This window comes from Methylobacterium sp. Leaf102, assembly GCF_001422425.1.
Classification (GTDB): Bacteria; Pseudomonadota; Alphaproteobacteria; order Rhizobiales; family Beijerinckiaceae; genus Methylobacterium.
The window spans coordinates 47173-101681 of the sequence record NZ_LMMX01000034.1; the positions used below are offsets into that span (position 1 = coordinate 47173).

A 54509-nucleotide genomic window follows, 5' to 3' on the forward strand; every position below is an offset into this window, starting at 1 on the left:
TCAACTGGACGATGCGCGGCAAGCCGACGGGGTCGAACCGCCGCCAGACCAGGCGCATGCCGAGGCCGGCGAGGTAGGCGGCGAGGTCGCCCCCTTCCGAGACGGCCGCCACCCGCGCGGCGTTGGCGGCGTAATGGGCCCCGCGCGCCCGGTCCTCGTCGGTGACGCGGAGGGCTTCGAAATAGCCCGCTTCGGCGAGGCGGCCGGCGTAGAGGGCGGGGTCCTCGGGCAGTTCGGGCACGGCCACCATGGGCAGCTCGGCCCGCACCCATTCGCGCTCGAACGGATTGTCGTCGACGAAGACGAGGGCGTCGAGGCCGATGCCGAGGGTCTCGGCGACCCGGCGCAGGTTCGTGGCCTTGTTGTCCCAGTTCGCCAGGAAGGCGGCGATGTCGCCCCGGCGCAGCAGCATCTCGGGATGATTCTCGAACACGTCGAGGGCGTTGGCCGCGTCGTTCTTCGAGACGACGGCAAGGATCACCCCGCGCGCGGCGAGATCGTGCGCATACGCCTGGAGGCCGAGATAGGCCTCGCCCTCCGCGCTGCCCTGCCCCAGGACGAGACCGGCGGTGCCGTCGTCGCCCACCACGCCGCCCCACAGGGTGTTGTCGAGGTCGAGCACGAGGCACTTTTTCGAGAGGCCCTGCCCCGCTGCGAGCAGCCGGGCGACGTGGTCGCCGTAGAGGGGGGCCGCGGACGGTGCGATCGCCTGCTTGGCGCGCAGCCACCAGACCGGATCGTGCCAGGCGGCGAGTCCGTCCTGGGCCGCCGCCTCGTCGAGGGCGAGGATGTCGACGCCGTCGGACTCCGCCGCCGCGCGGATGCCGGCGTTGAGGCGCGTCACGGCGTGGCGGCGCGAGCCGGGTAGGCGATGCTCGTTGGAGCCCATGAGGGGCAGTGCCACGGGAAGAAGCGTCTGCTGGATCACCGGGCAGCGGAAGCCGTCTCGCGCGCGGCGCCAGGTCTCGCGCAGGCGGCGAAGGGCTTGCGCCTGGGCCGCCTGCGCCTCCTCCGGGCCGGCCGCGGGGTTCAGACCGCCGGTGAGGTGCGGGGTATCGAGGGCGAACAGGATCGCGTCCGGTCCGAACGCGTGCAGGCCGGAGGCGGGATCGGCCAGATCCTGCGCGTAGGCACCGAAGGGCGCCTCGTAGGTCTCCACCCACAGGCCCCGGCGCAGGCCGCCGATGCGGATCGCCGGCAGGAGGTGCGAGACCGTGGACGAGGACAGCACGGCGAGGCGCAGCGGACGCGTCGCCAGATCGCCGGGCGGTCCCGCCGGAAACGCCTTGCGCACCATCCGGTCGAGGCCGTTCGTCCGCATCGGGTCGAGGCGTGTGTTGGCCAGGGCGACGAACGCGTCCCAGGATCGGGCACGCGCGGTCGCGCCCGCCCAATCCTTCGGTTCGGGGAGCCAGGCGAGGGGGAGGCTCAGGGCCGGTCCGCCGTCTTCGCCGCGATGATGGCGATGAAATCCGCCACCCGCGCCATGCCGTCGACCTCGCGCGTGGTGAAGCGGATGCCGAATTCCGCCTCCGCCGCGACGATGAGCTCGATCATGCGTCCCGAATCCCAGCCCTCGATGTCGTTCGCGGTGGTTTCGGGATGGATGACCAGGTCGGGATCGCCGAACACCTCGCGAAACAGGGTGGTCAATCGTGCCTGGACCGCGTCGGTGTGCATGCCGCCCTCGCCTCGTTCGCCCGAGCTACGATCCGGGCCGATCTCGGCGCCCGCATATCAAGACGCCGCCCGGTCAGCCACCTCTTTCGCTTGCCCCGGGGCTGTCCCGGCGATCTCCCCCGAGCTCACGGGGAGCGCGGTCCGCACGCCCCGTCGCAGGGTGTCCGGCCCCCGAGGATACGGGCGATCCGGGGCCGCAGGGGCAGGAACAGGCGGTAGGCGACCTCGGCCAGCCACGGCACGCCCGGGACGTGGCGTATCCAGGCGAGGCGATGCCATCCGGGCAGATGCGCCCACAGGGTGAAGAAGCCCGCGGCCCCCGAGGCGAGGCGTCCGTCACGGTCGCGGACATGGAAGCGAGCTCGGGCGTCGGCGCGGCTGAGGCCGCCGAGATCGGCCGGACCGTCCCGGCTCACATCCACCCAGGCGAGGGCATCGGCACCCCGGCACCGGCGATAGGTTCGGATCTCGGCCGCACAGAGGGGGCAGGCGCCGTCGTAATAGACGGTGAGCAGGGCGTCGGAGGTCGTGTCCATCCCCACGACATAGGGCGGCACGCACGAAAAAGCGGCCGCGACAGATGCCGCGGCCGCCGGGTGTTCGATAAACGTAGGGCTCAGTGCGCGGAGCGGATCTTCAGGGCCTCGCGGCCGGCATAGCGGGCCTGCGAGCCGAGGCCCTCCTCGATGCGGATGAGCTGGTTGTACTTCGCCAACCGGTCGGAGCGGGCCAACGAACCGGTCTTGATCTGCCCACAATTCGTCGCGACGGCGAGGTCCGCGATGGTCGAATCCTCGGTCTCGCCGGAGCGGTGGGACATCACCGCGGTGTAGCCGGCGCGCTGGGCCATATCGACGGCGGCCAAGGTCTCGGTGAGCGTGCCGATCTGGTTCACCTTCACCAGGATCGAGTTCGCCGTCCCCTCGACGATGCCGCGCGACAGGCGGGTCACGTTGGTGACGAACAGGTCGTCGCCGACGAGCTGGCAGCGGTCGCCGACGCGCTCGGTCAGCAGCTTCCAGCCCGCCCAGTCGTCCTCAGACATGCCGTCCTCGATGGACAGAATCGGGTAGCTGTCGACGAGCTTGGCGAGGTAGCTCACCTGCGCCTCGATGTCCCGGGTCTGGCCCTCGCCCTCGTAGCGGTAGGCGCCGTCCTTGAAGAACTCGGTGGCGGCGCAGTCGAGGGCCAGCACCATGTCGGTGCCGGGCTTGAAGCCGGCGGCCTGGATCGATTGCATGACGAAGTCGAGGGCGGCCTCGGCCGAAGGCAGGTTCGGGGCGAAACCGCCCTCGTCGCCCACATTGGTGTTGTGGCCGGCCTTCTTGAGGGCGCCCTTCAGGGTGTGGAACACCTCGGCGCCCATGCGCACGGCCTCGGCGAGCGAGGACGCGCCCACCGGCATGATCATGAATTCCTGGAAATCGATGGGATTGTCGGCGTGCGCGCCGCCGTTGATGATGTTCATCATCGGCACCGGCAACACCCGGCCCTGCGTTCCGCCGATGTAGCGGTAGAGCGGCAGGCCGGCGGTCTCGGCCGCCGCCTTGGCGACGGCGAGGGAGACGCCCAGGATGGCGTTGGCACCCAGCCGCGCCTTGTTCGGCGTGCCGTCGAGTTCGATCATCGCCTCGTCGATGGCGATCTGGTCCTCGGCGTCCATGCCCCCGATGGCGTCGAGGATGTCGGACTGCACGGCGTTGACCGCCTTGCGCACGCCTTTGCCGCCGAATCGACCCTTGTCGCCGTCACGCAGCTCCACGGCCTCGTGGGCGCCCGTGGAGGCACCCGAGGGCACGGCCGCCCGGCCGAAGGAGCCATCCTCGAGGAGGACGTCGACCTCGATGGTCGGGTTGCCCCGGCTGTCGAGGATCTCGCGGGCGGCGATGTTGGTAATCGCGGTCATGCAGGAGCCTTCTTGCGTCGTTGCGATCCCTGGGGCGAGCCCGACACGAGGCCCGATCCTCAATCCCTGCCGACCGGGGCATCGGGTCGAGATCGCGATTCAGTCGAGGCTTATCCGCCAACGTCACGCATCGGGCAAGCGTCCGGCCCCTGCGGAGGGTGGGAAGGCTCCCAAGAATGTTCGCCCGCCCCTCAAGAAAATCTTGTCGTCGCCCTGTGCTCCGCGCGACAGCGACGAACCGGCAGATGCGCGCCCCTGCATCGCACGTTATAGCGAGGGGCATGACGCACGCGCCCCTGAACCCCGAAACGCTCCAATTGGGGCAGGCCACGCCCCTTCCCGGCTCCCCCGAGGAGGCCCGTCTCGATCGGGTGCCGAATCCGCATCCGGGTACGGATTACCTCGCCCGCTTCACGGTTCCGGAATTCACGTCGCTCTGCCCCGTCACGGGCCAGCCGGATTTCGCCATCCTGGTGATCGACTACGTGCCGGGTCAGTGGCTGGTCGAATCGAAGTCGCTCAAGCTGTACCTCACGGCTTTCCGCAACCATGGGGCCTTCCACGAAGATTGCACCGTCGGCATCGGCTTGACCCTGACGGAACTGCTGGCCCCGCGCTACCTGCGCATCGGCGGCTACTGGTATCCGCGCGGCGGCATTCCCATCGACGTGTTCTGGCAGAGCGGTGAGCCGCTGAAGTCGGTCTGGCTGCCCGAACAGGGTGTGCCGCCCTACCGGGCACGCTGAGGCGCACCGGGCCTGCACGCCCCTCGGCGGTCCTAGCGGTCTTCGTAGATCGCGCGCCGAACCTTCTCGACGAACCTGCTCTGCGACTCCGTCGGGCCCTGATGGACCGTGGCCACCGCCGTCAACATCCGGCACAGGTCATCCCGCTCGCCCTGGGTCAGCCGGTCGCGCAGGAGCGGCGCGAGGGACCGGATCGCCAGATCGGGATCGGGTGCCGCTTGATCGGCCGCATGGCGGATCACCACCATACGGGTTGCCAGATCGTCGCTCGGGTCGGTCACGTCGGGCATTTGGGTCAGGATCTCGCTCTCCTGCTCGGGCGTCCGGACGCCGCGCTGTCGGGCCACCAGCGCCATCAACACGCCAGCCGCATCGGCGGGATTAAGCAGGGATCGCAGCGGTGCCGAACGGATCTGGCGCTCGCTCGCCCGTCGGCGCCGGGCGGTCCGCCAGTCCCGTACGGCGTGATCGATGTGTTGCATGCCGTTCCCGTACCTGACCCAGTAGATCAGGCCGGTCACGAGGGCCCCTGCCAGAGCGATGAGGATCGGCATTCGAAATCGTCTCCGCGCCCGTTCGCGCGGTCACCTCATGCAATCTAGGCGTGTGTTTGGCAATCGTCGCCGATGGTCGAACGGGGCCGTCCCCCTGTTGCGTGGTCTGCCCTCGCCGTGCATGCGAAAGGCGGCCGGCTCGCGCCAACCGCCCTGTCGTTCGCACCCGTGAAAGGTGCCTCAGTAGCCGTAACCGTAGGCGGGGGCACCGTAGCCGTAGGCCGGACGATCGTAGCCGCCGCGATAGTAGGAATCGCGGGCTGCACCGGCCGCGATGGCACCCGCCGCGAGTCCGGCGATCCCCAGGCCGACAGCCGCGCCCGTACCGATGCCCCGGCGGCCGCCGCCCCGATAGGCGTGACCGCGATGGCCGTACCCACCGTGATTGTACCCGCCCCGACCGTAGCCGTAGCCATGACCGCCCGGGCGTGCCTCGGCCGCCGTCGTTGCCGCCATGGCGCCGAGGGACAGGGTGACGGCCGTGATCATCGCAAGCTTACGCATGAAGGTTCCTCGAAACGTTGCATCTCTTGAGAAGAGCAACGGTCTCGAAGCGGGAGGGTTCCCCGATCGGCCATTCGCGGCGAAAGCCCGAAGATTGGGATTCACCCGCGCGGGGATTTGTCGATCGCCTTGGCGAGGCGGTCGAATGCCTGCAATTCGGCCAGGAGTGCGGGCATGTCCTTCAACGCCACCATGTTGGGACCGTCCGACGGGGCGTGATCGGGGTCGGGATGCGTCTCGATGAAGAGGCCGGCGACACCGACGGCCACGGCCGCCCGGGCAAGCACCGATACGAATTCCCGCTGACCGCCTGAGGTGGCGCCCTGCCCGCCCGGCTGCTGCACCGAATGGGTGGCATCGAACACCACGGGGGCGCCGTGAGTGACGCGCGCCATGATCGGCAGGCTGCGCATGTCGGACACGAGGGTGTTGTAGCCGAAGGAGGCGCCGCGCTCGGTCACCAGGACGTTGGGGTTGCCGGCACCCGTCACCTTGGCGGCGACGTGGGCCATGTCCCAGGGGGCGAGGAACTGGCCCTTCTTCACGTTGACCACCCGGCCCGTCGCGGCGGCGGCGAGGAGCAGGTCGGTCTGCCGGCACAGGAAGGCCGGGATCTGGAGCACGTCGATCACCTGCGCCGCGACGGCGCACTGCCCGGCCTCGTGCACATCCGTGAGGACCGGCAGGCCGAACCGCTCCTTGATCTCCGCGAAGATCGGCAGGGCGCCCGCGAGGCCGAGGCCCCGGGCAGTGCCGCCGGAGGTGCGGTTGGCCTTGTCGAACGAGGCCTTGAACACGAGGCCGATGCCGAGCGTGTCCGTCATGCCCTTGAGGGCATCGGCGATCTCCACGGCGTGGTCGCGGCTCTCGAGTTGGCAGGGGCCGGCGATGAGGGCGAAGGGCAGGTGGTTGGCGAAGGCGACGCGGCCGGCCTGGACGACGGAACCGGCGGTATTGGGGGCAATCTCGGACATGGGAGCGGTCTAGCCCGGCCGGCGCTCCGCGAAAAGGCCGGCCCGGCGGCGCAGGGCGGCGGCCGGCGTCACGATGCAGACGGTGAGGCTGCCGGACAGGGTGTCGTCGCGCGGCCCGGTCTCGCAGCGCAAGGCCGCCTTGCCGACGATGCCCTCGCGCGGCAGGCCCGTCAGCAGCGAATCCTGGTGGAGCGTCAGGGCCAGGACCTCGACGGCCTCGGCCTTCGCCCCCGCGAGCGCCTCGGCCGCGCGTCCGACGAGCACGAAGAAAGGCCGTTCGGGTTCGCGCGCCTGGGATCCGAACACCATCCGGCGCGGCGTCCGACAGGCGAGGCTCATCCGCTCGGCATCGGCCGCTCGGAACACCGCGCCGGACCCGGCGCGCCCGGCGAGGGACGCGCCCGTGGCGCGGATGACCTTGGCCGTGAGGGCGTCGCAGGCGTCCGCGGCATGGGCCGTGCCACCGGCGAGGGCAACGAGCAGACCGCTCGTCATCCAAAGGGCATGGACCGCGCGAGTTGGCTTGCGCGAGGTGCTCACCCCTTCGTCTCCGCGGGACCAAGTCTGGCGGCGGCGTCCCGCAGAACGTCGTTCATCCGAGTCTGCCAGCCCTCGCCCGTCGCCTTGAACGCGTCGATGATGGCGGCATCGAGCCGGATCGTCACCGGAATCTTAACGCGCTCCTTCTCGGAACCACGTGATTGGCGGAGCTTTTCGCCAAGGGTCGGGAACGCCTCGGCGAACGGACGTGCAGTTCGGAAATCGTCCGCGGTCCATTCCGGGTTGTCGGTGACCGCGTTCCAATCGGCCTGGGAATAGCCCGGATTGGGGACGTAATCGGACGCGATCTTAGTGGCGGCCATACAACATCCTTTCCAATGCACTCGCCGGCCGAAGACTGATGAGGGTCAAGGCCTCCGTGCCGAGTGGGGATACGATCGCAGCGACGACGATGCGGCCGTTGAACGATCCGATCAGCTCACTCCGCGGGCGACCGGTCTGGCTGGATTTGGCCGGAACTTCCAAGGCGGTCGCGAAATTAAAACCGGCCTCAAAATCCGCGAAGTCCAGATCGTGTTTGACGAGATTCGCCAAGCGCTTCGGCTCATCCCATACAATCATGGACCATCTGTACGATGAGAGCTGCCTGACCGTCTACGGCGGGGAAACGAACGCTTAACGCCCCACCTCGAGCGACCCCGTCCGTTCGTCCGGGCAGGCGGCGTCGGGGTGCGCGCGTAGGATGCGTGACAGGCGGACCGGGCGCGCGCCGGTATCATCCTCCAGCACGCCCGTGAGGGCCTCCACCGTGAGCGTCCCCGTGAAGCGAAGCGTGTGCCCGTCCGAATCCACCGTGAAGGCCAGGGCCTTGGAGGCGGCGTCGACCCGGACGGTCCCCGCCTGGACGGGGCCCGTCAGGGCGGCCTCGTAGATCAGCGTATCCCCCATCGGCGAGCGGCGCAGGGTCACCCGGTGGCCGACGGGCTCGTGGTCCGCCGTCAGGCACAGATCGGCATAGACGGCGGTGCCGGACGCCCACGAGGTCCGGGCCTGGGCCGCGCCGGCCGCCGCCCACAAGGCGATGGCGAGGCCGAGGGTCCGTGTCGCGATCCCGCCCATCGCCGCCTCCCTGTCTCCGACGCGCCCCGGGGCGCGTCGGTTTCCAGATCGCGTCGGGCAGCCTACGCGGCGTCGCGTTCGCGCACCCGGCGCTCCGCCTCGACCGATGCAAGAAGGATGCACACGGCGATGCCTTCGGCGGCGGCGGTGACGTCCTTCAGGCTCGGATAGGAGGGCGCGAGGCGCAGGACGCTGTCGCGCGGATCGCGGCCGTAGGGCGAGGTCGCGCCGGCCGGGGTCAGGGCGAGGCCGGCTTCCTTGGCCAGACGCACCACCTCGGTGGCGGTGCCGTCGCGCGCCTCGACGGTGATGAAGTAGCCGCCCTCCGGCTTCGTCCACCGGGCCGCGCCCGTGCCGGCGAGGTGGCGGGACAGGGCTTCCTCCACGGCGGCGAATTTCGGCGCCAGCAGGGCGCGGTGCGCGTCCATGTGGGCGTCGAGACCGGCCGCGTCGCGCAGGAAGCGGACGTGGCGGAGCTGGTTGAGCTTGTCCGGCCCGATGGTGCGCTTCGACGCGCGGGCGAGGTACCAGCGCACGTTCTCGGGCGAGCCCGCGAAGAAGGCGAGGCCGGCGCCGGCCAGGGTGATCTTCGAGGTCGAGGCGAAGACGAAGGCGCGGTCCGGGTTCCCGGCCTCGGCGCACAGGCTGAGGATGTCGGCGACGGCCACGCGCTCGGGGGTCAGGTGGTGGACCGCGTAGGCGTTGTCCCAGAACAGGCGGAAATCGGGGGCGGCGGTCTTCATGGCGGCGAGGCGCCGGACGGTCTCGTCGGAATAGGTCTCGCCCGAGGGATTGGAGTATTTCGGCACGCACCACATGCCACGCACGGCGGGGTCGGCGACGGCGGCCTCGACCACGTCCATGTCGGGGCCGTGGCCCGTCATCGGCACGGGGATCATGCGGATGCCGTAGGCCTCGCACAGGGCGAAGTGCCGGTCGTAGCCCGGCACCGGACACAGGAAGGCGATGTCGCTCTCCTTCGACCAGGGCTTCACGGACCCGGGCACGCCCGTGAGCAGGGCCCAGGCGATGCTGTCGTGCATCATCGCGAGGCTCGAATTGTCGCCGACCACGATCCCATCGGCCGGTGCGTCGAGGAGGTGGGTGAACAGGGCACGGACCTCGGCGATGCCCTGTTGGCCGCCGTAATTGCGCGCATCCTCGCCGGCTTGCGTGACGTAGTCGCCGTTGCCGGCGAGGCCGAGCATGCCGGCGGCGAGGTCGAGCTGCTCGGGCGAGGGCTTGCCCCGGGTCATGTCGAGCTTCAGTCCCCGGGCCTTGAACGCCGCGTAGGCGTCGCGGGCGCGGGCGTGCAGGTCCGCGAGATCGGCAGGATTCCGATCGGCGATGGTGGTCATGGGTCGGTTCCGGATGGTTGGGGTGCTGCAATCAAACGGGATGCACCATGACCGCTCGCGGGGCGCGCGTCACCCTGGCGGGAACGCGTTCCTCGACGCCCTGCCCTGCGCTCCGGACAAAAGGAAGCCGGCCACGCGGGGCCGGCTTCGAGTCGAGGAGGGAGGCGTGAGGGACGGGCGGCCGGTCGGCCGCCCGGAGCGGATCAGCCGGCCTTGTTGAGGGCGACGGCGACGAAGCGGGTGGTGCCCTTGGAACTCTTGACCCGCATGAGGACCGCCTTGCGGCCGCTCGATTCGGCGGAGCGGATGCGCTCGGCGACCTCGGAGGGCCGGGAGACGCTGGCACCGGCGACATCGAGGATGATGTCGCCCTGCTCGATGCCCTTGGCCGCGGCCGGGCCTTCGGGATCGACCTCCATCACCGCCACGCCCTCGTCGCCGGCGCCGACCTCGGAGGCCGGGGCGAGGCTGAGACCAAGGCGGGGCTGACCGTCAGACGACGATCCGCCGCGACCGCCGCCCGTGGCCGATTTCGGGTCGTTCGGAAGCGCCCCGAGTTCCACCGTGGCGGTGTCGGACTTGCCGCCCCGGAGGTAGGCGAGTTCGACCTTGGCGCCGGGCTTCAAGCCGGCGATGCGGCGGGACAGTTCCTTGGCGTCGTTGACCGGGGTGCCGTTGACCGATTCGATGACGTCGCCGGACTTGAGACCCGCCTTTGCGGCGGGGGTTCCGGCCTCGGCATGGTCGACCAGTGCGCCCTTGGCCTTGTCGAGGCCGAGGCCGTCGGCGATGTCCTTCGTCACCGGCTGGACCTGCACGCCGAGGTAGCCGCGCGCCACCTTGCCGTCGGCCCGGAGCTGATCGACCACCGCCTGCACGGTCTCGGCGGGAATCGCGAAGGCAAGGCCGACGCTGCCGCCGGAGGGCGACGCGATGGCGGTGTTCACGCCCACCACTTCGCCACCGACGTTGAAGGTCGGGCCGCCCGAATTGCCTTTGTTGATGGGGGCGTCGATCTGCAGGAAGTCGTCGTACGGCCCGGCGCCGATGTCGCGGCCGCGGGCCGACACGATGCCGGCGGTCACGGTCCCGCCGAGGCCGAACGGATTGCCGATGGCCACAACCCAGTCACCGACGCGCGGCGCCGACTTGCTGAGCGAGACGTACGGGAAGGGGCCGCCCTCGGTGATCTTGAGGAGCGCCAGATCGGTCTTCGGGTCCTTGCCGATCACCTTGGCGTCGAGGGTGCGGTTGTCGTCGAGGGTCACCTGCACGCTCTTGGCCTTGTCGACCACGTGGTTGTTGGTGACCACGTAGCCGTCGGCCGAGATGATGAAGCCCGAGCCCATGGCGCCGCGCTGACCCTGGCGCTTGGGACCCTGGCCGCCGAAGCCGGGGCCACCCTGCCCACCCTGCCCGCCGGGACCGCCCTGGCCGAAGCGCTTGAAGAACTCGCGCAGCTGCGGCGGCACGTTCTGCTGGCCCTGGTTGCCCGGGCCGTCCTCGTCGTCCGAGGTCGCGCTGTCGTCGAGCTTCACCTTCACGGCGACGACGCCGGGCTTCACCTTGTCGACGACGGTGGCGAAGGAGCCCGGCGGGTGGTCCGGCGTCTCGATGGGGTTCTTCGACAGGGCCTGGGCCTGGACCGGGGTCACGGGCTGGGTGACGACGCCGACGGCGCCCGTCGCCACGAGGGCGGCCACGGCGACGGAGGCGAGGGCGTTGCGGCGCAGGCGGTTCGGCTGGACGGGCATCAGAGATCTCCGGATCGGGGGGCGCCGCCACACATTCCCCGTGGGGAGCGGCGGGCCGTGATCCAGGGTGTAGGGCCGGCCGGGTGACCCCGCCGTGGCGGCGACATTACGGTTTGGACAGGTTCGGCTCGGGCCTCAGTCCGGCGCGCCAGCGCAGGTCGAGGAGAAGCCCCTGCGGGTGGGTGTCGAGCAGGAGCGTCACCGGCACGCCCGCCGCATTGAGGAGCCGGGCGGCCCAATGGTTGCAGACATTGGCGTAGGAGAAGCGCCCCTCCCCCTCGTAGAACAGGCTCGGCCCGTAGAGCCCCGGGCCGCCGGCGACGGGATGCCCGTCGACGAGGCGAAAACTCGCGTCGAGGCGCGCGAGGAGCCGCGCCAGTCCGGCGCCGGAGACCCGTACGGCCACGAGGTCGGAGAGCGGAAAGCTCGCCCGCGCGGTCCGCTCAAGGCCGACCACCTGCACCACGCCGGCGCGACCGCCGGGGGTGAACAGGGCCTCCAGGGCGAGGCGGGCGTCGAACTCGGCGAGCGTCGGCGTCGTGCGGTAGAAGCGGGCCTCGCCCCAACCGAATTCGAGGTCCGGATAGGCCTGGAATCGCAGGGCGATGGCGTTCAGGGCCGGGCCGGCGCCCTCCCCCGTCAGGGCCTCGCGCGGGATCACGAGGCCGGAATGCCAGCCGTGATTGACGAGATAGAGGGTCCGGGCGTCGCTTCCCGTCGCGGGATAGAGCACCGGGTCGCCGGGGCTCGCCGTGAGAACCACCGCGAGCCCGAGGAGCATGAGCAGGCCGGCGAACCCGAAAGCCAGCCTGCGTCGGGTCACGGGGTCTGGTCGGTGAGCCGGGTCAGGGCCTCGGTGATCTTCTCCAGGCGGGAGGCCTGGGCGGCGCGGCGCTCGTGCTGCTCGTCCACGATCTCGTCGGGCGCGCGGGCCATGAAATCGGCGTTGGCGAGCTTGGCGTCGATCTTCTCGATCTCCGTCGCGGCCTTGGCGGCTTCCTTCGTGAGCCGCGCGACCTCGGCCCCGAGATCGACGATGCCCTCCAGCGGCAGGGCCGCCACGGAGCCGCGCACGAGGAGCTGCACCGCATTGCGCGGGGCCGCATCCGCGAAACCGATCTCGGACAGGCGGGCGAGGCGCAGGAGGGTGTCGCTCCAGCGGGTGGCGCGGGCCCTCAGGGCGTCGTCGGCGCCGATCACCACGAGGGGGATCTGCGCGCCCGCCGGCACGCCGGTCTCCGAGCGGGCCGAACGGATCTCGGAGACGAGGTCCACGAGCCAGCCGACCTCGGCCTCGGACGCGGCGTCGTTCAGGGCGGCGAGATCGGGCCAGGATGCCAGGGCGAGGAGCCCCCGGCCCGGGACGTCCTCACCCTTGATCCCCCACAATTCCTCCGTGAGGAACGGCATGAACGGGTGAAGCAGCTTGGCGATCTGGTCGATGAGGAAGGCGACGGTTCCTTGCGTCTCCGCCCGCACGCCCGCATCGACGTTCTCGCCCTGCAACACGGGCTTCGCCAACTCCACGTACCAATCGCAGAAGATGTTCCACACGAAGCGGTAGGCCGCCGCCGCCGCGTCGTTGAAGCGGTAGGCGTCCAGCGCCGTCGTGACCTCGGCCACGGCCCGGGCCGCCTCGCCGAGCGCCCAGCGGTTCAGGGGATCGGTGGCGGTCTCGGGGCGGTAATCGGCGCGCAGGGTGCAGCCGTTGATCTCGGCGAAGCGCGAGGCGTTCCAGAGTTTGGTCGCGAAGTTGCGATAGCCCTCGACGCGGTTCACCGCGAGCTTGATGTCGCGCCCCTGCGCCGCCATGGCCGCGAGGGTGAAGCGCAGGGCATCGGCGCCGTAGAGCTCGATGAGACCGAGGGGATCGACGACGTTGCCCTTCGACTTCGACATCTTGGCGCCGGCAGCGTCGCGGACCAGGGTGTGGAGGTAGACCGTGGAGAACGGCACCCGGTCGGTGACGTGCAAGCCCAGCATCATCATCCGGGCGACCCAGAAGAAGATGATGTCCTTGCCCGTCACCAGGGTGTCGGTGGGGTAGTGGCGCGCGAGTTCGGGCGTGGCGTCGGGCCAGCCGAGCGTCGAGAACGGCCACAGGGCCGAGGAGAACCACGTGTCGAGGACGTCCTCGTCGCGGGTCAAGGCGACCGGCCGGCCGTGCTTCGCATCGGCCTGAGCTTGCGCCTCGGCCTCGCTCGCGGCGACGAAGAATCCGCCCTCCTCGTCGTACCAGACCGGAATCTGGTGCCCCCACCACAGCTGGCGCGAGATGCACCACGGCTCGATGTTCTCCAGCCACTGGAAGAACGTCTTCTCGTAGTTGTCGGGCACGAACCGGGTCTGGCCGTCGCGCACGGCCTGGAGGGCGCGTTCGGCGAGCGGCTTCACGTTCACGTACCACTGGTCCGTGAGGTAGGGCTCGATGACCACGTTGGAGCGGTCGCCATGGGGCACGGCGTGGGTGTTGGACTCGACGAGGCGCAGCCGCTCGCGCGCCTCCATGAGGGCGACGACCTGCTTGCGCGCCGCGAACCGGTCGAGACCGTGCAGGGCGAGGGCCTCGGGCTCCGGAGTCGCGCCGGCCAGGAAGGCGGCGTTGCCTGCGAGGCTGATCCGGGCTTCGGGGTCGAGGATGTTGATGGGCGTGCAGCCGGCGCGGCGGCCGACCTCGAAATCGTTGAAGTCGTGGGCCGGGGTGATCTTGACCGCGCCCGTGCCCTTCTCCGGGTCGGAATAGGTGTCGGCGACGATGGGGATGAGGCGCCCCACGAGCGGCAGGCGCACGAACTTCCCGACGAGGTGGGTGTAGCGCTCGTCGTCCGGGTGGACCGCCACGGCGGTGTCGCCCAGCATGGTCTCGGGGCGGGTGGTCGCCACCGTGATGACCTCGCCGGTCTCGGCGCCGTCCGCATCCACCAGGGGGTAGTCGAAGTGCCAGAGATGGCCCTTCACCTCGACCTGAAGCACTTCGAGGTCCGAGATCGCCGTCTGGAACTTCGGGTCCCAGTTCACGAGGCGCTTGTCGCGGTAGATCAGGCCCTGGGCGTGGAGATCCACGAAGGTCTTGGTGACCGCCCGGACCATCTGGTCGTCGGGGGCGCCGTTCAGCCCCATGGTGAAGCGCTCGCGCGACCAGTCGCAGGAGGCGCCGAGCCGCTTCAGCTGATTGACGATGGCTCCGCCGGATTCCGCCTTCCAGGCCCAGACCTTCTCGACGAAGGCGGCGCGGCCGATCTCGCGCCGGCCCGGCTCCTTCGCTTCGGCCAAGCGGCGCTCCACCACCATCTGGGTGGCGATGCCGGCGTGGTCGGTGCCGGGCTGCCACAGGACGTCGCGGCCGCGCATGCGCTCGAACCGGGCCAGGATGTCCTGCAGGGTGTTGTTGAGGGCGTGGCCCATGTGAAGGCTGCCGGTGACGTTCGGCGGCGGGATCACGATGGTGAAGGGCCGGGCGTCCGCCCGGTCGGGCCGTCCGGCCTTGAACGCGTCGCCCGCCTCCCAGGCGGCACTGACGCGCGCCTCGACGGCGGCGGGGTCGAAGGTCTTGTCCATCATGGGCGGGGTCGGGCCAGTTCGAGCATTGCGGGTCTATGCGGGTTGGCCCGCTTTCAACCCGTCAGGCCCGCCGCGTCAACACGAGGGCGGATATTCCCCGCCCGCGATCCCTCAACGCCCGCGTGCGACGCGCTCGATCTCGGCCCGCACGAGGCGCTCGACCAGGGGCGGCAGGTTCTCGTCGAGCCAGCCCTTCAGCATCGGCCGGAGCATGTCCTGCACGAGGTCTTCCAGGGTGCGGGGATTGTTGGACAGTACCGTATTGGCCAGCATGTGGAACGCCTGGCCGACGCTGGCATCGGTCACCGACGAGGTCAGGCGCTCGGCCGCCTCGGGCTCGCGATACGCCGGCTGCGGCTCGCGATACTCCGTGCGGGGCGCTTCGTAGGCCGGCTGCGGCGCCGGACGCGGCGGCTCCGGGGCGGCCATGCGAACCGGTTCGGGCTCCGGCTCGGGATCGTCGTCGAACGAGATCGCGTCGAAATCGAGGGTTTCGTTGGTGAACCCGATATCGGGCTCCTCGAAGGTCGCGGGCGCCGGGGCCTTGCGGACGGGCTGCGCCACCTCGGCGAGGTCGAGGATGTCGTCGTTCTCAGGGAGCGGCGGAGCGGCGCGCACGGGCTCCACCACCTCGGCCTTGGCGTTCTGGTCGTCGGCGATGATCCGGCGGATGGAGGCGAGGATCTCCTCCATCGAGGGTTCCTGCGCCTTGTCCGGCACCTTGGGGCTGGCTGCACTCATCCGGACGACGCTCGGCTCTCAAGGATAACGGTTCACGCTATCCGCCACTATTTCACGCTCCCATCCCGACACAAGCGCCCGGCGGAACGGGGTACGGGATAAAGTCCGCCGCCGCGATTCCCTTGGCCCGTGTGGCCGGAGGGCGACCCCCGGGATCGCCCGGCGCCGCCCCTTCCGAAGCGCACGCCCCCGCGGGAGACCCACGCGACGGCCCGAGCAACGGTCGGTTAACCAATCTAGGTTAAACCGGACTGCATCGGTGCAGCGCCGGATCCCCTAAGACCGGACGCCCGATCAGCGCCCATCGGGGGTGCGGACGCCGAACCATAGATCCTTGACCTGGTCGAAATGCTCCTTGGGGCTGTAGGCCGCCACAGGGAGGGCGGTGAAGCGCACGGTGAGGCGGCCGATGGTCTGGACCACGCCGTAGGAGTTCACCACCCGGTCGCGCTGGGCCAGGATGAGGTTGACGCGGGAGTTGAGCAGTTCCTGCTGGGCGTTCAGCACATCGAGAGTCGTGCGCTGACCGACGCGGGCTTCCTCGCGTACGCCATTGAGGGCGACCTCGTTGGCCTGCACCTGCGCCTGCGAGGCGATGACCTGGGCCTTGGAGGCTTCGAGCCGGCCCCAGGAGGTGACGATGGCCGAGCGGATCTGGTCGCGGACGTCCTCGACCTCGATCCGGCGCTGGCCCACGAGCTCCTTGGCCTGGCGGATCTGCGAATAGGTCAGGCCACCCTCGTAGAGTGGCACGGAGATGCGGCCGACGATCTGGGCGTTGAGGCTGCGGTCGCCGGGGAACTGGCTGTCGAAGCGCTGCTGGACCGTGCCGGACAGGCCCGCCGTGGGGTAGAGCTGGCCTTCGAGCACCTTGACGCTGGCCTCGGCCACGTCGACCGCATGCATCGATGCCAGGATCTGGGGGTGCTCCTTCAGGCCGATCGTCACGGCGGTGTCGAGATTGGCCGGGACGTAGCGGTCGAGGGGCCGGCCGGGGGCGAGCTGGCGCGGCTCGACACCGATGAAGCGGCGGTAGGTGCCGATGCTGGCGCGCAGGGTCGCCTCGGCGCCGCTGACTTCGGAGCGGGCGCCGGCGAGGCGCGCCTCGGCCTGGGCGACGTCGGTGCGGGTGACCTCGCCGACGTTGAAGCGGTCGCGGGTCTGGCGCAGCTGCTCTTCCAGGACCTCGACGTTGTTGCGGCGCAGTTCGAGGTTCGCCGTGTCGCTGAGCACGAACATGTAGGCCTGCGCCGCGCTGAACAGGGTGTTCATCTCGACGGCGCGCAGGGTTTCGCGCGTGCTGAGCACGTTCGATTCCGCCCGGCGGGTCTGGTTGTCCGTTTGAAATCCGTTGAACAGCGTCTGGTTGACGGTCAGGGATGCGCCGCCCGGCCGTGTCACGTTGTTGATGTCCAGTGTCTGGACCCGTCCCTCGGTCCGAGCGAGACCGATATCGGCCGATCCGCTCACCGTCGGGCGATAGCCGGATTTCGCCTGCGCGACGTTCTCGTCGACGCCACGCAAGGCGGCGCGGTTCGAGTTCAGGGTCGGGTTCGCCGCATAGGCGCGCGACAGCGCGCTCTCCAGCGTCTCGGCCTTGGCCGGATGCCCTACCGCCAGCGTCACTGCGACGATGCCAGCGCATCGAAGCCCATGGCGCATCGCTGGTTTCCGTTCTCTCACGTTCATCAGCCCTTGCGGTTTCACGATGAACCGGTCGGCCGCTATCCTGCGGCGCCGCGCATTCGCGCAATCCGGGTTGCCCGCCCATGGGCAAGTCTAGCCGAACTTGGCGTCGCGGGCATCGGGGTGGGGACTGGCCGGGTGTTGAATGGACGGCAGTGCCACAAAAAAGCGACACCGGCCGGTCGTCGACGGGGCGTGGTCGCCCCGGAAGGAAGGCGGCGCGACGCGTCCTAGAAGGCGAAGTCGTTCGCGGCCGCGAAGGGACCGAGCACCGGAAGCGTCGCGTCGAAGAGCGGGCGGGCGCCATAGGCGTCGCCGGTCCGGACGAACAGCGTCGCCTTGGCGGCGCGCGGTTGCCCGATGACGCAGACGAGGCGTCCGCCCTCCTTCAGCTGTTCCAGGAGCGCCTGCGGCCGCACCTCGACGCGACCGTTGACGAGGATCCCGTCATACGGCCCGCTCGCCGGAGCACCGGCCTCCAGCGGGGCTTCGACGAGCTCGGTACCCGCGAGACCGCCGAGGCGCTCACGCGCACCGGCCGCCAGGGTGGCGGAGGATTCGAGGGCGACCACCTCGGCACCGAGGTGGTGCAGGATTGCGGCCGCGTAGCCGTAGCCAGTGCCGACATCGAGCGCCTTGGCGCCTGCCTTGAGGTCCAGGGCCTGAATCATCCGGGCGAGCAGCATCGGGGCCGGCATCGCGCGAACATCGCCACCGCCGCCGTCGAGGGTCAGGGTCTGGTCGATATAGGCGAAGTCCTCGCGTCCGGGCGGGACGAACCGCTCGCGCGCCACGTCCTCGAACGCGTCGAGGACGGGGACGCTGTTCACGTCGAAGGTCCGCAACTGACAATCGACCATGAGGCGTCGCGCCTGCGCGTAATCGAGCATGAATGCGGTCTCTTCCTTCGACGGCGGTTCCGGCGTCCGGTCCGGACCCCCTCTCGTGGGAGGCCGTTCGGTGACGCGCGAAGCCCGCGGGTTGTCGGGGATGGGCGTTGAAAACGCAAGGTTCCGGCACGCCGGCGCGCGTTCGCCGGTCCCCGTGCGAGAATATCGGGGACAGCGACGGAAAGGGATGGGAAATGGGAAGGATTTGGAGGCCTCGCCCGGAATCGAACCGGGGTGCAAGGATTTGCAGTCCTCTGCGTAACCACTCCGCCACGAGGCCTTCCCGCTCTGCCCCGAACGAGCGGGGCGGCGCCCCCGGCCGGGCGGTCCGTCCGGGGTGAGCGGTCTCTAGCAGAGGGGTGGGCCGATCGGCAACGGTGTTTCGCCGGCCAATCCATGTTTCCCCGGTCCACCCATGTTGCCCCGGCCCACCCATGTTTCCCCGGTCCACCTATGGGAAGTCGCACGGGCGGGCCGATGTGGTGAATCCGGCCCTTCCAAGCCGGCGCTCGCGATCCGGTCCGGCCGAGGCGGGTGGCGCTCGGGAAATGCGACGGATTTGTCAAATGCCGGTCCCCGGGGCCTTGCGTCCGGCGGCGGCCCTGTGTAGAGACCCGATCGCGGTCCCCGATAGCTCAGTTGGTAGAGCAAGCGACTGTTAATCGCTTTGTCGCAGGTTCGAGTCCTGCTCGGGGAGCCAAATTCTTCTCTCGATCTTGCGCTGTGCCTTCGTGGTGCAAGGTTAGGATCATGGTCCTCCGGACCTTCGTTTTATCCTGGGTCGGCGCAATCCTTGGCGCGATCCAGGTGGTCATGCCGCTCTCTTGCGCATCCCATCGGGTTCGCGCGGAGCCGTGGCGGTGATCCCCGATAGCTCAGTTGGTAGAGCAAGCGACTGTTAATCGCTTTGTCGCAGGTTCGAGTCCTGCTCGGGGAGCCAATCCTTCGTCCATGCCGGGTGTCTCGGGCCAAGTGCCTGGGGGCGCCGAGTGCCGAGACTGACACACCCCGCCATCCCCATGCTCGCCTGCCCGGCCGGGCCGCCCGAAATGGCCCCTCCGGGGTTCCGCCGTGACGCGGAGCCGGGCTGCGTGCGGCTGTGTCCTGCCACCCATCATGCCAATCCATCGATGATCTCATGAAAAACGCCGCAGACCCTGGGGTCCGCGGCGTCGAAGGATGTGGGTGGCGATGTCGGTCGGTTGGACCTACCGGTCGCCGGCTCCCGAAAGGAGCTTCTCGATCTGCTCCATGCCGTTGCCGTAGGCCTTGGCCTCGGTGGGCAGGCTGCGGTCGGACCGCTGCACCAGCTTGCCGTTCTTGCGAATGGCCCATTGGTAAGGAGCACCTTCCGCCTTCGGCGGCACGATCTCGAGGGTGTAGGGATGGGTGTTGATGGTTGTCTCGCTCATCCGCGCACTATGCCATGCGGGAGCGCCGGTCGCCAGACACCGGAGCGTTCAAGAAATCGATAAACGGCCCTTCGGTGCATTTTCTCACGCTGAGACAGGCGTTTTCACCCGCCCCGGCCATGCACGGCGCGGGTTCTGCGACCGCGCTCCCAGGTGATTCGCGGTCGGTCGGGCGTGATCGTCTCCCGGAAGGTCGATCCCGGCGGATGCGGTCTTCAGTCGGACGGGGGCTGTTCGGCCGACGATCGCACGTCGGTGATTCGGGCGTCGTCGGACGTCCGTGCGGCCAAGGCCCGGGCACGCCAGGCGTCGCGCTCGGCCAGAGCTTTGGCCAGGGCGGCCTCCGCCCTGTCGGCCCGGGTCGTCTCCAGCTTGGCCAGGGCCTGTGCCCGTTCGCGCGCCCGGGTCTCGGCCGCCATCTGGACCTTGAGGTCCCTCGGCGTTCCCATGATCTGTTCCTCGATGCCGGCGCCGGCCCGGGGGGCCGGCGCCGCGGGACCTTACTGGGCCACTTCGTTGCCGGCGTAGTTGATGGAACCGTCGGCGCCCTTCTTCCAGACGTACATGACGTAGTCCGGCCGGGTGATGTCGCCCTTCTTGTCGTAGGCGATGTCGCCGATCACCGTGTCGAACGGCTTGCCCTGGTGCAGGACGGCCGCGACCTTCTGGCCGTCGGAGGATTTCGCGATCTCCATGGCCTGCTTCAGGATCTGGACGGCGGCGTAGGAGTAGAGGGTGTAGCCCTCGGGATCGAAGTTGATCGCCTTGAAGGCGTCCACGGTCGCCTTGGATTTCGGGTTCTTGCGAGCGTCGGGCGAGAACGTCATCAGGGTGCCGTCGGAGCCGGGGCCGCCGACCTGCGCGAACTCGCGGTCGGCGATGCCGTCGCCCCCCATGAGCGGGGCGGCGAGGCCCTGGTCGCGCATCTGGCGGATCAGCAGGCCGGCCTCGGTGTAGAGGCCGCCGAAATAGATCACGTCGATGCCCGCCTGCTTGAGCTTCGACACGAGGGACGAGAAGTCCTTCTCGCCGGGGTTGATGCCCTCGAAGATCACGTTGGTGCCGCCCTTGGCCTTCAACGCCTTCAGGGTCTCGTCGGCGAGGCCCCGGCCGTAGGGCGTCTTGTCGTGCACGAACGCGATCTTCTTGCCCTTGAACTTGTCCGCGAGGTAGGCGCCCGCCACCGCGCCCTGCTGGTCGTCGCGGCCGCAGGTGCGGAACGTGTTCCAATTGCCACGCTCGGTGTACTTGATCGCTGTCGAGGCCGGGCTGATCTCGATGATGCCGGATTCGGCGAGCACGTCCGAGACCGGGATCGAGACGCCGGAATTGAACGCGCCGACCACGGCCTTCACGCCCTCGGAGGCGAACTTGTTGGCCACCGACACGCCCTGCTTCGGATCGGAGGCGTCGTCGCCCACCGTCATCACGAGCTTCTCGCCGTTGACGCCGCCGGCCTTGTTGATGTCGGCGATGGCCTGTTGCGCCCCGGTCTTGATCTGCGCGCCGAAGGCGGCGTTCGGCCCGGTGACGGGGACGACCACGCCGATCTTGATCTCCGCATGCGCCGCCGTCGCCGCGACCATCAGGCCCAGAGCGACGCCCACTGACAACACTGACTTCATGCTGGTTTCCCCTCTCGAAGCGTCGTACCGCCCGGCATCCCGTGACGGCACGATCGCGTGGAATTCAGGTCACGGCGCGGCCGGCCGGTCGCGCCAGCTCAACGGGCCGGTGCGCTCGTAGAGCCAGGCGTATTGCCGGGTCATCTGACCCGCGCGGGTGAAGCGATAGGCGAAGGCCCCGACGGCGAGCGCGAACACGGCATCGACGGCGTAGGCCGGCGCGGACAGGAGCGTCCCCTCGAACAGGGCGTAATGCAGGAACCGCGTCACGGCCGCGATCAGCAGGAGCGCGAGGGCGCAGTGCCAGAACGGGCGCCAGCCGCGTGCCATGCCACTCCCGGTCATCCAGGCGGCCGAGCCCCCCATCGCCACGGTGACGAGGAGGAAGATGCCCAATGTCGCGCCGGTCAGCGCGAAGGTCTCCGGCATCAATGCTGTCCCCCTTCGAGGTAGGCGGCCTTCACCTGCGGATCGTCGAGGAGCGCTTGGCCCGTCCCGCTCATGGTGACGGTGCCCGTGACCATGACGTAGCCGCGATGCGCCAGCTTGAGCGCATGGTAGGCGTTCTGTTCGACGATGAACACGGTCAGACCCTCCGTGCGGTTCAGTTCGCGCACGGTGGAGAAGATCTGCTTGACCACCAGGGGGGCGAGGCCGAGCGACGGCTCGTCGAGCATGAGCAGGCGCGGCCGGCTCATGAGGGCGCGGGCGATGGCGAGCATCTGCTGCTCGCCGCCCGACATGGTGCCGCCGCGCTGGTCGATTCGCTCCTTCAGCCGCGGGAACAGGGTGCACATCCGCTCGAGATCTTCCGCGAAATGCTTTCCGCCGTTGACGGCCGCGCCCATCTGCAGGTTCTCGCGGACCGTCATGCGCGAGAAGATGCGCCGGCCCTCCGGCGACTGGGCGAGGTTGAGGCGCGCGATCTCGTGGGTCGGCAGCTTCGTGATGTCCTGACCCGCGAAGGTGATGGTGCCCTCGCGCGCCTGGGGCTGGCCGAAGATCGTCATCATCAGGGTGGATTTGCCGGCCCCGTTGGCGCCGATGAGGGCGACGATCTCACCCTCGTTCACGTCGATGTCGACGCCTTTCAGGGCGCGGATGCTGCCGTAATAGGCCGATACGCCGCGCACGCTGAGCAGCGGCGCCTTCGCTTCCGCCGCCTGGGCGCGGGTCTCGTCCACGAGGACGTTGATGCCGGCGACGCTCATGCATGGGTTCCTGCAAGGCCGACTTCGGCCTCGACGGCGGCGACTTCCTCGTCGTCGACGCCGAGATAGGCGGCGATGACCCGCGTGTCGTTGCGGATCGCGTCGGGCGTGCCGTCGGCGATCTTGATGCCGTAATCGAGCACCACGATCCGGTCGGAGATCTGCATCACCACCGACATGTCGTGCTCGATGAGGAGCACCGAAGTGCCGAACTCGTCGCGGATGAGGCGCAGCAGAGTGTTGAGGTCCGCCGATTCCCGCGGGTTCAGGCCGGCGGCCGGCTCGTCGAGGCAGAGCAGGACCGGGTCCGTGCACATGGCCCGGGCGATCTCGAGGCGGCGCTGATCGCCGTAGGGCAGGTCGCCGGCCGGCTCGTCGGCCCGGTGGGTGAGGCCGATGCGTTCGATCCAGGCAGCGGCCTTCGCGATCGCTTCCTCTTGCGCCCTGCGGTAGCTCGGCAGGCCGAGGATGCCCGCCAGGCTGAAGGCGGAGGCCTTCATCAGGGGCTTGTGCATGGCGACCAGCAGGTTCTCCAGCACGGTCATCTGCGGGAACAGGCGGATGTTCTGGAAGGTGCGGGCGACGCGGGCGAGGCGATTGACGTCGTGTCCCGGCAGGCGCTCCAGCAGGTGGGTCTCGCCGCCCGACTGACGCAGCCGGATCATCCCTTCGGTGGGTTTGTAGAAGCCCGTGATGCAGTTGAAGACCGTGGTCTTGCCGGCGCCGTTCGGGCCGATGAGGGCGGTGATGTCGCCGCGCCCGACCTTGAACGAGACGTCGCCGACGGCGGTGAGGCCGCCGAAGCGCATGGTGAGGTGATCGACCACGAGGATCGGATCGGCCGGGCCCCCGGGAACGGCGGCCGGGGGCTCGTCCTTCAGGGTGGCGAGGCGGGTGAGACCGGTGGCGTCGCTCATCGGGCGCGCGCTCCCAGGCGCACGGAGGGCGTGCGCTCGGAGATGAGGCCACGCGGACGCCAGACCATCATCGCCACCATGGCGAGGCCGAACAGCAGCAGGCGGTACTCGTTGGGGTCGAAGCCCTCGCCGAACACCGCCTTGAGGAAGCCGAGGTTGCGCAGCAATTCGGGCGCCCCCACCATGGCGATGGCGGCGACGGCCACCCCGAGCTGGCTGCCCATGCCGCCGAGCACGACGATGGCGAGGATGATGGCGCTCTCGAGGAAGTTGAAGCTTTCCGGCGAGACGAACCCCTGCCGCACGGCGAAGAACGAGCCGGCGAACCCGGCGAACATGGCGCCGAGCGCGAAGGCCGAGAGCTTGGTGATGGTGGTGTCGATGCCGAGCGACCGGCAGGCGATCTCGTCCTCGCGGAGCGCCTCCCAGGCACGGCCGAGCGGCAGCCGGCGCATCCGCAGGGTGACGAGGTTAGTGATGAGCGCGAGCACGAGGATGAGGTAATAGAGGAAGACCACCCGGTGCATCGGGTTGAAGGCGAGGCCGAAGACGTTGGCGAACCCGCCCTCCCCGGCCGTGAACGGAATCCCGAAGAAGCTCGCCCGCGGGATCGACGACAGGCCGGCGGACCCGCCCGAGAAGTCGACCCAGTTGATAAGCACGAGGCGGATGATCTCCCCGAAGGCCAGGGTGACGATGGCGAGGTAATCGCCGCGCAGGCGCAGGACGGGAAAGCCCAGCAGCACGCCGAAACCCGCCGCGAACAGTCCGGCCAGCGGCAGGCAGACCCAGAACGACAGGCCGAACACCGTCGAGAGCAGGGCATAGGAATAGGCACCGACGGCGTAGAAGGCGACGTAGCCGAGGTCGAGGAGGCCGGCGAGGCCCACCACGATGTTGAGGCCCCAGCCGAGCATCACGTAGGTGAGGATCAGGATGCCGAGATCGATCCAGTAGCGCCCCTCCGATAGGCCGCCCGACCCGAGGGCGGCGAGCAGCGGCAGGGTGAGGGCGACCACGAGGGTGAGGGGCCCGATGATCCGGCCGGGACGCGCGACGCGGATGGGGGCCGTGGACTCCGCCTCCGCCAGGGTCCGGATGTCGCGGCGGCGCGAGACCTCGCCGAGCACGAGGCGCTGGGCGAGCCGCAGGACGAACACCGCCGCGCACAGGCCGGCGACGAGGCCCCAGCGGCCGGTGAGTTCGAGGCCGGTGCCCTGGCCGAGATCCGTGCGGTAGGCCACCACCGGGATGGCGAGGCCCAGGGTCACCAGGGCAAAGAGCGCGGCATCCTTGATCATTTCGGGCAAGGCGGCGCCGGAGCGGCGCGCCACGGTCGGGGCCACCCGGCCGATCGTCGTACCTTGAGCCACCTAGACCTTCTCCACTTCGGGGCGCCCGAGGATGCCGGACGGCTTGAAGATGAGCACCACGATCAGGATCAGGAACGCGGCGACGTCCTTGTACTCGATGGAGAAGTAGGCCGACCAGAACGTCTCGATGAGGCCGATGATCAGGCCGCCGAGGACGGCGCCCGGCAGGGAGCCGATGCCGCCGAGCACGGCCGCCGTGAACGCCTTCACGCCGGGCACGAACCCGTCCGAGAACGAGACCACGCCGTAATACAGGAGGTAGAGGGTGCCGGCGACGGCGGCGAGTGCGGCGCCGAGCACGAAGGTCAGCGAGATGGTGCGGTCGACGTTGATGCCGAGCAGGGCCGCCATGCGCCGGTCCTGCTCGCAGGCGCGCTGGGCCCGGCCGAAGGAGGTGCGCTGGACGAGGTACCAGAAGCCGGCGAGCAGGAGCGCCGTCGTCGTCATGATGATCGCCTGCTTGTAGGACAGGGTCACGGTGTACTGCGCGTTCTCGTAGAGGACGATCACGTCGCGCACGAGGGGCGGCACCGGCTTGTTGCGGGCGCCCTGCACCACCTGGACGAAGTTCGACAGGAAGATCGACACGCCGATGGCGGAGATCAGCGGCGCCAGGCGGAACGAGCCGCGCAACGGTCTGTAGGCCGCCCGCTCGATGGCCCAGCCCCACAGGGCGGTCAGCACCATGGCGAGGATCAGCACGATCAGGAAGACGAGGGCGACGGAGGTCAGCCCGAGCCAGGTCGTGAGGATGAGGAAGAAGATCAGCGCGATGAAGGACGACAGCATGAACACGTCGCCATGGGCGAAGTTCACCATGCCGATGATGCCGAACACCATGGTGTAGCCGAGCGCGATCAGACCGTAGATCGACCCGAGGGTCAGCCCGTTGATGAACTGCTGGGCGAAGAATTCCATGGGCGCCTTTTCCAGAACCGGGCGCCATCGCGGGACCGATCAGCTTGAGCGGACAGGCCTCGCGAATGACGTGCCAGCTTGGCATGTTCCGAACGGGGGGCAACGGTCAATCCTCGGTGCCCATCCTCCGTGCACGGTCGCCGGCTCCTGAAACACGAACGGCCCGGCACAGGGGTGCCGGGCCGTCCTCGCAGTGAGACGCGAGAGCCGCTCGCGGTGGAGGCTTACTTCAGGAGGGAGACCAGGGCCTTGCCGGCCGGGGTCTTCAGTTCCTTGGCGTCGAGGGTGCCGTCGTTGTCCGGATCGGCGGCCTTGAAGCGGGCTTCCACGAGGGCGAGGTACTCGGTCTTGTCGAGGGTGCCGTCGCTGTCCGGATCGGCGGCCGTCAGGGCCTTCTTGCTGACGCGGCCCTTGAGCTCCTTGGCGTCGAGGGTGCCGTCCTTGTCGGCTTCCAGCTTGTCGAACCGCGCGGCGGCCACGGCCTGGACTTCCTTGAGATCGACCGTGCCGTCGTTGTCGGTGTCGACCATCGAGAGCACCTTCTGCGCGCTCGGCTCCTTCGCCGAGGCCGGCAACGTCAGGGGGAGCGTGAGCGCCACGGCGCCGAGGGCGGCGGTCAGACGGAACAGTTTGGACATGGAAGAACCTCTCTCGGGCAATCGCCATTGCCACTTCATCACGGGCGAACGGTCGAAAATCTATTTCATGCCGCAGTGCAATATTTCAACCCCCGCCCCGGGGTGAACCGGTAGAATCCTGCCGGTTCGGCGACCCTTGGGACGGGCGGCGCGGTGGGCCGCCCGTCCCGCGCCCGGTCAGTCGCGGGGTTTCGGAGCGGGACCGGCCGGTACCGGCATCGCCGCGAGCTTGTCGAGCATCTGCAGGGCAATCTCGGCGCAGGCCTTCATCGGTTCGTCGGCGGCGCATTTCACGTCGAGGGCGGTGTCGCCCCGCTCCAGGCGGAACTGCGCGGCCTTCGGCGGCGGAGGCGGGGCGTCGGGGCCGCCACGGGGGCCGCGCGGGCCGCCATGGGGCGGTGGAGGCGGCGGCGCGCCGGCTTCGGGACCGGTTTTCGGACCACCGGGCGGCGGGGCGGGCTGGGCCACGGCGGCGGACGCGCACAGAATCGCGGCCGCGCTCAGCAAGGCGAGGGTCTTGGTCATGGGTGGAACTCTCGGTGAGGGTGCCCGTGAGGCACCGAGGCTAGGAACGCGGATCGGAAGGCCGGGGTTCAGAAGACGCGCTTCTCGCGCACCTGACCGTCGAAGCCGACATGGAGGTGGCGCTCGCGGCCATCCGCGCCCTTGGCCGCGACGTCGAGGTGGCGTGGCCCCCGGCCCGTGACGCGGATGTCGGAATAACCGGCGGCCTCCACCTGGGCCGTCAGGGCGGGCACATCGGCCCTCGGGCCGAGGCCCATCTTGTCCTTGGCCCAGTCGAGGGTGCCGGGGGGCGGGCCGCCGGCGGGGCCGACCACGACCTTGGTGCCGTCGGCGCGGGTGATCAGCGCGGCATGGAGGAAGCCGTTCTCGAACCGGCCCTGGACGGTGACGGCCTCGCCGGTCGTCACCAGGGTGCCGCCCTCGCCGCGCTTGCCCGTCTCCACCAGGGCCTTCCCGGTGCCGTCCTGCACCACGAACTTGTTGCCGTAGATCTCGGCGACGGTCCCCTTCGCGGCGATGGCGGCGGAGGGCTTCAAGTCCGAGACCGCGACGGGCTCCACCGGCGTGAGGGTCGCGGTGTTGTTCTGCGCCAGCGACAGGCCGACGGCGCCGAAGGCGAGGGGGGCGGCGATGGCGCCGGCCACGAGGGTACGCTTCCTGGAACGCTTGGCCTTCTTCGGGGTCAGGTCGGTGGCGGTCCGGTCGATGGTGTCGGTATTCATGGTGTCGGTGTTCCTGTCGGCGTTGCCCTTTCGGGTTGACGCCGTTCTAGGGAAGCCCCGCCAATCCGATCTGAACCGCGCGGTTCAGCCCCGGTTAAACCCAACGGCGTAGCCCGCCCCTTCCCATCCGCCGCCGCCCACGGATTCTACGCCCGATGAAGATCCTGCTTGTGGAGGACGACGCGCCGCTGGCCGCCGAGATCGCCAAGGCGTTGCGGGCGGAGAACTTCGCCCTCGACCACGCCGTGAACGGCGAGGACGGCCAGCACCTCGGCGAGACCGAGACCTACGACGCCGTGGTGCTCGACCTCGGCCTGCCCAAGCGCGACGGGATCGGGGTGCTCCAGGCCTGGCGCGGGGCCGGTCGGACGGTCCCGGTGCTCATCCTCACGGCGCGCGACGGCTGGAGCGACAAGGTGGCGGGCTTCAAGGCCGGGGCCGACGATTTCCTGGTCAAGCCGTTCCGGGTCGAGGAACTCGTGATCCGCCTGCGCGCCCTGGTGCGGCGCGCCACCGCGCACGGGGCGAACCGCGTCGTCTGCGGACCCCTGACATACGATTCGGGGCTCGGCACCTTCGAGCGCGACGGCCTGCCCCTGAAACTCACGGGCCTCGAATGGCGGGTGCTGTCCTGCCTGATGCTGCGCAAGGACGGGGTGGTGCCGCGCGGCCAGCTCATCGAGCGGGTCTATGACGGCGACGCCGACGTCGATTCGAACTCCGTCGAAGTCATCATCACCCGCCTGCGCCGCAAGATCGCCCCGGCCCGCATCGAGGGCGTGCGCGGCCACGGGTATCGCCTGATGCCGGGCGAGGCGGCCTGATGCCGCCGCGCGAGCCGGAGCCCCCTGCCCCGCCCCCTCCGAAAGCCGAGGGCGTGGCCGGGCCGTTCCATCTCGGTTCGCTTCAGCGCCGGCTGCTCGCCGCCGCCCTGGTCCTCGTCACCGTCGCCCTCGTGGTGGCGGGCGTCGCCATCGGGCTCGTTCTGTACCGCTTCGTCCGGGGCCAGCTCGACAGCCGCCTCGACAGCCAGCTCGTCGCCCTCGCGGCCGGCCTGGAACGCGGCCCCGGCGACCGCTTGCGGCTCGCGCGCAACCTCGACGGGCCGCCCTTCGACCGGGACCGGGCCGGCTGGTACTGGCAGGTGCGCCAGGGCGGCACCGTCCTGCGCTCCGGCGCCCTGGAGGGCCGCGACCTCGCCGTCGAGGCGGGACGCCCCGAACGGGACGACACGCATCGGCCGCGCCCGGCCGACGGCACCGGCCCGTGGGGCGAGAGCCTGATCCTGCGCGTCCTCACCCTGCCGCCCGCGCCTGGCGTGCCGCCCGCGATCCTCGTGGCCTCGGCGCCGTCCGCCGCCCTGCGCGGCCCCTTGCGCGAGGCGGCCGGCGCCCTGGCGCTCATCCTGGGCCTCCTCGGTGTCGGTCTTCTGGCCGGAGCCCTCGCGCAGATCCGCCTCGGCCTCAGGCCCCTGGAGCGCCTCCGCCGCGACCTCGCGGAGGTGCGTGCCGGGGACCGCGCCCGCGTGCCGGGCAAGCAGCCGGCCGAGATCCGCCCCCTGGTGGCGGAGGTCAACGCGCTCCTCGACCAGAACGCGGTCAACCTCGATCGCGCCCGCACCCATGTGGCCAACCTCGCCCACGGGTTGAAGACGCCGCTCGCGACCCTGTCCCTCGCCTTGTCCGACCGGTCCCGCGACCCCGACGGGACCCTGGCCAGCCTCGTCGGTTCGATGGATTCCCAGGTCCGACACCATCTGCGCCGCGCGCGTGCGGCGGCCCTCGGTGGAGCCACCCGCGCCCGCACGCCCCTCGCCGGACCCGTCGCGGATCTGCGCACCACCTTCGCGCGGCTCTATGCCGAGAAAGGGCTCGTCATCGACGTCACCCTTCCGGCCGGCGCGGCCGTCGCCTGCGACGCCCAGGACCTCGACGAGATGCTCGGCAACCTCATCGACAACGCCTGCCAATGGTGCCGCGGCTACGTGCGCGTTGGTGCGGTCAGCACCGCATCCGGCCTGGTGATCACCGTGGAGGATGACGGGCCGGGCCTCGCTGCCGAGGCCGCCGCCGAAGCGGTCCGGCCCGGGCGGCGCCTCGACGAGACCGTGCCGGGCAACGGCTTCGGCCTGTCCATCACCCAGGAATTGGCCGAACTCTACGGCGGCGGCCTCCGCCTCGACCGCTCCGGCCTCGGGGGACTCCGCGCGGCCCTGACCCTGCCGGTGTGACGCCCTCAGGCGAAGTGCTTCGAGAGCTTCAGCCCTTGCGCCTGATAGTTCGAACCGGCCCCGGCCCCGTAGAGGGTCGCCGGCACCTCGGCCATGCGCTCGTATACGAGGCGGCCGACGATCTGGCCGTCCTCGAGCAGGAACGGCACGTCGCGCGAGCGGACCTCCAGCACGGCCCGGGCGCCGGCCCCGCCGGCCGCGGCAAAGCCGAAGCCCGGATCGAAGAAGCCGGCGTAATGCACCCGGAACTCGCCCACGAGGGGATCGAACGGCACCATCTCGGCGGCGTGGTCCGGCGGCACCTGCACGGATTCCTTCGAGGCCAGGATGTAGAACTGGCCCGGATCGAGGATCAGGGCGCCCGAGCCGTCGGCGGCCAGCGGCTCCCAGAACTCGGCCGTCCGGTGCGCGCCGGGTCTGTCGACATCGACGAGGCCGGTGTGGCGCTTGGCCCGGTAGCCGATGAGCCCGTCGAAGCCGGAGAGATCGATGGAGACGGCGATGCCGCCCTGGAACGACGGCTGGCCCGCATCGACCAGGGGCGTGTGGGCGTGAAGCGCCGCGAGCGCAGCGTCGGTGAGGCGCGGATCGCCCCGGCGGAAGCGTATCTGCGACAGGCGCGAGCCCGTGCGCACCTTGACCGGGAAGGTGCGTGGGGAGATCTCGGCGTAGAGCGGGCCGTGATAGCCGGCCTCGACCTGATCGAACGCCGTGCCCCGGTCGGTGATGACCCGGGTGAACACGTCGATGCGCCCCGTCGAACTCTTGGGGTTGGCGCTGGCGGCGAGATCGGCCGGCAGGGCGAGGTGCTCCTGCAACTCGGCGATGTAGACGCACCCCGTTTCCAGCACGGCGCCCTGGGTCAGGTCCATCTCGTGCAGCACGAAGGCCTCGATGCAGGCCGCGACCGTGCGGGCGCCGGGCAGGAAGCTCGTGCGGACGCGAAACACCCGGGCGCCGAGGCGCAGATCGAGGCTCGCGGGCTGGATCTGGTCCGGGGCGTAGGACGTGTCCGGCCGGATCGCCCCGGCCTGCGTCAGGGCCGCGATCCCCTGCGCCGCCAGGATGCCGGTGCGCGCCTCTGTCTGCATCACGTCCGGCCCTTCGCTTCGCCCGCACTCGATCGGGCGCCTCGTGTCGATGAGGATCGCCGAATTCGCGGCAGTGTCGCGGCGACGGCCTAAGGCCGCGTTAAGCTTCCGGCTCCTCGGGCGTCGCGAGCACGATCTGCGCGAGCACGATCCGCGCGAGGGCGAGGCGGGCGAGAGCCCCCATGGTGACGAGGCCGGCCAGCGCGCTCGCCAGGACGGGAAAGCCCGCCGGCCAGACGATCAGGCCGAAGCCGAACAGCACCGCGCCGAGGCCCGCGCCCGGCCCGACGGCGAGCACCACCGAGGGCATGCCCACCATGCGGGGCGACGGCCCGGTCCGCCGCGCGACCCGGGCGCCGGCCATCCGCGACAGCCCGTCGAGGGCGAGGGCGGCAACGAGCGCCGCGGCGGCCCAGGTGTTGGCATCCGCGGCGTGCCACGCGAAGGCGGCGGCGAGCCCGGCCATGGCGAGGCTGGCGAGAAGCCCCCGCGTCGGGGTTCTCCCCGGAAGCGGCGGAGAACCCCGCAAAACCGTCTCGTCGACCACGCAGGCTGGTCCTCATTTTTCCGCGGGTGTCCCCGCATTCACCACGATTGACGCGGTTTTCGCCGGGCCGTACCACGACGCCCTGAGCTTGTCGCGATCCTGGGTCGCGCCCGGGTCAGGCCCGGCCACGGAGGCGTTGAAGGCGATGTACAAGGCTCAGACGCGTGGGATCAGCGTGACGGTGATGCCCCGCTTCGTCGAGGAGGAATCCTCGCCGGACGAAAGCCGCTACTTCTTCGCCTACACCGTGGAGATCGTGAACAACGGCTCCGAGCAGGTGCAACTGCGCTCGCGCCACTGGCGGATCGTCGACGGGCGCGGCTCGACCCAGGAGGTGCGGGGCGCCGGCGTCGTCGGCAAGCAGCCCGTGCTCGAACCGGGCGAGTCGTTCAGCTACACCAGCGGCTGCCCGCTCTCCACGCCCGACGGCCTCATGGCCGGCAGCTACACCATGGCGACGAATGCCGGCGAGAGCTTCGAGGCCGAGATCCCCGCCTTCTCCCTCGACTCGCCCCACGTCCGCCGCAGCGTCCATTAAGCTCATGTCCGGCCCGCGCCCCGAGACCCTCGACCTGCTGGCGCGGCTCGTGGCCTTCGACACCGAAAGTTCGAAGTCGAACCTCGCGCTCATCGACTTCGTCTGCGGCTACCTCGCCGATCTCGGCGTCCCGCACGTGCGCATTCCCGACGCGACCGGCAGCAAGGCTGCGGTCTTCGCCACCATCGGCCCAATGATCGACGGGGGCGTCGTGCTCTCGGGGCACACCGACGTGGTGCCGGTGATGGGGCAGGCCTGGACCACGGACCCGTTCACCCTGCGCATCGCCGACGGGCGCGCCTATGGGCGCGGCGCCGTCGACATGAAGGGGTTCTGCGCCCTCGCCCTCGCGGCGATCCCGGACTTCCTCGCCGCCGATCTGGCGCGCCCGATCCACATCCTCCTGTCCTACGACGAGGAGACCACCTGCCTCGGCGTCGCCGACACCATCGCGCGCTTCGGCGCCGACCTGCCGCGCCCCGGCGCCGTCATCGTCGGCGAGCCCACCGACCTCGAGGTCGCCGACGCCCACAAGAGCATCGTCACCTATATGACCACGGTGCACGGCCACGAGGCGCATTCGGCCAAGCCGATGCTCGGCGCCAACGCCGTGATGGCGGCGGCCGACCTCGTCTCCGAATTGAACCGCATCGCCGATGCGATGATCGCGCGCGGCGACGCGTCGGGCCGGTTCGATCCGCCCGCCACCACCGTGCATGTCGGCACGATTTCCGGCGGCACGGCCCGCAACATCCTGCCGAAGCTCTGCACCTTCCACTGGGAGTTCCGGGGCCTGCCCGACCTCGACATGGCCGAGATCCCGGCCCTGTTCCAGGCGAAGGTGGACAGCGTGCTGAGGGAGCGGCTCAACCGCTACGGCGATTACGGGCGCATCGAGACCCTGGAGGAGGTGGCGGTGCCCGGGCTCGCACCCGAGCCCGGCTCGGCGGCCGAGCACCTCGCCCTGCGGGTGGCGGGGCGCAACCACACGGTCTCGGTGCCCTACGCCACGGAGGCCGGACGGTTCCAGGTGGCGGGTATCCCGACCGTGGTGTGCGGCCCCGGCTCCATCGACCAGGCCCATCAGCCCGACGAGTACATCACCCTCGCGGCCCTGGAGGCAGGCGAGGCGTTCATGCGCCGCCTGATCGACGAATGCCGCGTCCCATGAGAACCGTCACGGCCCGCACCATCGCCGCCGACGGCCCGGTCAAGCTCCGCCCGCTGGAGCGCGAGGATCTGATGTTCGTGCATCAGCTCAACAACAACGACAGCATCATGCGCTACTGGTTCGAGGAGGCCTACGAGTCCTTCGCCGAGTTGGCGCAGCTCTACGAGCGCAATATCCACAACCAGACCGAGCGGCGCTTCATCATCGCCAATGCCGACGGCGAGCCCGCCGGTCTCGTGGAGCTCGTGGAGATCAACCACCTCCACCGGCGCTGCGAGTTCCAGATCGCGATCCACCCGATGTTCCAGGGCCAGGGCTACGCCCCCCGCGCTACCCGCATCGCCATGGACTACGCCTTCAGCGTGCTCAACATCCACAAGCTCTACCTGCACGTGGACAAGGACAACGCCCGGGCCGTGCGCATCTACGAGCGCTGCGGCTTCGTCCCCGAAGGCATTCTCAAGGACGAGTTCTTCGTCAACGGCAAGTACCGCGACGCCGTGCGGATGTGCCTGTTCCAGCCGGAATATCTGGCGCGCCGGGGCAGCGGCGAGATCGCCGAGCCCGTGTTGAAGGCCTGACGGCGCCGCGAAGGGATATGCGTATGATCGTCGTCTCGCTCACCTACGTCAAAAGCACCGAGGAGGCCGACCGCCACATGGCGGACCATCTGGCGTGGGTGAAGCGGGGCTATGCCGAGCACGGCTTCCTCGCCTCCGGCCGCAAGGTGCCGCGCACCGGCGGGGTAATCCTCGCCCGCGGCCCACGCGCGGAGATCGAGGCCTTCATCGAGACCGATCCTTTCCGCCAGCACGGAATCGCCGACTTCGAGATCACCGAGATCGACGTGACCACGGCGATCGAGGGACTGGAGGCCTTGAAAGGCTGAGCCCAGTCCTCGGTTCTCATACGGTTTCCGGCTGATCAGTTCGGTGACGCGGTATAATGCGGGTTCCCTCTCCTTCCAGGAGAGGGAACCCGTCGCGCCCGCTCGATCCGAAGTGAGCAGGCGGACACCGTATCAGTCGGCCGCGACCTGCGTCTCCACCTCGGCCGGATCGAGGTCGTAGCGTCGCGAGCAGAACTCGCAGGTGATGCCGATGCGGCCGTCGTCGGCGACCATGTCCCGGCGCTCCTGGGGCGAGAACGACACGATCATCGCCATGACCCGCTCGGGCGAACACCGGCATTGTTCGCGCACCCCCTGCGCCTCGAACACCCGCACGCCGCGCTCGTGGAACAGGCGGTAGAGCAGGGTCTCGGACGACACCGCCGGATCCACGAGCTCGTGGTCCTCGATGGTCGAGACGAGACTGCGGGCCTCGACCCAGGCGTCGTCCTCTGGGACGCCCTGGGCGTCGAAATGGGCGTGGCCCTCCGGGATGTCGCCGGGGGGCAGGTCGGCGAGCCGCGCCCGGTCGATGGATTGCGGCAGGAACTGCACAAGGAGGCCACCCGCCCGGTAGGTGGTGGTCCCGTTCGCGTATTCCTCCGCCACGGCGAGGCGGACCTGGGTCGGGATCTGCTCGGATTGACGGAAATACTGGTGGGCCGCCTCCTCCAGGCTCTGGCCCTCCAGGGCGACGACGCCCTGGTAGCGGCTGCTCTGCGGCCCCTGGTCGATGGTCATGGCGAGGTGCCCCTGCCCGATCAGGTCGTGACTTTTCAAAGGGGAGCTTCCCAGGGCCTGGACACGGCCGGCATCGAAGCGCGCCGTGGCCCGCACCCGGTCGGGGGCCTCGAAATCGACGACGATCATCTCGACGGGGCCGTCGGTCTTGGTCTGGAGCTGGAACCGGCCCTCGAACTTCAGGGACGAGCCGAAGAGCACGGTCAGCGCCGCCGCCTCGCCGAGCAGCCGCGCCACCGGGTCCGGGTAGCCGTGCCGGCGCAGGATGGTGTCGACGGACGGACCGAGGCGCACCACCCGGCCGCGCACGTCCAGCCCCTCGACGGCGAAGGGCAGCACCACGTCGTCGTCGCCCTCGATGACGAGGGTCTGGGCAGCAGGTTCGTGTCCGGCAGTCATGGCATCTCCCTTCGGGCGCGAGGGACCCGGCCCGGCGAGCGTCCGCGAGCACGCGATCTGCGTCGTCCCCGGCCCGGCGCTCCGGCCCATCCGTCGTCCGGCCTCTGGCGTTCATATAGGACGCGACGGCAGCCCGCGCGACGGGGCACGCGCCCCGCGGTCGCGGCGTCAGAGACCTTGCGCGCGCAGGCACCACGCCAAAATACCCTTCTGGGCATGCAGGCGGTTCTCGGCCTCGTCGAAGATCACCGATTGCGGGCCGTCGATGACCTCGGCCGTGACCTCCTCGCCGCGATGGGCCGGCAGGCAGTGCATGAACAGCGCGTCCTTGGCCGCCGCCGCCATGAGCTTGGCGTTCACCTGATAAGGCGAGAGCAGGTTGTGGCGGTGATGGTCGTCCTCGTCGCCCATGGAGACCCAGCAATCGGTCACCACGGCGTCGGCGCCGTCGACGGCCGCGTAGGCATCGGTGGTGCAGTTGACGGCGGCGCCCTGCGCGCGGGCCCAGTCGAGGAGCGGCTGCGGCGTCGAGAGCTCCGGCGGGGCGGCGACGTTCAGGGTGAAGTCGAACCGCGCGGCGGCGTGCACCCAGCTCGCCAGCACGTTGTTGGCGTCGCCCGACCACGCGACGGTGCGGCCCTTGATCGGCCCGCGATGCTCCTCGAAGGTAAGCACGTCGGCCATGATCTGGCAGGGATGCGAGACCTTGGTGAGCGCGTTGATCACCGGCACCTCGGCGTGCTCGGCCAGTTCCAGCATCAGGTCGTGGTCGAGGATGCGGATCATGATCGCGTCGACGTAGCGCGACAGCACCCGGGCGGTGTCGCCCACGGTCTCGCCCCGGCCGAGCTGCATCTCGCCGCCCGTCAGCATCAGGGTCTCGCCCCCGAGTTCGCGCATGCCGACATCGAACGAGACCCGCGTGCGGGTGGACGGCCGGTCGAACACCATCGCGAGGGTCTTGCCGATCAGTGGCCGTTCGGCCGCGATCTCGCCCTTGCGCCGACGACCCTTGATGGCGGCCGCGGCGTCCAGCACCGTGCGCAGCTGCTGCGCCGAGAAGTCCTTGAGGTCGAGGAAGTGGCGCGGGCCGGGCCCGGTCCCGTTGAGGGTGGTGGTCATGGATCCGTTCTTCGTCTGACGGTTCGTCGTGGGACCGGCCATCACGCGGCCGCCCCCTGTGCCGGGGTCTTGAGTGCGGTGGCCGTCGCGTCGAGGCGCGCCACGGCCTCCGTCACGTCGGCATCGGTGATGATGAGCGGCGGCAGCAGGCGCACGACGTTGTCGCCCGCCGGGATGACGAGGAGGTGCATGTCCCGTGCCGTCGCGGCGAAGTCGGTGTTGGGCACGCCGAGCTTGAGCCCGAGCATCAGCCCGTCGCCGCGGATCTCCTGGATCACCCCGGGGTGGCGGTCCTGCAGGGCGGCCAGACGCTGCTTGAGCAGCAGGCCAACCTGTCCGACCCGGTCGAGGAAGCCGTCGGCCAGCACCACGTCGAGGACGGCGTTGCCCACCGCCATGGCCAGCGGGTTGCCGCCGAAGGTGGTGCCGTGGGTGCCGGCGGTCATGCCGCGCGCGGCCTCGGCCGTGGCGAGGCAGACACCCAGCGGGAAGCCGCCGCCGATGCCCTTGGCGGCGCTCATGATGTCGGGCGTCACGCCGGACCATTCGTGCGCGAACAGCCGGCCCGTGCGACCGACCCCGGTCTGGACCTCGTCCATGATCAGGAGGAGGCCATGCGCGTCGCACAGGGCGCGGAGGGCGCGCAGGTGCTCGTGCGGAATCACCCGGACGCCGCCCTCGCCCTGGATCGGCTCGATCATCAGGGCGGCGGTCTCCGGGCCGATGGCGGCCTCCAGCGCCGCGAGATCCCCCGTCGGAACCTGATCGAATCCGTCTACCTTCGGGCCGAAGCCCTCGATGTACTTGGCCTGGCCGCCGGCCGCGATGGTGGCGAGCGTCCGCCCGTGGAACGCGCCCTCGAAGGTGATGATCCGGAACCGCTCGGGGTGGCCGCCGACCGCATGGTACTTGCGCGCCATCTTGATGGCGGCCTCGTTGGCCTCGGCGCCCGAATTGGCGAAGAACGCCACGTCGGCGAAGGTCGCGTCCACGAGGCGCCGGCCCAGCCGCTCGCCGTCTGGAATCTCGAACAGGTTCGAGGTGTGCCAGAGCTTTTGCGCCTGATTGGTCAGGGCGTCCACGAGGTGGGGATGGGCGTGGCCGAGGGCGTTCACCGCGATCCCGGCGCCGAAATCGAGGTATCGCTCGCCGTCGCGCGCCACGAGCCAGGCGCCCTCGCCACGCTCGAAGGCGATGGGGGCGCGGGCATAGGTCGGCAGAAGAGCGGATGTCACGATCCCGACTCCGTGTCTCGCGGCGTCCGAAGGCGACCGCACCAAATGAAAGTGCCGCCTCGGCAAGGGGGCGGCACGCGCGCGATTACTAGAGAAAAGCCCAATTCTGTCAATGACGGGAGGGGTTCACACCTCCGACATGACGGCCCGCTACGCCGTTCGCGGAGGTGCCTTGCGTGCCACGCGCGGACATGGTCAGAGCCCCTCGGAACGGTTTCTCAGGAGATGCGACGCGCATGAGCACGGCCAAGGAACGCCTGGAGGCCATGGGCCTCACCCTGCCGAAGGCGGCGGCCCCCGTGGCGAACTACGTGCCGTTCGTCCGCACCGGCAACCTCGTGGTGATCTCGGGGCAGATCTGCTTCGGGCCCGACGGCAAACTCGACCCGGCCCATCTCGGCAAGCTCGGCGCCGAGGTCTCGGTTGAGAACGGCATCGCGGCCGCGCGCCTGTGCGCCATCAACGTCCTGGCCCAGGTTCAGGCGGCCGTGGGCGACCTCGACCACGGCGTGGTGCAATGCGTGCGGCTCGGCGGCTTCATCAACGCGGTGCCGAGCTTTTCCGGCCTCGCCGGCATCATGAACGGCGCCTCCGATCTCATGGTCGAGGTGCTGGGCGACCGGGGCCGCCACGCCCGCGCCACCGTGGGCGTGGCCGAACTCCCCCTCGACGCGGCCGTCGAGGTCGAGGCGATGTTCGAGGTCAAGTGAGCGTTTGAGTTGAGCGTCAACGCACCGGCCTGGCTCACCGCCCGGCCCATCGCCCATCGCGGCCTGCACGACCGGGGGGCCGGTGTGCCGGAGAACACGATCGCGGCGGCGAGCGCTGCGATTCACGGCGGCTACGCCATCGAGTGCGACGTGCAGCGCAGCGCCGACGGCGAGGCGATGGTTTTTCACGATGCCGGGCTCGGCCGCCTGACCGGGATTCCGGACCCGGTTGCGAGCCTGTCGGCCGCGGCTTTGCGCGATCTCGCGGTCGCCGGCTCGTCCGAGCGCATCCCGACCCTGCCCGACTTCCTCGCCGCCATCGCCGGGCGTACGCCCCTCGTGATCGAGGTGAAGTCGCGCTACGACGGCGACATGCGCCTCCTCGAGCGCGTCGCCGAACTCGCAGCCGCCTATGCGGGCCCCGTGGCGGTCAAGTCGTTCGATCCGCAGCTCGTGGCGGCCCTGCGCGACCGCGCGCCCGGCATCCCGCGCGGCATTGTCGGCGAGACCCGCCAGGACGACCCGGCCTACGCCGCCCTGCCCCCGAGCCTGCGCCGCGCCCTGTCGGACCTGCTGCATTTCGGCGAGACCGAGCCGGACTTCCTGTCCTGGCGGGTGGACGACCTCCCCTGCGCGCCGACCCATCTCTGCCGGCTGCTCGGCGGACGCCCGGTGATGACCTGGACCGTGCGGACACCCGACCAGCGGCGTCACGCGCAAGCGCATGCCGACCAGATGGTGTTCGAGGGGTTTCTGCCCTGAGCGGCGTCTGCCCTGGGAAGACTCCCGCCCCGAGAAGTCCTCGTCGGCGGACTACCGCGCCAGCGGCTTCAGCCCATCCAGGAAGGCGGAAACCTCGCGGCGATTCCACGACGCACCGTTGTTCCAGAAGTTGAGCAGGGCAACGTGGTTGAGGCGCACCCATGCGATCACGCGCGGAAGCGCAGCACGCGAAAGGGTGCCGGGTAAAAAGTCGTCGCGGGGCTGCGGGTCCGGGCCGATGGAGACGATGAGGCAGGGCAGAGTTCTGCCCGCGCGATCGGGATACCACTTAACCCGAGGGCCATGCGCGCCCAGTGCCGTCGAGATGAAGATCGTGCCAGGAATGTTGGTGTCCTGTTCGTCGAGATTGGCCATCTCGATCAGGACGTCTTGGGCGAAATCGTCCGGCGGCGTGCGGGACGGATGCGTCTGCCCGGCATGAACGTCCATCAATCCCATCGTCTGCCCCTTCCGAAGGCACGTACCGCGTCATCGTGAGCTTGCGGATCCGTCCTTGCAAGCCCCACCAACCTTGCGAGCGACCAACGCCGGACGTCGGTGACGACGGACATCCCTGCGACGGTGCGCGGCTCCGCTCGCCCTTGGCCCCTCCGCCGGCGGGGCCTAGATTGCCTCCTCATGGACACGCCCGACGCAGCACCCGACGCCCCGGCCGAAACCGTGACCACGTTGCAGGTGCGTGCGGTCCAGGGCCTCGGCCAGATCGCGGCGGCCGAGTGGGATGCGTGCGCGACCTCGCCCGAGACCCTGTCGGCCGGCGACGAGACCCACAACCCGTTCACCTCCCACGCCTTCCTGTCGGCCCTGGAGGATTCGGGCTGCGTCTCGCGCCACACCGGCTGGCTGCCGCTCCACGTGGCGGTCGAGCGCGAGGGGCGCCTCGTCGGGGTGGCGCCGTGCTACCTGAAATCCCACAGCCAGGGCGAGTACGTGTTCGATCACGGCTGGGCCGACGCCTACGAGCGGGCCGGGGGCGCCTACTACCCGAAGCTTCAGGTCAGCGTGCCGTTCACGCCGGTGACCGGCGCGCGCTTCCTCATCGCTCCGGGGCAGGACGTGAACGAGGCGGCCTCCGCCCTGGTGGCCGGCCTGCGCGCCCTGCGGGCGGAGACCAAGGCGTCCTCGATCCACGTCACCTTCATGCAGGAGCGGGAATGGGCGCAGGCCGGGGAGCTCGGCTTCCTCCAGCGCGTCGACCAGCAATTCCACTGGGACAATGCCGGGTATGCGAGCTTCGAGGATTTCCTCGGGGCTCTGGCGTCCCGCAAGCGCAAGGCGATCCGGCGCGAGCGCCGGGATGCCCTCAGCCGCGGCATTACCATCGAGCACGTCACCGGGGCCGATCTGAAGGCGGAGCACTGGGACGCGTTCTACGCCTTCTATTCCGACACCGGTGCACGCAAATGGGGCCGGCCCTACCTCAACCGGAAGTTCTTCGATCTCGTCGGTGAACGGATGCCCGAGCGAGTGCTGCTGATCCTCGCCCGCCGCGAGGGGGAGATCATCGCGGGCGCCATCAACTTCATCGGCGACGTCGCCCTCTACGGCCGCAACTGGGGCTGCGTCGAGGATCATCCGTTCCTGCATTTCGAGGTCTGCTACTATCAGGCCATCGACTACGCCATCGCCCATGGCCTGAAGCGGGTCGAGGCCGGGGCGCAGGGCGAGCACAAGCTCGCGCGCGGCTATCGGCCGGTGCTCATGCACTCGGCCCACGACATCGCCGACCCGGCCCTGCGCCGCGCCGTGGCCGACTATCTCGCGCGCGAGCGCGCGCACGTGGTCGAGGCGGCCGACGTCCTCGACACCCTGACGCCGTTCCGGCGCGACGGGGCGGAGCGGCCGCCCGAGGAGCCCGCGTGAGCCCGACGGGGATCAGACCCGCCGGCGCCAGATCCACCCCCGAGGGGACCCGATGACCAGCCTGTACGATCTCGTTCCACGCGCCGCCGACGGCACGCCGTATCCGCTGGCGCAGCATCGCGGCCGGGTGCTCCTCGTCGTCAACACCGCCTCGCAATGCGGTTTCACCGGGCAGTATGCAGGACTGGAGGAGATGTGGCGCCGGCACCGCGACGCCGGCCTCGTGGTGCTGGGGTTTCCCTGCAACCAGTTCGGCGCCCAGGAGCCCGGGGACGCCGCCGAGATCGCCCGGTTCTGCAGCCTGACCTACGACGTCACGTTTCCGGTTCTCGCCAAGGTGGCGGTCAACGGCTCTACCACCGATCCGGTCTTCGCCCATCTGAAGCGGGAGAAGCCGGGCCTCCTCGGGCTCACCGGCATCAAGTGGAACTTCACGAAGTTCCTCGTCGGGCGCGACGGGCGCGTGATCGCCCGCTACGCCCCGAAGACCAAGCCTGCCGATCTCGATGGGGCGATCGCGCAGGCGCTCGCCGCGCCGGCGCCTCAGGCCCCGGCGGGTGCCGCCGCCGGGTAGGCCGGCGCCGTGTCCTTCGACTGGATCTCGATGAACACCCGGGTGACGTCGGGGCTCCGCGCCTTCAGCTTGCCTTCCAGGCGGCCGACCATCGCCTCGATGTTGCCGGCGCTCAGGGTGTCGTCCATGTCGAGGCTGACGTTCACCAGGATGTCGGACGGCCCCATGTGCTGGGTCAGTACGGCGTTGACGTTGTGGACGCCCGGCTCCGTGCGCACCACCTCGCGGATGGCCGCGACGAGGGCGGGGTCCGCCGCCTCGCCGATGAGCAGGCCATGGGTCTCGATCATCAGGAAGCCCGCCATGCCGATGAGGATCGCCCCGATGGCGATGGAGGCCCAACCGTCGAGGTCGGGCATCTCGAGCACGTGCGCCAGGATCACGCCCGAGAGGGCCACCACGAGGCCCATGAGAGCGGCGACATCCTCGACGAGCACCGTGAACAGGGCCGGGTCCTTGCTGCGGCGGATGGCCGTGAGCGGCGGGCGGCTGCCCTTCTCGGCCCAGAACGACTTCAGGGCGACGGCGCAGGAATAGCCCTCGGCCAGAACCGCGAAGCCCAGGATGCCGACATTGACCCACAGGCCCGGGATCGTGTGTCCGAACACGTGCGCGTCCGAGACCGGCTCGGGATAATGCAGCTTGTGGATGCCCTCGTAGACCGCGAAGGCGCCGCCGCCGAGGAAGATGAACAGCGCGACGATGAACGCGTAGAAGTAGATCTCGCGGCCGTAGCCGAACGGATGCAGGGCATCGGCCGGGCGCTTGGCCCGCTTCATCCCGACGAGGAGCAGGATCTGGTTGGTGGTGTCCACCATCGAATGGACGCCCTCTGCCAGCATCGCCGAGGAGCCGGTGAAGAACGCGCCGACGAACTTCGCCGCCGCGATGGCGAGGTTGGCGCCGGCGGCGGTGTAGATGGCGCTCGTGCTTTCGTGGGCCATGTGGGTCTCGTCCGGAAAAAGCCGGGGAAAGCCCAGGCGTCGAACCCTGCAACGCATGGGGCAAGGCCAAGGTTCGGTCGGTAGACGCGCGGGGGACGCCTGTGCATCGTGGCGCCCGAAACGACCCGACCGGAGCGAGCGACCGTGACCGCAGCCTATGACCCTCAGAACATCTTCGCCAAGATCCTGCGCGGGGAGATCCCGGCGCAGAAGGTCTACGAGGATGACCACACCCTCGCTTTCATGGACGTGATGCCCCAGGGCGACGGCCACACCCTGGTGATCCCGAAAGCCCCAGCCCGTGGCCTGCTCGATGCCGACCCGGCTTCGCTGGCGGCGGTGGCGGTGACGGTCCAGCGCGTCGCCCGCGCGGTGAAGGCGGCCTTCGCCGCCGACGGCCTGACCGTGTTCCAGTACAACGAACCGGCCGGCGGCCAGACGGTGTTCCACCTCCACGTCCACATCCTGCCGCGCTTCGACGGCGTGGCGCTCGGGCGCCACACGGGCGGCATGGCCGATCAAGGTGTTCTGGCCGATCACGCGGCGCGCATCCGGGCGGCGTTGGAGACGGCATAGCGCTTGCACACCCCGGATCCCGGGGGACCGCTCGGGCCGGCGTCAGCCGGCGTTGACGGTGCCCTCGGCCGGACCGGCCGCCGCGCCCATGAGCAGGCGGCGCAGGGCCGCGTTCTCGGCTTCGAGTTCGCCGACCCGGCGCATCAGCATCAGCATGGAGCCGGGATCCTCGGCGGGAGCCGGCATGGGCGCCGGCACGGCCTCGTCCAGAAAGGTGATGCCGACGCCGTCGGCCCGGCGCCAGGCCAGGGTCGAGCGGTAGGTCCTGTCCTTCTGCGGGATGTAGAGGTCGAAGGATTCGGGAAGGGTGGTGGTTTCGCTGAGGGCTAGGCGCGCGCCGGACGCCGACATGTCGCGCACGAGGCAATCCATGCTCGACGCACCCTTGTTGAACAGGATCCGGCCCTTGAGGAACGTCCTCTGCCGTACTTCCCTGCGATGCTCCGACATGGGGCGCGATCTCCGTTCACCGCTCGCGATGACGGATCCTGACACGCGCCCCTTAAGGAATGATCGCCGGGATCGGCGACTCGATCGCGTCTCAGTGGAAGCGGCTGTCCATGGTCTGGAACAGGTAGAATCCGTTGAATCGCACGGCCGTCTCCGCCGCCCGGTCGTCGAACTCGATGGGGGCCGCGCCGAGATCCGCGATCTTGCCCCCGAACGACCAGTGCCCGCCGCCGAGGAAGTGCGGCACCGCGCGGCTCTCGGGCACGGCGCAGCAGAGGCCCTCGACGGTCCTGAGGCAGAAAACGTTGTAGTTCTGCATCGGTCAACCTCCGATTCGCCCACCCACCGGGAGACGTAGCCGGACAATCGGACGGGTTTGTGTCGGCTCCCGGTCCGGCGGCCCTTTCGGTCTCGGGCTCAGCGCTCGGGGACGTTGCGCTCCAACTCGTCCAGCCACGCTCGGGCCGAGCCGTCGGAGGGCGCCCGCCAGTCGCCACGCGGCGACAGGGCGCCCCCGGCCGAGACCTTCGGCCCGTTCGGCAGGGCCGAGCGCTTGAACTGGCTGAAGCCGAAGAAGCGTTTCAGGAACAAGGCGAGCCAGCCGCGGATCTCGGGCAGCGCGTAGGCCCGGCGCTCGCCGCGCGGAAAGTCTGGCGGCCAGGCCCCCGCGCGCGCGTCGCCCCAGGCGTGGAGCGCCAGGAAGGCGATCTTCGAGGGCCGGAAGCCGTACCGCAGGATATGGAACAGGTTGAAATCCTGCAGGGCGTAGGGGCCGATCACATCCTGCGTGCTCTGCGGCCGGGCACCCGCATCCACCGGCACGAGTTCCGGCGAGATCTCGGTGCCGAGGATCGCCTCCAGGGTCGCGCCCACGTCTCCGTCGAACTGTCCCGTGCCGACCACCCAGCGGATCAGGTGCTGGATCAGGGTCTTGGGCACGCCGGCATTGACGCCGTAATGGCTCATCTGGTCGCCGACGCCGTAGGTGCACCACCCGAGGGCCAGTTCCGACAGGTCGCCCGTGCCGATGACGATGCCGCCCTGCTGGTTGGCCAGCCGGAACAGGTAATCCGTGCGCAGGCCCGCCTGCACGTTCTCGAAGGTGACGTCGTAGACGGGCTCGCCGCGCCCGAACGGGTGGTCCATGTCGGCGAGCATCTTCGTCGCCGTGTCGCGGATGTCGATTTCCCGGGCGGTGGTGCCGAGGGCCGCCATCAGGGCGTGGGCGTTGGCCTTGGTCTCGTCCGAGGTGGCGAAGCCCGGCAGGGTATAGGCCAGGATGTTCGAGCGCGGCAGGCCGAGGCGGTCGAAGGCCTGGGCCACGACGATGAGGGCGTGGGTCGAATCGAGGCCGCCCGAGACGCCGATGACGGCGCGCTTCGTGCCCGTCGCCGCCAGGCGCTGGGCGAGGCCCGCGACCTGGATGTTGTAGGCCTCGTAGCAATCCTGGGCGAGGCGGGCCGGATCGGCCGGGACGAACGGAAATCGCTCGACCCGTCGCTTCAAGCCGAGGTCGCCCCTGGGCGGATCGAGGCGGAACCCGACGCGGCGACAGGCCGACCCGCGGGCCCGGGCGTTGTCGTCGAAGCTTCCGGTCTGGAGCCGCTCCTGGGCGAGCCGGTCGAGGTCGATGTCGGCGAGGGTGACGACGGGGGTGTCGGCGAAGCGCGCGCCCTCGGCGAGGCGCTCGCCCAGTTCGTCGATGCTGGTCTGGCCGTCCCACGACAGGTCTGTGGTGGATTCTCCCATCCCCGCCGCAGCGTAGACGTAGGCGCACAGGCCCCGCATGGAGGCGGCGCGCGTCAGCAGCGCGCGGGATTCCGCGCGGCCCACGGTGATGGGGCTGCCCGATGGGTTGGCCAGCACCGTGGCGCCGGCCAGCGCCAGATCCATGCCGGGGGAGGCGGGCACCCACAGGTCCTCGCACACCTCGATGCCGAGCACGAATCCCGGCACGTCGTCGGCTTCGAACAGCAGATCGGTGCCGAACGGAACGGTCTGGCCGCCGATCCGGATCGTCTGCCCGGTGATGCCGGCCCCGGACGCGAAATGGCGCTTCTCGTAGAATTCCCGATAGTTCGGCAGGTAGCTCTTCGGCACCACCCCGAGCACCCGGCCCCGGTGGATGGCGAGGGCGCAATTGTAGAGCCGGTGGCCGGCCCGCAGGGGGGCGCCGACCACCAGTACCGTGGCCAGCCCCTCAGAGCCCGCCCGCACCGCCTCCACGGCCGCCTCCACGGCCCCCTGGATCGTGGCCTGCAGGAGCAGGTCCTCGATGGCGTAGCCGGACAGGCAGAGTTCGGGAAACACCGCCAGCGCCGCGCCGTGACCGTCGCAGTCCCGCGCGAGTGCCAGGACGGCCGCGGCATTGGCCGCCGGATCGCCCGGGTGGCTGCGCCCGGTGCAGGCCGCGGCCCGGGCGAAGCCGTGGGTGTAGAGCGAGCGGAAGGGCTGGGCGGCGCAAGTCGGGGCGGGGCTGGTCTGGGCCGGGGGAGCGGTCAAGGGGCTGGGGGTCCGTAGGGGAGGGGCCGTAGGGATCTGGTGAGCCATCCTAGTCCGATCCGCCCCGTCCCTCCAACGGCCGTCGGCCGGTGGCGCAAGCGTCTGTTAACGACGATGGTCCTAACTCGTGGGTGAACCGCGCCCCTCCCGGCAGCGGACCCGCTTCGAGTAAATCCGGCCAATCATGCGCGCATCGGGACGGCTCCCCTACTCCCATCGTGATCCCTCTCGCCCCGTCCGTGGCGGCGACCGCCTCGGACTGTCCATAGGCGCCCTTGCGCATCGGCTCATGAACCTGCGGGCCACCCTCACCCGCCGGCTCGCCGGGCCGCCGCAGCGCCCTGACTACACCGTGGCGGCGACCCGGCCGGCGCCGAGCTGGATGACGAGTCCGCACGCCCTCGTCGGACGGGAAGCGGCCTACCGCACCCCGCCCGCCGTGCAGGGCTGGCCCGACCACGTCTTCGACGACCGCGCCACCCTCGACATGATCCCGGCGCGCGCGGCCCCCTTCGCCCGGCCCGAGGACGGTCTCGGCGACGGCGAGGCCGGACCCCGCGTCCTCATCCGCGCCCCGCGCCGGCCCGCCGCCATCGTGCCGGAGGCCGACGAGGCCCGCCCGGTCCAGGCCACCACCGCCCCCGCCCCGGCCGTGCGCTACACCCGCACGCCCGATCCGGTGCTGCAGGAGCGCCGCCAGCGCGCGCTGGATGCCGAGCGCGCCGTCCTGGCCCAGGCCGAGGCCGCCGCCGAGGAGATCCGGACCCGCGCCGAAGCCGAGCGCGCCGCCGAAGCCGCCGCGCGCGCGGCCGCCGAACTCGAAGCCATCGAGCAGGCGACCCGCGAGGCGGCGGCGGCCACCGCCGAGCCCCTGTGGCGCCAGCCCTTCGTGGTGCCGGAGGGCGTCCGGTTCTTCCGCAGCCCCGACCGCCGGCAGGCCAGCCCCGCCGTCGAGGCCCCCGTGGTGGAGGCGCCCGTACTGGACGCGCCCGTCTTGGAGGGGCCCGTCTTGGAGGGGCCCGTCTTGGAGGGGCCCGTCCTGGAGCTGTCGGTCATCGCCGAGACGCGTGCCGACGCCCCGGCGGCCGATCCCATGGCCGATCCCATGGCCGAGGATCGCGACTGGTCCGAGGTTCCGGACTGGTCCGAGGTGCACGCCTGGTTCGACAACCGCGATTCCGCGGCCCTCGACGCGTGGTCGGAGATCCAGGCGGATTCGGCCGGCGTCGCGCCGATTGCCGATGTCGTCCCGCCGCTGGCGGAGGTCGCGCCGGCTCCGGACACCGTCGTCCCCGCGCCCGCCGATCTCGCGCTCCTGCGCCCGGCGCCGGTCTACGGCCTCGACCGCCTGCTGCAGTTCGACAGGCCTCCGGCCCCCGCCGACGGTCAGGACAACGCGGCGTGCGCCGTCGCGCGGGTGGCCGCCGCCGCCCCGCGTTCGCCCGTGCTGAGCGCCATGGCCGCCCGCGCGGCCATCCGCTCGGCCCGCCCCCCGGTGGCCCCCTCCCCTGCCCCGCTCCCGCTCGCCGCGATCGTCCCGGCCCTGCCGGACGCCCGTGCCGAGCTAGTGGCGTTGCCCCGGTCCTTCGCGGAATCCCAGCCCTTCCCCGATCCCAAGCCTTTCCCCGACCCCAAGCCTTTCGCCGAACCCGTGATCTTCACCGAGTCGGCCTTCGTTCCGGCGGCGATCCCGGCGCGGACGGTCCTGCTGCGCACGCCCAAGGGCGCGCCTGCCCCCGAGCCCGTGGTCGAAACGCCGGCAGCCGAAGGAACCCTTGCGCCGCAGGTTGCGCCTGAGGCGCAGGCTGCGTCCGAGCTTCGGGCCCAGCCCGAGCCCGAACTGGCCGCGGCGGTCGCCCCTCCCGTTCCGGTCCTCAACATCCCGCGCGCCATCCTGCCCGAGCGCCAGACCCTCATCGCCGCCGGGCGGCACATCTCCCTGTCGCTCGTGGAGAACGAGGATTACGAGCATCCCTCCCTCGAACTCCTGGCCGAGCCCGACCCGAGCGGGACCGAGGAGGTCGATGCCGACGTGCTGGAGCAGAACGCCCTGAACCTCCAGCAGACCGTGCAGGATTTCGGCGTGCGCGGCGACATTTTGGCCGTACGGCCCGGCCCCGTCGTGACCCTCTACGAATTGGAGCCGGCGCCCGGCACCAAGTCGAGCCGCGTGATCTCGCTCTCGGACGACATCGCCCGGTCCATGTCCGCCGTCTCGGCCCGCGTCGCCGTGGTGCCCGGCCGCAACGTCATCGGCATCGAGCTGCCCAACGACACCCGCGAGACCGTATACCTGCGCGAGCTCCTCGCCTCGGCCGATTTCGGCCTGAGCAAGCACAAGCTCGCCTTGTGCCTCGGCAAGAACATCGGCGGCGAGCCGATCATCGCCGACCTCGCCCGGATGCCGCACCTGCTGGTGGCCGGCACCACCGGCTCCGGCAAGTCGGTGGCCATCAACACCATGATCCTCAGCCTGCTCTATCGGCTCAAGCCCGAGGAGTGCCGCCTGATCATGGTCGATCCGAAGATGCTCGAACTGTCGGTCTACGACGGCATCCCGCACCTGCTCTCGCCCGTGGTCACGGACCCGAAGAAGGCGGTCATCGCCTTGAAGTGGGCCGTGCGCGAGATGGAGGAGCGCTACAAGAAGATGTCCAAGATCGCCGTGCGCAACATCGACGGCTACAACGCCCGCATGGCCGAAGCGCGGGCCAAGGGCGAGATCATCACCCGCGAGATCCACACGGGCTTCAACCGCGAGACCGGACAGGCCGTCTACGAGACCGAGGAGATGGACCTCTCGGCCCTGCCCTACATCGTCATCGTCGTCGACGAGATGGCCGACCTGATGATGGTGGCGGGGAAAGACATCGAGGGYGCGATCCAGCGCCTCGCCCAGATGGCACGCGCAGCCGGCATCCACCTCATCATGGCGACGCAGCGCCCGTCGGTCGACGTCATCACCGGCACCATCAAGNTGCCGCGCGGCAGGTACCCACGGTCACGCTCGCGCGAACCGAGCCGGCGACCGACGACGCGGTGGCGATCCAGCGCCTCGCCCAGATGGCACGCGCAGCCGGCATCCACCTCATCATGGCGACGCAGCGCCCGTCGGTCGACGTCATCACCGGCACCATCAAGGCGAACTTCCCGACCCGGATCTCCTTCCAGGTGACGAGCAAGATCGACAGCCGCACGATCCTCGGCGAGATGGGCGCCGAGCAGCTGCTCGGCCAGGGCGACATGCTGTTCATGGCCGGCGGCGGGCGCACNGACGAGCAAGATCGACAGCCGCACGATCCTCGGCGAGATGGGCGCCGAGCAGCTGCTCGGCCAGGGCGACATGCTGTTCATGGCCGGCGGCGGGCGCACGACGCGCGTGCACGGGCCGTTCTGCTCGGATTCGGAAGTCGAGAGCGTCGTCGCTCATCTCAAGCGCCAGGGCCGGCCGTCCTACCTCGAGGCCGTGACCACCGACGATTCGCCCCCGGACGAGAAGCCCGCCAAGGGCTCCAAAGCCGACAAGGCCGAGAAATCCCAGGCCCTCGAGGCCGAGGACCTCGACGTGCCGATCTTCGACGGCGGCGCCTTCGCCGCCACCGGCGGCATCGATCCGGGCGCCGAACTCTACGATCAGGCCGTGCAGGTGGTGATGCGCGACAAGAAGGCGTCCACGTCCTACATCCAGCGCCGCCTGCAGATCGGCTACAACCGCGCCGCCTCGATCATGGAGCGCATGGAGATCGAGGGCATCGTCGGCCCGGCCAACCATGCCGGCAAGCGCGAGATCCTCATGGAAGGCGGCCCCGGTCCGTCGTCGATGATGGATTACGACGACTGAGTCCGTCCCCTCCCTCTGGGGAGGAGCGCAGCCCGGATGCGTCGCATAATCGCCACAGGGGCGGACTCTAAGCGGAGCCCTCCCCGTTCGAACCGCCTTCAGGAGACCGTCAGATGATCGGCCGCCGTCACCGCCTCGCCGCCGGCCCGCTGCTCGTCCTGGCGGCTGTCCTCGTTCAGCCCCAACCTGCCGCGGCCCAAGGCTCGTTCCTCGACGGCCTGTTCGGCCGCAAGGAGGAGCCCGCCCCGGCGCCGGTCGAGCCGCCGGCCCCGCCCGCTCCCGCCCCGGCCGCTCCGAAGAAGCCCGCACCGCAGGCGGCAAAGCCAGCCAAGGACACGCCGGCGAAGGAGTCCAAGACGGTGGCGGGCGACAAGATCGTGACCCCCAAGCTCCCCCCCAAGGCCTCCGAGCCCGCCAGGGTGGCCGCCGTCGGTGCGCCGCTGGCGCAGGAGGCCGATGCCGCAGCCGTGCTCGCGCAGGCCAACGCCTACTTCAACGGCATCACCACCCTCACCGGCACCTTCGTGCAGATCGGCGCCGACGGGCGGCGCATCGGCGGCAAGCTGACGCTGGCGAAGCCCGGCCGCCTGCGCTTCGACTACGACCAGCCCTCCCCCCTGGAAGTGGTCGCCGACGGCACGTCCGTGGCCGTGAAGGACCGCAAGCTCGGCACGCAGGACCTGTACTTTATCTCGCAGACCCCGCTGAAATTCCTTCTGCGGGAGAAGATCGACCTCGCCCGCGACCTCACGGTCTCGGACGTCTCGAACGATCCGGGCGGCGTCCGCATCTCGATGGAGGACCGCTCGACGCTCGGCGGCACCTCGAAGATCCAGCTGTTCTTCGATGCCGAGGTGAAGACCCTGAGCCAGTGGCGGATCACCGATCCCCAGGGCTACCAGACCATCGTGCAGCTCTCGAATCTGCAGAAGGGCCGCAGCGTCGAGGGCACGGCGTTCTTCATCAATTACGGCCGGTCCGAGGACAAGGCGATGGAGAAGCAGATCCGGGCGCAGTGAGGAGCGCAGATCGCCGGCCGTCATCAATGAAGTGCCCGAGCCGGCGCCCTGTCGCGAACGCGGAAGCCACTTCCTCCACGATGTCGCGTTCGCGAATCGAGCGATCCCAGGGACCGCTAACCGAGACGGATGTGGCTGAACAGCGTCGAGCCAGCGTTTCAAGCTGCTCCACCGACGAACCGTCTACGGACGATCTGGCGCATGACGTCCCCTATGCCATGCGGCGGGTGCCATCCGAAACGTTCGAGGAGGCCCCTGTCCTTGCCGGCGACAATTCTGGCGAGCTGCCTTGGAGGAATATCGAGCGCCCTGTCCCACGGGAGGGGCCCAGTCTGAGGGCCAGTCTCCTTGGTTCGGATCTCACAGTAGTTGAGTCGCCTGATCTGGGAGATCATCCAGAACAGGACTTCCGCCGCGCTACTCGGCATAAACACGAACACGTCCGTGCCGGGCCTGCAGAAGACTAGGTTCGTCAACGCCGCGCCCATGGAGCCCACAACGGTGCTGGCGCCCTTGAACGCGGCGATCTGATCACGGAAATCGAGCGATGCCGTCGTGACCTCAGAGAAACCATTGGCGACCAGGGCCGCTGAGATCTGCCTTTCGTTGACGAAATCCCGCGTCGGTGCGGGTCTACGTGGCACATAGATCATGCTGGCCGTTCCCGCTTGGACATCGTCTGCAACGGCATCGAGACATTGCATGACGTAGGGCGAGATATACTGAGAATGGGAAGCAAGGCCGTCGACGTAGATCAATTCCTTTAGAAAGACTGGTTCCTGACCGCAGGTCAGAATCTGATCGCGGTCGTATCCTGCCTGCTGAATCGCCTGAATCGCGACCTTTCGGATTGCAGCTGTGCTTTCGTGAATGAGAACGGGCCAATCTGTCAGAGCGAGGTAGGTTCGCGCGAACCAAGCCCGCGTCAGCATCTCGATCAGGAAATGCCCGTAGTTCTCCGCACCCCGGCTTTTCGCCAGGACGGCTTTCCGGATGGCACGGACGCCTTCGCGATCTCGGATCGACCGGACCGCTTCGGCCGAGGAGTCGATTTGTTCGTCGGAATGAAGTGTTCGCGTGCAGGCAATAAGGTGTGCGTTCTCGTCGAAAACCAATCCTTCGTTCGAGACAAAAACGTTTTTCAGAACATAAATATCGATATTTCTTCCGGCGTGAACTGAATTTTGCCAAATATTGACCATGAGCTTTGCGATGTCTAGTGGCATCTTCTCAAGCTCTATAATCTTAGGAGGAGTGTAGTAGACAGTCGGGCACTCAATTTGGCGGATTAGGGAACCGGATGGTGCAGACACCAAGGGAGTTTTGAGGGCGTAGGACATTTGATCGCTTGCCTAGAGGACAGCGATGCGCGGCCTCCGCTCCTCCTATCCTGCGGAAGGACTTGTGTCGCTCTCGGCAACCGACCTGTCCGCCTCCCTCCACCGATTCAACTCCGCATCGATCGCCCCTTGCGTGCCCTCCATGAACGCCGCACCGGAGAGTCCCGCGGGCAGGACCGGGAGGTAGCTCACGGTGACGGCCCCGGGATGGTGGCGTGAGCCGCCATGGGGCCAGTATAGGCCGGAATTCACCGCCACGGGCAGCACGGGCAGGCCGAGCTTGGCGTAGAGCAGCTCGACGCCGCGCTTGAACTGCACCGGATCGTCGATGCCCCCGCGGGTGCCCTCGGGGAACATCAGCACCGAGCGCCCCTGCGCGATGGCCGCGCGGCTCTCGTCGATCATCACGCGCAGGGCCTGGGTGCCGTTGGCCCGGTCGATGATGATCATCGGCGAGCGCCGTAGGAACCAGCCGACGATGGGGATCGCCACGAGCTCGCGCTTGGCCACGATGGCCACGTTGGGCACCAGGGTGAGGAAGGCCAGGGTTTCCCAGGCCGACTGATGATTGGCGACGATGAGGCAGGGTTCGGCCGGGATGCGCGCGCGCCCCTCCTCCACGTAGGTGAGGCGGACGATGCGCGCCAACCCGAACAGGATCCCGCGCGACCACAGGCGCGTCGCCGCACGGATCGGGCCCGTGGGCGAGCCGAGCGCGGCCAGCACCACCAGGGGCACGAGGAAGAGCGCGGTCCAGCCGGCCCAGTACAGATTGAACAGCGTGGAGCGGATGCGCGACACGGTAACGACGACCCCTGAATCGCGCGCCCTCCCCGATCCCGATGGGAATCGCGGCCGGGCGCGGCATTTCCACGGCGACGGCCGGGGCGGTTTCGGGCTATGGCGAAGCCGCCGCGCCGTCGCGCGCAGGTTCCTTTAAACCTTTTCCGGCCTCACGCGAGCGGATCGATCGTTGCGCCTCACCGTCACCACCTGGAACATCAACTCGGTGCGCCTGCGCATCGACCTCGTCCTGCGCTTCCTCGCCGAAGTGCAGCCCGATGTCCTGTGCCTGCAGGAGACGAAGTGTCCCGATGACGCCTTCCCCCTCAAGGCCCTACGCGGGTCGGGCTACGAGAACGCTGTCTTCGCCGGGCAGAAGGGCTACAACGGCGTCGCGATCCTGTCGCGGTTTCCCCTGATCACCCGCGACTGCATGGCCTTCTGCGACCGCGCGGATGCGCGCCACATCTCGGCGGCGCTGGGGCCGGAGGCCGGCAAGGCCGCGGGAATCGTCCTGCACGATTTCTACGTGCCGGCCGGCGGCGACGTGCCCGACCGGGCCCTCAATCCGAAGTTCGCCCACAAGCTCGATTTCCTCGCCGAACTGCGGGCCTGGGGCGGGCGGCGCCCGTCCGGTCCGGCGATCCTGGTCGGCGACCTCAACGTCGCGCCCCTCGAACACGACGTGTGGTCGCACAAGCAACTCCTCGACGTGGTGAGCCACACACCCATCGAGACGGAAGCCTTCGAGACCCTGCGGGGCGAGGCGGGCTGGATCGACACGGCCCGCCTGCTCGTGCCCGAGCCCGAGAAGATCTACACGTGGTGGAGCTATCGCTCGCCCGATTGGGCCGCGGCGAACAAGGGGCGGCGCCTCGACCACGCCTGGGTCTCGCCCGACCTCGCCGGAACCGTGCGCGATCTCACCGTGGCTCGGCACGCGCGTGGGTGGGAACGTCCCTCCGACCATGCGCCGGTGACCCTGACCCTGGAGCTTTAGGCTCGAACCACGGAACGGGAGCCGTCTCACGCGCATTGGTCCTGCGAAATGCCGCGCCCGCGCGGCCAACCCGGAGTTCCCATGCGCAAGCTGCTCGTCGCTTTCCTCCTGCCCAAGCTCGTGTCGTACCTCCGTCGCCGCTATTCCGGTGCGCCGAACCGCCGCTCCATCTGAGGCGTCCGCCCGGTCACCCGGGCAGCGCAACCAACACGAGACGATCGAACGGGTCCTGCGGGGCCCGTTCTGCTGTTCGGCCGAGGGCAGGCCGGAAGGTCCCGCCCAGGTTGTGGGGCGGTCGCGGCTCTGTTAAATTCCGATCCGCATCAAGAGTCGGGCCGACGCCTGACGCCAACCTGCTCCCGGGCAAGGTGGCGCTCTCCCGATCCGGGAGGGGATGTGGCCGGACCGGCAACAAACGGGTTTTGCCACACGTCGTCGTCCCGCTCACCCTGCGGCCTCAACGACGATAGGCGAATCCAGCGATGCCCCTCGATCCACCCTCCGCGTCGCCCCAGCAATTCGCGAGCGACAACTACGCTGGCATCTGCCCGGAAGCCTGGGCGGCGACGCAGGCCGCCAATGCCGGCTCGATGCCGGCCTATGGCGAGGACCCCTGGACGGCCCGCGCGGCGGACGCGTTTCGGACCCTGTTCGACAAGCCCGATGCCCAGGTGTTCTTCGCCTTCAACGGCACCGCCGCCAACGCCCTGGCCCTGGCCTCCCTGTGCCAGTCGTATCACAGCGTCATCTGCGCGGCCTCGGCCCATGTCGAGACCGACGAGTGCGGGGCGCCGGAATTCTTCTCGAACGGCTCGAAGCTTCTCGTCGCCCCCACGGAGAACGGCA

57 protein-coding genes, 3 tRNA genes, 2 pseudogenes and 1 riboswitch (2 of these 63 only partly in view) are annotated in these 54509 nt (G+C 69.7%); of the genes and pseudogenes, 20 read left to right on the forward strand and 42 right to left on the reverse strand.

What is annotated here, in order from left to right:
• From ASF27_RS14695 to eno, 4 genes are all read right to left on the reverse strand, one after another.
• Nucleotides 1-1321, reverse strand: partial view of an HAD-IIIC family phosphatase gene (locus ASF27_RS14695; protein ID WP_082479185.1) — the 5' portion only. Its footprint begins 446 nt before the window's first position; 1321 of the gene's 1767 nt are visible here — the first part of the coding sequence; it begins with the start codon at nucleotides 1319-1321; its stop codon lies beyond the left edge, outside the window.
• A 107-nt stretch (nucleotides 1322-1428) separates the two neighbouring features.
• A complete protein-coding gene (locus tag ASF27_RS14700) occupies nucleotides 1429-1680 on the reverse strand; it encodes a phosphopantetheine-binding protein (protein WP_056361266.1) in 252 nt (83 codons plus the stop codon).
• 125 nt (nucleotides 1681-1805) lie between these two features.
• Nucleotides 1806-2216 carry a DUF393 domain-containing protein gene (locus ASF27_RS14705; protein WP_056361606.1) on the reverse strand — a complete coding sequence of 137 codons (411 nt, stop codon included), beginning with the start codon at nucleotides 2214-2216 and terminating at the stop codon, nucleotides 1806-1808.
• Nucleotides 2217-2296: 80 nt separating this feature from the next.
• A complete protein-coding gene (eno, locus tag ASF27_RS14710) occupies nucleotides 2297-3586 on the reverse strand; it encodes a phosphopyruvate hydratase (protein ID WP_056261289.1) in 1290 nt (429 codons plus the stop codon).
• A gap of 281 nt (nucleotides 3587-3867) precedes the next feature.
• Here eno and queF point away from each other — a divergent pair, with 281 nt between their 5' ends.
• Complete coding sequence (queF, locus tag ASF27_RS14715) at nucleotides 3868-4332, forward strand: preQ(1) synthase (protein WP_056170890.1); 465 nt, start codon at nucleotides 3868-3870, stop codon at nucleotides 4330-4332.
• Between the two features lie 32 nt (nucleotides 4333-4364).
• Here queF and ASF27_RS14720 read toward each other — a convergent pair whose 3' ends face one another.
• From ASF27_RS14720 to ASF27_RS14790, 15 genes are all read right to left on the reverse strand, one after another.
• Nucleotides 4365-4853: a hypothetical protein gene (locus ASF27_RS14720; RefSeq protein ID WP_244481019.1), complete on the reverse strand. Its 489-nt coding sequence runs from the start codon at nucleotides 4851-4853 to the stop codon at nucleotides 4365-4367.
• Between the two features lie 213 nt (nucleotides 4854-5066).
• Nucleotides 5067-5390 carry a hypothetical protein gene (locus ASF27_RS14725; protein WP_056170882.1) on the reverse strand — a complete coding sequence of 108 codons (324 nt, stop codon included), beginning with the start codon at nucleotides 5388-5390 and terminating at the stop codon, nucleotides 5067-5069.
• Nucleotides 5391-5491: 101 nt separating this feature from the next.
• Entirely contained in the window at nucleotides 5492-6364 is an 873-nt protein-coding gene (gene kdsA, locus ASF27_RS14730) for a 3-deoxy-8-phosphooctulonate synthase (RefSeq protein WP_056170879.1), read from the reverse strand.
• Nucleotides 6365-6373: 9 nt separating this feature from the next.
• Nucleotides 6374-6859, reverse strand: a complete 486-nt coding sequence (locus ASF27_RS14735) for a hypothetical protein (RefSeq protein WP_056361271.1) — start codon at nucleotides 6857-6859, stop codon at nucleotides 6374-6376.
• A 41-nt stretch (nucleotides 6860-6900) separates the two neighbouring features.
• Nucleotides 6901-7227: a BrnA antitoxin family protein gene (locus ASF27_RS14740; RefSeq protein ID WP_056361274.1), complete on the reverse strand. Its 327-nt coding sequence runs from the start codon at nucleotides 7225-7227 to the stop codon at nucleotides 6901-6903.
• On the reverse strand, nucleotides 7214-7486 hold the full coding sequence (locus ASF27_RS14745) for a BrnT family toxin (protein ID WP_056361277.1): 273 nt from the start codon (nucleotides 7484-7486) through the stop codon (nucleotides 7214-7216). Before ASF27_RS14745 ends, ASF27_RS14740 begins: the two co-directional genes overlap by 14 nt.
• A gap of 54 nt (nucleotides 7487-7540) precedes the next feature.
• On the reverse strand, nucleotides 7541-7984 hold the full coding sequence (locus tag ASF27_RS14750; protein WP_056361281.1) for a hypothetical protein: 444 nt from the start codon (nucleotides 7982-7984) through the stop codon (nucleotides 7541-7543).
• Nucleotides 7985-8046: 62 nt separating this feature from the next.
• The gene (locus ASF27_RS14755) at nucleotides 8047-9342 is read right to left on the reverse strand and encodes an aminotransferase class I/II-fold pyridoxal phosphate-dependent enzyme (protein ID WP_056305234.1); all 1296 of its coding nucleotides are present in this window, start codon (nucleotides 9340-9342) and stop codon (nucleotides 8047-8049) included.
• A 203-nt stretch (nucleotides 9343-9545) separates the two neighbouring features.
• Complete coding sequence (locus ASF27_RS14760; RefSeq protein WP_056170865.1) at nucleotides 9546-11096, reverse strand: Do family serine endopeptidase; 1551 nt, start codon at nucleotides 11094-11096, stop codon at nucleotides 9546-9548.
• A gap of 106 nt (nucleotides 11097-11202) precedes the next feature.
• On the reverse strand, nucleotides 11203-11877 hold the full coding sequence (locus ASF27_RS14765) for a DUF2459 domain-containing protein (RefSeq protein ID WP_056261604.1): 675 nt from the start codon (nucleotides 11875-11877) through the stop codon (nucleotides 11203-11205).
• 38 nt (nucleotides 11878-11915) lie between these two features.
• On the reverse strand, nucleotides 11916-14657 hold the full coding sequence (locus ASF27_RS14770; protein ID WP_056361284.1) for a valine--tRNA ligase: 2742 nt from the start codon (nucleotides 14655-14657) through the stop codon (nucleotides 11916-11918).
• A gap of 111 nt (nucleotides 14658-14768) precedes the next feature.
• Entirely contained in the window at nucleotides 14769-15398 is a 630-nt protein-coding gene (locus ASF27_RS14775) for a DUF2497 domain-containing protein (RefSeq protein ID WP_200918852.1), read from the reverse strand.
• Between the two features lie 294 nt (nucleotides 15399-15692).
• Entirely contained in the window at nucleotides 15693-17087 is a 1395-nt protein-coding gene (locus ASF27_RS14780; protein ID WP_056361287.1) for a TolC family outer membrane protein, read from the reverse strand.
• Nucleotides 17088-17314: 227 nt separating this feature from the next.
• On the reverse strand, nucleotides 17315-17974 hold the full coding sequence (locus ASF27_RS14785; protein ID WP_056170857.1) for a protein-L-isoaspartate O-methyltransferase: 660 nt from the start codon (nucleotides 17972-17974) through the stop codon (nucleotides 17315-17317).
• A 206-nt stretch (nucleotides 17975-18180) separates the two neighbouring features.
• Nucleotides 18181-18254 (reverse strand) — tRNA-Cys (locus ASF27_RS14790).
• A 344-nt stretch (nucleotides 18255-18598) separates the two neighbouring features.
• Here ASF27_RS14790 and ASF27_RS14795 point away from each other — a divergent pair.
• Nucleotides 18599-18674, forward strand: a tRNA-Asn gene (locus ASF27_RS14795).
• Nucleotides 18675-18838: 164 nt separating this feature from the next.
• Nucleotides 18839-18914 (forward strand) — tRNA-Asn (locus ASF27_RS14800).
• A gap of 268 nt (nucleotides 18915-19182) precedes the next feature.
• Here the strand turns inward: ASF27_RS14800 and ASF27_RS14805 are convergent.
• The 11 genes from ASF27_RS14805 to ASF27_RS14855 all read right to left on the reverse strand — a co-directional run bounded on the left by ASF27_RS14805 (nucleotide 19183) and on the right by ASF27_RS14855 (nucleotide 27315).
• Nucleotides 19183-19386: a hypothetical protein gene (locus ASF27_RS14805; protein WP_056095218.1), complete on the reverse strand. Its 204-nt coding sequence runs from the start codon at nucleotides 19384-19386 to the stop codon at nucleotides 19183-19185.
• A gap of 215 nt (nucleotides 19387-19601) precedes the next feature.
• Nucleotides 19602-19835, reverse strand: coding sequence for a hypothetical protein (locus ASF27_RS14810; protein WP_056361290.1), 234 nt, complete (start codon nucleotides 19833-19835; stop codon nucleotides 19602-19604).
• A 51-nt stretch (nucleotides 19836-19886) separates the two neighbouring features.
• The gene (locus ASF27_RS14815) at nucleotides 19887-21011 is read right to left on the reverse strand and encodes a branched-chain amino acid ABC transporter substrate-binding protein (RefSeq protein ID WP_156368972.1); all 1125 of its coding nucleotides are present in this window, start codon (nucleotides 21009-21011) and stop codon (nucleotides 19887-19889) included.
• Between the two features lie 69 nt (nucleotides 21012-21080).
• Nucleotides 21081-21440, reverse strand: coding sequence for a DUF6867 family protein (locus tag ASF27_RS14820; RefSeq protein ID WP_056261316.1), 360 nt, complete (start codon nucleotides 21438-21440; stop codon nucleotides 21081-21083).
• Nucleotides 21440-22222, reverse strand: a complete 783-nt coding sequence (locus ASF27_RS14825; RefSeq protein WP_056170852.1) for an ABC transporter ATP-binding protein — start codon at nucleotides 22220-22222, stop codon at nucleotides 21440-21442. Before ASF27_RS14825 ends, ASF27_RS14820 begins: the two co-directional genes overlap by 1 nt.
• The gene (locus ASF27_RS14830; RefSeq protein WP_082479187.1) at nucleotides 22219-23139 is read right to left on the reverse strand and encodes an ABC transporter ATP-binding protein; all 921 of its coding nucleotides are present in this window, start codon (nucleotides 23137-23139) and stop codon (nucleotides 22219-22221) included. Before ASF27_RS14830 ends, ASF27_RS14825 begins: the two co-directional genes overlap by 4 nt.
• Nucleotides 23136-24440, reverse strand: a complete 1305-nt coding sequence (gene livM / locus ASF27_RS14835; protein ID WP_056361615.1) for a high-affinity branched-chain amino acid ABC transporter permease LivM — start codon at nucleotides 24438-24440, stop codon at nucleotides 23136-23138. The genes ASF27_RS14830 and livM overlap by 4 nt, the downstream gene beginning before the upstream one ends.
• A gap of 72 nt (nucleotides 24441-24512) precedes the next feature.
• Nucleotides 24513-25430 carry a branched-chain amino acid ABC transporter permease gene (locus tag ASF27_RS14840; RefSeq protein ID WP_056170850.1) on the reverse strand — a complete coding sequence of 306 codons (918 nt, stop codon included), beginning with the start codon at nucleotides 25428-25430 and terminating at the stop codon, nucleotides 24513-24515.
• A gap of 224 nt (nucleotides 25431-25654) precedes the next feature.
• Nucleotides 25655-26068 carry a histidine kinase gene (locus ASF27_RS14845; protein WP_056261319.1) on the reverse strand — a complete coding sequence of 138 codons (414 nt, stop codon included), beginning with the start codon at nucleotides 26066-26068 and terminating at the stop codon, nucleotides 25655-25657.
• A 177-nt stretch (nucleotides 26069-26245) separates the two neighbouring features.
• On the reverse strand, nucleotides 26246-26593 hold the full coding sequence (locus ASF27_RS14850) for a hypothetical protein (protein WP_056361293.1): 348 nt from the start codon (nucleotides 26591-26593) through the stop codon (nucleotides 26246-26248).
• A 68-nt stretch (nucleotides 26594-26661) separates the two neighbouring features.
• Entirely contained in the window at nucleotides 26662-27315 is a 654-nt protein-coding gene (locus ASF27_RS14855; protein ID WP_056170841.1) for a hypothetical protein, read from the reverse strand.
• A gap of 155 nt (nucleotides 27316-27470) precedes the next feature.
• On the opposite strand from ASF27_RS14855, the gene ASF27_RS14860 reads away from it, so the two are divergent.
• Together ASF27_RS14860 and ASF27_RS14865 are read left to right on the forward strand one after the other, a co-directional pair.
• Nucleotides 27471-28139, forward strand: a complete 669-nt coding sequence (locus ASF27_RS14860) for a response regulator transcription factor (protein ID WP_056170840.1) — start codon at nucleotides 27471-27473, stop codon at nucleotides 28137-28139.
• On the forward strand, nucleotides 28139-29545 hold the full coding sequence (locus ASF27_RS14865) for a HAMP domain-containing sensor histidine kinase (protein WP_082479189.1): 1407 nt from the start codon (nucleotides 28139-28141) through the stop codon (nucleotides 29543-29545). Before ASF27_RS14860 ends, ASF27_RS14865 begins: the two co-directional genes overlap by 1 nt.
• 5 nt (nucleotides 29546-29550) lie before the next feature.
• Here ASF27_RS14865 and ASF27_RS14870 read toward each other — a convergent pair whose 3' ends face one another.
• Complete coding sequence (locus ASF27_RS14870) at nucleotides 29551-30636, reverse strand: 2'-deoxycytidine 5'-triphosphate deaminase (protein WP_056170833.1); 1086 nt, start codon at nucleotides 30634-30636, stop codon at nucleotides 29551-29553.
• A gap of 100 nt (nucleotides 30637-30736) precedes the next feature.
• Nucleotides 30737-31183, reverse strand: coding sequence for a hypothetical protein (locus ASF27_RS14875; protein WP_056361301.1), 447 nt, complete (start codon nucleotides 31181-31183; stop codon nucleotides 30737-30739).
• A gap of 145 nt (nucleotides 31184-31328) precedes the next feature.
• On the opposite strand from ASF27_RS14875, the gene apaG reads away from it, so the two are divergent.
• From apaG to ASF27_RS14895, 4 genes are read left to right on the forward strand one after another with little or no spacing between them, the layout of a single operon-like run.
• Nucleotides 31329-31721 (forward strand): Co2+/Mg2+ efflux protein ApaG, encoded by a 393-nt coding sequence (gene apaG, locus ASF27_RS14880; protein WP_056170823.1) that lies wholly within the window; start codon nucleotides 31329-31331, stop codon nucleotides 31719-31721.
• A 4-nt stretch (nucleotides 31722-31725) separates the two neighbouring features.
• Nucleotides 31726-32892, forward strand: a complete 1167-nt coding sequence (gene argE, locus ASF27_RS14885; protein WP_056361305.1) for an acetylornithine deacetylase — start codon at nucleotides 31726-31728, stop codon at nucleotides 32890-32892.
• Complete coding sequence (gene speG / locus ASF27_RS14890) at nucleotides 32889-33473, forward strand: spermidine N1-acetyltransferase (RefSeq protein WP_056170817.1); 585 nt, start codon at nucleotides 32889-32891, stop codon at nucleotides 33471-33473. The genes argE and speG overlap by 4 nt, the downstream gene beginning before the upstream one ends.
• Nucleotides 33474-33496: 23 nt before the next feature.
• A complete protein-coding gene (locus ASF27_RS14895) occupies nucleotides 33497-33781 on the forward strand; it encodes a YciI family protein (RefSeq protein WP_056170814.1) in 285 nt (94 codons plus the stop codon).
• Nucleotides 33782-33913: 132 nt separating this feature from the next.
• Here the strand turns inward: ASF27_RS14895 and ASF27_RS14900 are convergent, their stop codons facing one another.
• The 3 genes from ASF27_RS14900 to ASF27_RS14910 form a co-directional block, all read right to left on the reverse strand.
• Nucleotides 33914-34921, reverse strand: a complete 1008-nt coding sequence (locus tag ASF27_RS14900) for an Hsp33 family molecular chaperone (protein WP_056361308.1) — start codon at nucleotides 34919-34921, stop codon at nucleotides 33914-33916.
• A 168-nt stretch (nucleotides 34922-35089) separates the two neighbouring features.
• Entirely contained in the window at nucleotides 35090-36043 is a 954-nt protein-coding gene (argF, locus tag ASF27_RS14905; protein ID WP_056361311.1) for an ornithine carbamoyltransferase, read from the reverse strand.
• A 41-nt stretch (nucleotides 36044-36084) separates the two neighbouring features.
• Nucleotides 36085-37278 (reverse strand): aspartate aminotransferase family protein, encoded by a 1194-nt coding sequence (locus ASF27_RS14910; protein ID WP_056305210.1) that lies wholly within the window; start codon nucleotides 37276-37278, stop codon nucleotides 36085-36087.
• A gap of 236 nt (nucleotides 37279-37514) precedes the next feature.
• Here ASF27_RS14910 and ASF27_RS14915 point away from each other — a divergent pair, with 236 nt between their 5' ends.
• On the forward strand, nucleotides 37515-37988 hold the full coding sequence (locus tag ASF27_RS14915) for a RidA family protein (protein ID WP_056261335.1): 474 nt from the start codon (nucleotides 37515-37517) through the stop codon (nucleotides 37986-37988).
• Between the two features lie 9 nt (nucleotides 37989-37997).
• Nucleotides 37998-38750: a glycerophosphodiester phosphodiesterase family protein gene (locus tag ASF27_RS14920; protein ID WP_056170797.1), complete on the forward strand. Its 753-nt coding sequence runs from the start codon at nucleotides 37998-38000 to the stop codon at nucleotides 38748-38750.
• Between the two features lie 51 nt (nucleotides 38751-38801).
• On the opposite strand, the gene ASF27_RS14925 is transcribed toward ASF27_RS14920, so the two are convergent.
• On the reverse strand, nucleotides 38802-39209 hold the full coding sequence (locus tag ASF27_RS14925; protein WP_162239262.1) for a hypothetical protein: 408 nt from the start codon (nucleotides 39207-39209) through the stop codon (nucleotides 38802-38804).
• A 180-nt stretch (nucleotides 39210-39389) separates the two neighbouring features.
• Between ASF27_RS14925 and ASF27_RS14930 the strand changes: the two genes are divergently transcribed.
• Together ASF27_RS14930 and ASF27_RS14935 are read left to right on the forward strand one after the other, a co-directional pair.
• Nucleotides 39390-40634 carry a GNAT family N-acetyltransferase gene (locus ASF27_RS14930; RefSeq protein ID WP_056361314.1) on the forward strand — a complete coding sequence of 415 codons (1245 nt, stop codon included), beginning with the start codon at nucleotides 39390-39392 and terminating at the stop codon, nucleotides 40632-40634.
• A gap of 52 nt (nucleotides 40635-40686) precedes the next feature.
• A complete protein-coding gene (locus tag ASF27_RS14935; RefSeq protein ID WP_056361317.1) occupies nucleotides 40687-41208 on the forward strand; it encodes a glutathione peroxidase in 522 nt (173 codons plus the stop codon).
• On the opposite strand, the gene ASF27_RS14940 is transcribed toward ASF27_RS14935, so the two are convergent.
• A complete protein-coding gene (locus ASF27_RS14940; protein WP_056361320.1) occupies nucleotides 41178-42152 on the reverse strand; it encodes a cation diffusion facilitator family transporter in 975 nt (324 codons plus the stop codon). The two genes, ASF27_RS14935 and ASF27_RS14940, sit on opposite strands and share 31 nt — an antisense overlap.
• Before the next feature lie 144 nt (nucleotides 42153-42296).
• Here ASF27_RS14940 and ASF27_RS14945 point away from each other — a divergent pair, with 144 nt between their 5' ends.
• On the forward strand, nucleotides 42297-42728 hold the full coding sequence (locus ASF27_RS14945) for an HIT family protein (RefSeq protein WP_056361323.1): 432 nt from the start codon (nucleotides 42297-42299) through the stop codon (nucleotides 42726-42728).
• A 42-nt stretch (nucleotides 42729-42770) separates the two neighbouring features.
• Here the strand turns inward: ASF27_RS14945 and ASF27_RS14950 are convergent, their stop codons facing one another.
• The 3 genes from ASF27_RS14950 to ASF27_RS14960 form a co-directional block, all read right to left on the reverse strand.
• On the reverse strand, nucleotides 42771-43178 hold the full coding sequence (locus tag ASF27_RS14950) for a PilZ domain-containing protein (protein WP_056361326.1): 408 nt from the start codon (nucleotides 43176-43178) through the stop codon (nucleotides 42771-42773).
• A 91-nt stretch (nucleotides 43179-43269) separates the two neighbouring features.
• A complete protein-coding gene (locus ASF27_RS14955) occupies nucleotides 43270-43497 on the reverse strand; it encodes a hypothetical protein (RefSeq protein WP_056095294.1) in 228 nt (75 codons plus the stop codon).
• A gap of 98 nt (nucleotides 43498-43595) precedes the next feature.
• Entirely contained in the window at nucleotides 43596-45680 is a 2085-nt protein-coding gene (locus ASF27_RS14960; protein WP_056361329.1) for an NAD(+) synthase, read from the reverse strand.
• A 289-nt stretch (nucleotides 45681-45969) separates the two neighbouring features.
• On the opposite strand from ASF27_RS14960, the gene ASF27_RS14965 reads away from it, so the two are divergent.
• The 4 genes and pseudogenes from ASF27_RS14965 to ASF27_RS14975 all read left to right on the forward strand — a co-directional run.
• Nucleotides 45970-48657, forward strand: a 2688-nt coding sequence (locus ASF27_RS14965) for a DNA translocase FtsK (protein ID WP_244481020.1), incomplete at its 3' end; no start/stop codon positions are given.
• A 65-nt stretch (nucleotides 48658-48722) separates the two neighbouring features.
• Nucleotides 48723-48854, forward strand: a pseudogene (locus tag ASF27_RS23435) (FtsK/SpoIIIE domain-containing protein); the annotation flags it as partial.
• 99 nt (nucleotides 48855-48953) lie between these two features.
• Nucleotides 48954-49521, forward strand: a pseudogene (locus tag ASF27_RS14970) (DNA translocase FtsK); the annotation flags it as partial.
• Nucleotides 49522-49634: 113 nt separating this feature from the next.
• Nucleotides 49635-50540 carry an outer-membrane lipoprotein carrier protein LolA gene (locus ASF27_RS14975; protein ID WP_056261358.1) on the forward strand — a complete coding sequence of 302 codons (906 nt, stop codon included), beginning with the start codon at nucleotides 49635-49637 and terminating at the stop codon, nucleotides 50538-50540.
• 158 nt (nucleotides 50541-50698) lie between these two features.
• Here the strand turns inward: ASF27_RS14975 and ASF27_RS14980 are convergent, their stop codons facing one another.
• Both ASF27_RS14980 and ASF27_RS14985 read right to left on the reverse strand, forming a co-directional pair.
• Complete coding sequence (locus ASF27_RS14980) at nucleotides 50699-51880, reverse strand: glycosyltransferase 61 family protein (protein ID WP_082479195.1); 1182 nt, start codon at nucleotides 51878-51880, stop codon at nucleotides 50699-50701.
• A gap of 45 nt (nucleotides 51881-51925) precedes the next feature.
• Nucleotides 51926-52681 (reverse strand): lysophospholipid acyltransferase family protein, encoded by a 756-nt coding sequence (locus tag ASF27_RS14985; protein WP_056361340.1) that lies wholly within the window; start codon nucleotides 52679-52681, stop codon nucleotides 51926-51928.
• Between the two features lie 172 nt (nucleotides 52682-52853).
• Between ASF27_RS14985 and ASF27_RS14990 the strand changes: the two genes are divergently transcribed.
• Complete coding sequence (locus ASF27_RS14990; RefSeq protein WP_056175127.1) at nucleotides 52854-53663, forward strand: exodeoxyribonuclease III; 810 nt, start codon at nucleotides 52854-52856, stop codon at nucleotides 53661-53663.
• Nucleotides 53664-53978: 315 nt separating this feature from the next.
• A riboswitch (SAM-I-IV-variant riboswitch) is annotated at nucleotides 53979-54089 on the forward strand.
• Nucleotides 54090-54145: 56 nt separating this feature from the next.
• Nucleotides 54146-54509, forward strand: partial view of a low specificity L-threonine aldolase gene (locus ASF27_RS14995; RefSeq protein WP_056361343.1) — the 5' end (the start) only. It continues 698 nt past the right edge of the window; only the first 364 of its 1062 coding nucleotides appear in the window; it begins with the start codon at nucleotides 54146-54148; the stop codon falls past the right edge of the window.

Coding starts and splice junctions, on each gene's coding strand:
- ASF27_RS14700 (WP_056361266.1), bottom strand. CDS start 1,680: ATGCACACCGACGCGGTCCAGGCACGATTGACCACCCTGTTTCGCGAG.
- ASF27_RS14705 (WP_056361606.1), bottom strand. CDS start 2,216: ATGGACACGACCTCCGACGCCCTGCTCACCGTCTATTACGACGGCGCC.
- eno (WP_056261289.1), bottom strand. CDS start 3,586: ATGACCGCGATTACCAACATCGCCGCCCGCGAGATCCTCGACAGCCGG.
- queF (WP_056170890.1), top strand. CDS start 3,868: ATGACGCACGCGCCCCTGAACCCCGAAACGCTCCAATTGGGGCAGGCC.
- ASF27_RS14725 (WP_056170882.1), bottom strand. CDS start 5,390: ATGCGTAAGCTTGCGATGATCACGGCCGTCACCCTGTCCCTCGGCGCC.
- kdsA (WP_056170879.1), bottom strand. CDS start 6,364: ATGTCCGAGATTGCCCCCAATACCGCCGGTTCCGTCGTCCAGGCCGGC.
- ASF27_RS14735 (WP_056361271.1), bottom strand. CDS start 6,859: ATGACGAGCGGTCTGCTCGTTGCCCTCGCCGGTGGCACGGCCCATGCC.
- ASF27_RS14740 (WP_056361274.1), bottom strand. CDS start 7,227: ATGGCCGCCACTAAGATCGCGTCCGATTACGTCCCCAATCCGGGCTAT.
- ASF27_RS14745 (WP_056361277.1), bottom strand. CDS start 7,486: ATGATTGTATGGGATGAGCCGAAGCGCTTGGCGAATCTCGTCAAACAC.
- ASF27_RS14750 (WP_056361281.1), bottom strand. CDS start 7,984: ATGGGCGGGATCGCGACACGGACCCTCGGCCTCGCCATCGCCTTGTGG.
- ASF27_RS14755 (WP_056305234.1), bottom strand. CDS start 9,342: ATGACCACCATCGCCGATCGGAATCCTGCCGATCTCGCGGACCTGCAC.
- ASF27_RS14760 (WP_056170865.1), bottom strand. CDS start 11,096: ATGCCCGTCCAGCCGAACCGCCTGCGCCGCAACGCCCTCGCCTCCGTC.
- ASF27_RS14765 (WP_056261604.1), bottom strand. CDS start 11,877: ATGCTCCTCGGGCTCGCGGTGGTTCTCACGGCGAGCCCCGGCGACCCG.
- ASF27_RS14770 (WP_056361284.1), bottom strand. CDS start 14,657: ATGATGGACAAGACCTTCGACCCCGCCGCCGTCGAGGCGCGCGTCAGT.
- ASF27_RS14775 (WP_200918852.1), bottom strand. CDS start 15,398: ATGAGTGCAGCCAGCCCCAAGGTGCCGGACAAGGCGCAGGAACCCTCG.
- ASF27_RS14780 (WP_056361287.1), bottom strand. CDS start 17,087: ATGAACGTGAGAGAACGGAAACCAGCGATGCGCCATGGGCTTCGATGC.
- ASF27_RS14785 (WP_056170857.1), bottom strand. CDS start 17,974: ATGCTCGATTACGCGCAGGCGCGACGCCTCATGGTCGATTGTCAGTTG.
- ASF27_RS14805 (WP_056095218.1), bottom strand. CDS start 19,386: ATGAGCGAGACAACCATCAACACCCATCCCTACACCCTCGAGATCGTG.
- ASF27_RS14810 (WP_056361290.1), bottom strand. CDS start 19,835: ATGGGAACGCCGAGGGACCTCAAGGTCCAGATGGCGGCCGAGACCCGG.
- ASF27_RS14815 (WP_156368972.1), bottom strand. CDS start 21,011: ATGAAGTCAGTGTTGTCAGTGGGCGTCGCTCTGGGCCTGATGGTCGCG.
- ASF27_RS14820 (WP_056261316.1), bottom strand. CDS start 21,440: ATGCCGGAGACCTTCGCGCTGACCGGCGCGACATTGGGCATCTTCCTC.
- ASF27_RS14825 (WP_056170852.1), bottom strand. CDS start 22,222: ATGAGCGTCGCCGGCATCAACGTCCTCGTGGACGAGACCCGCGCCCAG.
- ASF27_RS14830 (WP_082479187.1), bottom strand. CDS start 23,139: ATGAGCGACGCCACCGGTCTCACCCGCCTCGCCACCCTGAAGGACGAG.
- livM (WP_056361615.1), bottom strand. CDS start 24,440: ATGATCAAGGATGCCGCGCTCTTTGCCCTGGTGACCCTGGGCCTCGCC.
- ASF27_RS14840 (WP_056170850.1), bottom strand. CDS start 25,430: ATGGAATTCTTCGCCCAGCAGTTCATCAACGGGCTGACCCTCGGGTCG.
- ASF27_RS14845 (WP_056261319.1), bottom strand. CDS start 26,068: ATGTCCAAACTGTTCCGTCTGACCGCCGCCCTCGGCGCCGTGGCGCTC.
- ASF27_RS14850 (WP_056361293.1), bottom strand. CDS start 26,593: ATGACCAAGACCCTCGCCTTGCTGAGCGCGGCCGCGATTCTGTGCGCG.
- ASF27_RS14855 (WP_056170841.1), bottom strand. CDS start 27,315: ATGAATACCGACACCATCGACCGGACCGCCACCGACCTGACCCCGAAG.
- ASF27_RS14860 (WP_056170840.1), top strand. CDS start 27,471: ATGAAGATCCTGCTTGTGGAGGACGACGCGCCGCTGGCCGCCGAGATC.
- ASF27_RS14865 (WP_082479189.1), top strand. CDS start 28,139: ATGCCGCCGCGCGAGCCGGAGCCCCCTGCCCCGCCCCCTCCGAAAGCC.
- ASF27_RS14870 (WP_056170833.1), bottom strand. CDS start 30,636: ATGCAGACAGAGGCGCGCACCGGCATCCTGGCGGCGCAGGGGATCGCG.
- apaG (WP_056170823.1), top strand. CDS start 31,329: ATGTACAAGGCTCAGACGCGTGGGATCAGCGTGACGGTGATGCCCCGC.
- argE (WP_056361305.1), top strand. CDS start 31,726: ATGTCCGGCCCGCGCCCCGAGACCCTCGACCTGCTGGCGCGGCTCGTG.
- speG (WP_056170817.1), top strand. CDS start 32,889: ATGAGAACCGTCACGGCCCGCACCATCGCCGCCGACGGCCCGGTCAAG.
- ASF27_RS14895 (WP_056170814.1), top strand. CDS start 33,497: ATGATCGTCGTCTCGCTCACCTACGTCAAAAGCACCGAGGAGGCCGAC.
- ASF27_RS14900 (WP_056361308.1), bottom strand. CDS start 34,921: ATGACTGCCGGACACGAACCTGCTGCCCAGACCCTCGTCATCGAGGGC.
- argF (WP_056361311.1), bottom strand. CDS start 36,043: ATGACCACCACCCTCAACGGGACCGGGCCCGGCCCGCGCCACTTCCTC.
- ASF27_RS14915 (WP_056261335.1), top strand. CDS start 37,515: ATGAGCACGGCCAAGGAACGCCTGGAGGCCATGGGCCTCACCCTGCCG.
- ASF27_RS14925 (WP_162239262.1), bottom strand. CDS start 39,209: ATGGGATTGATGGACGTTCATGCCGGGCAGACGCATCCGTCCCGCACG.
- ASF27_RS14930 (WP_056361314.1), top strand. CDS start 39,390: ATGGACACGCCCGACGCAGCACCCGACGCCCCGGCCGAAACCGTGACC.
- ASF27_RS14935 (WP_056361317.1), top strand. CDS start 40,687: ATGACCAGCCTGTACGATCTCGTTCCACGCGCCGCCGACGGCACGCCG.
- ASF27_RS14940 (WP_056361320.1), bottom strand. CDS start 42,152: ATGGCCCACGAAAGCACGAGCGCCATCTACACCGCCGCCGGCGCCAAC.
- ASF27_RS14950 (WP_056361326.1), bottom strand. CDS start 43,178: ATGTCGGAGCATCGCAGGGAAGTACGGCAGAGGACGTTCCTCAAGGGC.
- ASF27_RS14955 (WP_056095294.1), bottom strand. CDS start 43,497: ATGCAGAACTACAACGTTTTCTGCCTCAGGACCGTCGAGGGCCTCTGC.
- ASF27_RS14975 (WP_056261358.1), top strand. CDS start 49,635: ATGATCGGCCGCCGTCACCGCCTCGCCGCCGGCCCGCTGCTCGTCCTG.
- ASF27_RS14980 (WP_082479195.1), bottom strand. CDS start 51,880: ATGTCCTACGCCCTCAAAACTCCCTTGGTGTCTGCACCATCCGGTTCC.